Source organism: Pseudomonas sp. GW821-FHT09D08 (assembly GCF_059416305.1).
Map to the genome: position 1 here is coordinate 110,800 of NZ_JBWKOX010000005.1, position 57,125 is coordinate 167,924.

Annotated in this window: 52 protein-coding genes (2 of these 52 only partly in view); 32 read left to right on the forward strand and 20 right to left on the reverse strand. The window is 63.3% G+C overall.

From position 1 onward, the window contains the following. Positions 1–835, forward strand: the 3' portion of a protein-coding gene (locus tag AC07OP_RS11990; protein WP_115486993.1) for a tartrate dehydrogenase. 257 nt of this gene lie to the left of the window's left edge; the window shows 835 of its 1,092 coding nt (coding positions 258–1,092); its start codon lies off the left edge, out of view; the stop codon is at positions 833–835. A gap of 180 nt (positions 836–1,015) precedes the next feature. On the opposite strand, the gene AC07OP_RS11995 is transcribed toward AC07OP_RS11990, so the two are convergent. Next, positions 1,016–1,942, reverse strand: coding sequence for a 2-hydroxyacid dehydrogenase (locus AC07OP_RS11995; RefSeq protein WP_495101797.1), 927 nt, complete (start codon positions 1,940–1,942; stop codon positions 1,016–1,018). Between the two features lie 194 nt (positions 1,943–2,136). On the opposite strand from AC07OP_RS11995, the gene gabT reads away from it, so the two are divergent. The 6 genes from gabT (at position 2,137) to AC07OP_RS12025 (ending at position 8,896) form a co-directional block, all read left to right on the forward strand. After that, positions 2,137–3,429: a 4-aminobutyrate--2-oxoglutarate transaminase gene (gene gabT, locus AC07OP_RS12000; RefSeq protein ID WP_495101796.1), complete on the forward strand. Its 1,293-nt coding sequence runs from the start codon at positions 2,137–2,139 to the stop codon at positions 3,427–3,429. Between the two features lie 48 nt (positions 3,430–3,477). Further along, positions 3,478–4,122 carry an HAD family hydrolase gene (locus AC07OP_RS12005; protein WP_065940268.1) on the forward strand — a complete coding sequence of 215 codons (645 nt, stop codon included), beginning with the start codon at positions 3,478–3,480 and terminating at the stop codon, positions 4,120–4,122. A 45-nt stretch (positions 4,123–4,167) separates the two neighbouring features. Next, the gene (locus AC07OP_RS12010; protein ID WP_010449292.1) at positions 4,168–4,656 is read left to right on the forward strand and encodes an Lrp/AsnC family transcriptional regulator; all 489 of its coding nucleotides are present in this window, start codon (positions 4,168–4,170) and stop codon (positions 4,654–4,656) included. 825 nt (positions 4,657–5,481) lie between these two features. Further along, positions 5,482–6,252 (forward strand): DUF4198 domain-containing protein, encoded by a 771-nt coding sequence (locus tag AC07OP_RS12015; protein WP_495101795.1) that lies wholly within the window; start codon positions 5,482–5,484, stop codon positions 6,250–6,252. A 28-nt stretch (positions 6,253–6,280) separates the two neighbouring features. Next, positions 6,281–7,486 (forward strand): acetyltransferase domain-containing protein, encoded by a 1,206-nt coding sequence (locus AC07OP_RS12020; protein ID WP_495101794.1) that lies wholly within the window; start codon positions 6,281–6,283, stop codon positions 7,484–7,486. A gap of 69 nt (positions 7,487–7,555) precedes the next feature. After that, complete coding sequence (locus AC07OP_RS12025) at positions 7,556–8,896, forward strand: OprD family porin (RefSeq protein ID WP_495101806.1); 1,341 nt, start codon at positions 7,556–7,558, stop codon at positions 8,894–8,896. A gap of 7 nt (positions 8,897–8,903) precedes the next feature. Here AC07OP_RS12025 and AC07OP_RS12030 read toward each other — a convergent pair whose 3' ends face one another. Continuing rightward, positions 8,904–9,728: a 5'-nucleotidase, lipoprotein e(P4) family gene (locus AC07OP_RS12030; RefSeq protein ID WP_495101793.1), complete on the reverse strand. Its 825-nt coding sequence runs from the start codon at positions 9,726–9,728 to the stop codon at positions 8,904–8,906. Between the two features lie 105 nt (positions 9,729–9,833). On the opposite strand from AC07OP_RS12030, the gene AC07OP_RS12035 reads away from it, so the two are divergent. The 4 genes from AC07OP_RS12035 (at position 9,834) to AC07OP_RS12050 (ending at position 15,088) form a co-directional block, all read left to right on the forward strand. Beyond that, a complete protein-coding gene (locus tag AC07OP_RS12035; RefSeq protein ID WP_108574170.1) occupies positions 9,834–10,559 on the forward strand; it encodes a response regulator transcription factor in 726 nt (241 codons plus the stop codon). Further along, positions 10,559–11,902: a HAMP domain-containing sensor histidine kinase gene (locus AC07OP_RS12040; RefSeq protein ID WP_495101792.1), complete on the forward strand. Its 1,344-nt coding sequence runs from the start codon at positions 10,559–10,561 to the stop codon at positions 11,900–11,902. The genes AC07OP_RS12035 and AC07OP_RS12040 overlap by 1 nt, the downstream gene beginning before the upstream one ends. A gap of 97 nt (positions 11,903–11,999) precedes the next feature. Continuing rightward, positions 12,000–14,225 (forward strand): TonB-dependent siderophore receptor, encoded by a 2,226-nt coding sequence (locus tag AC07OP_RS12045; RefSeq protein ID WP_065940263.1) that lies wholly within the window; start codon positions 12,000–12,002, stop codon positions 14,223–14,225. Further along, positions 14,225–15,088, forward strand: a complete 864-nt coding sequence (locus tag AC07OP_RS12050) for an alpha/beta hydrolase (RefSeq protein ID WP_495101791.1) — start codon at positions 14,225–14,227, stop codon at positions 15,086–15,088. The genes AC07OP_RS12045 and AC07OP_RS12050 overlap by 1 nt, the downstream gene beginning before the upstream one ends. A gap of 6 nt (positions 15,089–15,094) precedes the next feature. Here AC07OP_RS12050 and AC07OP_RS12055 read toward each other — a convergent pair whose 3' ends face one another. From AC07OP_RS12055 to AC07OP_RS12095, 9 genes are all read right to left on the reverse strand, one after another. Next, positions 15,095–17,608 carry a fimbria/pilus outer membrane usher protein gene (locus AC07OP_RS12055; RefSeq protein WP_495101790.1) on the reverse strand — a complete coding sequence of 838 codons (2,514 nt, stop codon included), beginning with the start codon at positions 17,606–17,608 and terminating at the stop codon, positions 15,095–15,097. Between the two features lie 85 nt (positions 17,609–17,693). After that, positions 17,694–18,434, reverse strand: coding sequence for a fimbrial biogenesis chaperone (locus tag AC07OP_RS12060; protein ID WP_169899035.1), 741 nt, complete (start codon positions 18,432–18,434; stop codon positions 17,694–17,696). A 77-nt stretch (positions 18,435–18,511) separates the two neighbouring features. Then, on the reverse strand, positions 18,512–19,117 hold the full coding sequence (locus AC07OP_RS12065) for a fimbrial protein (RefSeq protein ID WP_027607480.1): 606 nt from the start codon (positions 19,115–19,117) through the stop codon (positions 18,512–18,514). Positions 19,118–19,313: 196 nt separating this feature from the next. Next, positions 19,314–19,961 carry a response regulator gene (locus tag AC07OP_RS12070; RefSeq protein ID WP_027607481.1) on the reverse strand — a complete coding sequence of 216 codons (648 nt, stop codon included), beginning with the start codon at positions 19,959–19,961 and terminating at the stop codon, positions 19,314–19,316. Between the two features lie 23 nt (positions 19,962–19,984). Beyond that, on the reverse strand, positions 19,985–23,158 hold the full coding sequence (locus AC07OP_RS12075; protein ID WP_495101789.1) for a hybrid sensor histidine kinase/response regulator: 3,174 nt from the start codon (positions 23,156–23,158) through the stop codon (positions 19,985–19,987). Between the two features lie 83 nt (positions 23,159–23,241). Next, positions 23,242–24,435, reverse strand: coding sequence for a response regulator cyclic di-GMP phosphodiesterase PvrR (pvrR, locus tag AC07OP_RS12080; RefSeq protein WP_027607483.1), 1,194 nt, complete (start codon positions 24,433–24,435; stop codon positions 23,242–23,244). After that, complete coding sequence (locus AC07OP_RS12085; RefSeq protein WP_115487003.1) at positions 24,422–27,220, reverse strand: ATP-binding protein; 2,799 nt, start codon at positions 27,218–27,220, stop codon at positions 24,422–24,424. Before AC07OP_RS12085 ends, pvrR begins: the two co-directional genes overlap by 14 nt. Positions 27,221–27,277: 57 nt before the next feature. Then, entirely contained in the window at positions 27,278–28,261 is a 984-nt protein-coding gene (locus AC07OP_RS12090; RefSeq protein ID WP_027607485.1) for a fimbrial protein, read from the reverse strand. A gap of 23 nt (positions 28,262–28,284) precedes the next feature. Continuing rightward, positions 28,285–28,971 carry a fimbrial biogenesis chaperone gene (locus AC07OP_RS12095; RefSeq protein WP_495101788.1) on the reverse strand — a complete coding sequence of 229 codons (687 nt, stop codon included), beginning with the start codon at positions 28,969–28,971 and terminating at the stop codon, positions 28,285–28,287. A gap of 205 nt (positions 28,972–29,176) precedes the next feature. Here AC07OP_RS12095 and AC07OP_RS12100 point away from each other — a divergent pair, with 205 nt between their 5' ends. Further along, entirely contained in the window at positions 29,177–29,713 is a 537-nt protein-coding gene (locus AC07OP_RS12100; protein WP_495101787.1) for a chemotaxis protein CheY, read from the forward strand. Positions 29,714–29,723: 10 nt separating this feature from the next. Here AC07OP_RS12100 and AC07OP_RS12105 read toward each other — a convergent pair whose 3' ends face one another. From AC07OP_RS12105 to AC07OP_RS12115, 3 genes are all read right to left on the reverse strand, one after another. Continuing rightward, positions 29,724–31,055, reverse strand: coding sequence for an OprD family porin (locus AC07OP_RS12105; RefSeq protein WP_495101786.1), 1,332 nt, complete (start codon positions 31,053–31,055; stop codon positions 29,724–29,726). 62 nt (positions 31,056–31,117) lie between these two features. Beyond that, positions 31,118–32,668: an MFS transporter gene (locus AC07OP_RS12110; RefSeq protein WP_495101785.1), complete on the reverse strand. Its 1,551-nt coding sequence runs from the start codon at positions 32,666–32,668 to the stop codon at positions 31,118–31,120. A 9-nt stretch (positions 32,669–32,677) separates the two neighbouring features. Continuing rightward, a complete protein-coding gene (locus AC07OP_RS12115) occupies positions 32,678–33,886 on the reverse strand; it encodes an aspartate transaminase (protein WP_169899029.1) in 1,209 nt (402 codons plus the stop codon). Between the two features lie 379 nt (positions 33,887–34,265). On the opposite strand from AC07OP_RS12115, the gene nac reads away from it, so the two are divergent. The 12 genes from nac to AC07OP_RS12175 all read left to right on the forward strand — a co-directional run bounded on the left by nac (position 34,266) and on the right by AC07OP_RS12175 (position 43,920). Next, positions 34,266–35,171 (forward strand): nitrogen assimilation transcriptional regulator NAC, encoded by a 906-nt coding sequence (gene nac / locus AC07OP_RS12120; RefSeq protein ID WP_027608096.1) that lies wholly within the window; start codon positions 34,266–34,268, stop codon positions 35,169–35,171. A gap of 114 nt (positions 35,172–35,285) precedes the next feature. Further along, the gene (locus AC07OP_RS12125; protein ID WP_115487009.1) at positions 35,286–35,699 is read left to right on the forward strand and encodes an acetyl-CoA carboxylase biotin carboxyl carrier protein; all 414 of its coding nucleotides are present in this window, start codon (positions 35,286–35,288) and stop codon (positions 35,697–35,699) included. Between the two features lie 33 nt (positions 35,700–35,732). Further along, positions 35,733–37,085, forward strand: coding sequence for an acetyl-CoA carboxylase biotin carboxylase subunit (accC, locus tag AC07OP_RS12130; protein ID WP_115487010.1), 1,353 nt, complete (start codon positions 35,733–35,735; stop codon positions 37,083–37,085). Next, positions 37,082–37,738: a 5-oxoprolinase subunit PxpB gene (gene pxpB, locus AC07OP_RS12135; protein WP_027608099.1), complete on the forward strand. Its 657-nt coding sequence runs from the start codon at positions 37,082–37,084 to the stop codon at positions 37,736–37,738. Before accC ends, pxpB begins: the two co-directional genes overlap by 4 nt. Next, a complete protein-coding gene (locus tag AC07OP_RS12140; RefSeq protein ID WP_027608100.1) occupies positions 37,735–38,709 on the forward strand; it encodes a 5-oxoprolinase subunit C family protein in 975 nt (324 codons plus the stop codon). Before pxpB ends, AC07OP_RS12140 begins: the two co-directional genes overlap by 4 nt. After that, the gene (locus AC07OP_RS12145; protein ID WP_495101784.1) at positions 38,706–39,098 is read left to right on the forward strand and encodes a hypothetical protein; all 393 of its coding nucleotides are present in this window, start codon (positions 38,706–38,708) and stop codon (positions 39,096–39,098) included. Before AC07OP_RS12140 ends, AC07OP_RS12145 begins: the two co-directional genes overlap by 4 nt. After that, positions 39,095–39,868, forward strand: a complete 774-nt coding sequence (locus AC07OP_RS12150) for a LamB/YcsF family protein (protein ID WP_495101783.1) — start codon at positions 39,095–39,097, stop codon at positions 39,866–39,868. The genes AC07OP_RS12145 and AC07OP_RS12150 overlap by 4 nt, the downstream gene beginning before the upstream one ends. A gap of 93 nt (positions 39,869–39,961) precedes the next feature. Beyond that, positions 39,962–40,714, forward strand: coding sequence for an SDR family oxidoreductase (locus AC07OP_RS12155; RefSeq protein ID WP_053138772.1), 753 nt, complete (start codon positions 39,962–39,964; stop codon positions 40,712–40,714). Between the two features lie 109 nt (positions 40,715–40,823). Continuing rightward, on the forward strand, positions 40,824–41,525 hold the full coding sequence (locus tag AC07OP_RS12160) for an amino acid ABC transporter permease (protein WP_027608104.1): 702 nt from the start codon (positions 40,824–40,826) through the stop codon (positions 41,523–41,525). Between the two features lie 6 nt (positions 41,526–41,531). Further along, complete coding sequence (locus AC07OP_RS12165; protein WP_053138766.1) at positions 41,532–42,275, forward strand: amino acid ABC transporter permease; 744 nt, start codon at positions 41,532–41,534, stop codon at positions 42,273–42,275. A 23-nt stretch (positions 42,276–42,298) separates the two neighbouring features. Then, complete coding sequence (locus AC07OP_RS12170; protein WP_169899070.1) at positions 42,299–43,027, forward strand: amino acid ABC transporter ATP-binding protein; 729 nt, start codon at positions 42,299–42,301, stop codon at positions 43,025–43,027. 59 nt (positions 43,028–43,086) lie between these two features. After that, a complete protein-coding gene (locus AC07OP_RS12175; RefSeq protein WP_098479085.1) occupies positions 43,087–43,920 on the forward strand; it encodes an ABC transporter substrate-binding protein in 834 nt (277 codons plus the stop codon). 54 nt (positions 43,921–43,974) lie between these two features. On the opposite strand, the gene AC07OP_RS12180 is transcribed toward AC07OP_RS12175, so the two are convergent. Both AC07OP_RS12180 and AC07OP_RS12185 read right to left on the reverse strand, forming a co-directional pair. Next, positions 43,975–45,183, reverse strand: a complete 1,209-nt coding sequence (locus AC07OP_RS12180) for a DUF1835 domain-containing protein (RefSeq protein WP_495101782.1) — start codon at positions 45,181–45,183, stop codon at positions 43,975–43,977. A 309-nt stretch (positions 45,184–45,492) separates the two neighbouring features. Next, positions 45,493–46,569, reverse strand: a complete 1,077-nt coding sequence (locus AC07OP_RS12185; protein ID WP_092485758.1) for an aldo/keto reductase — start codon at positions 46,567–46,569, stop codon at positions 45,493–45,495. Positions 46,570–46,700: 131 nt separating this feature from the next. Between AC07OP_RS12185 and AC07OP_RS12190 the strand changes: the two genes are divergently transcribed. Continuing rightward, entirely contained in the window at positions 46,701–47,378 is a 678-nt protein-coding gene (locus AC07OP_RS12190; RefSeq protein ID WP_495101781.1) for an ABC transporter ATP-binding protein, read from the forward strand. Then, positions 47,375–48,166, forward strand: coding sequence for an ABC transporter permease (locus AC07OP_RS12195; protein WP_027606140.1), 792 nt, complete (start codon positions 47,375–47,377; stop codon positions 48,164–48,166). Before AC07OP_RS12190 ends, AC07OP_RS12195 begins: the two co-directional genes overlap by 4 nt. A gap of 205 nt (positions 48,167–48,371) precedes the next feature. Here AC07OP_RS12195 and AC07OP_RS12200 read toward each other — a convergent pair whose 3' ends face one another. Then, positions 48,372–49,424 carry an L-idonate 5-dehydrogenase gene (locus AC07OP_RS12200; protein WP_495101780.1) on the reverse strand — a complete coding sequence of 351 codons (1,053 nt, stop codon included), beginning with the start codon at positions 49,422–49,424 and terminating at the stop codon, positions 48,372–48,374. Positions 49,425–49,438: 14 nt separating this feature from the next. Next, complete coding sequence (locus AC07OP_RS12205) at positions 49,439–50,212, reverse strand: glucose 1-dehydrogenase (RefSeq protein ID WP_027606142.1); 774 nt, start codon at positions 50,210–50,212, stop codon at positions 49,439–49,441. 135 nt (positions 50,213–50,347) lie between these two features. Here AC07OP_RS12205 and AC07OP_RS12210 point away from each other — a divergent pair, with 135 nt between their 5' ends. The 6 genes from AC07OP_RS12210 (at position 50,348) to AC07OP_RS12235 (ending at position 55,508) form a co-directional block, all read left to right on the forward strand. Further along, complete coding sequence (locus AC07OP_RS12210) at positions 50,348–51,220, forward strand: LysR family transcriptional regulator (RefSeq protein WP_092486885.1); 873 nt, start codon at positions 50,348–50,350, stop codon at positions 51,218–51,220. Positions 51,221–51,324: 104 nt separating this feature from the next. After that, entirely contained in the window at positions 51,325–51,957 is a 633-nt protein-coding gene (locus tag AC07OP_RS12215) for a glutathione S-transferase family protein (RefSeq protein ID WP_065926978.1), read from the forward strand. An 18-nt stretch (positions 51,958–51,975) separates the two neighbouring features. Next, positions 51,976–52,896, forward strand: coding sequence for a LysR family transcriptional regulator (locus AC07OP_RS12220; RefSeq protein ID WP_495101779.1), 921 nt, complete (start codon positions 51,976–51,978; stop codon positions 52,894–52,896). Then, positions 52,896–53,780, forward strand: coding sequence for a LysR family transcriptional regulator (locus AC07OP_RS12225; protein ID WP_495101778.1), 885 nt, complete (start codon positions 52,896–52,898; stop codon positions 53,778–53,780). The genes AC07OP_RS12220 and AC07OP_RS12225 overlap by 1 nt, the downstream gene beginning before the upstream one ends. A gap of 79 nt (positions 53,781–53,859) precedes the next feature. Next, entirely contained in the window at positions 53,860–54,792 is a 933-nt protein-coding gene (locus AC07OP_RS12230) for a flavin-nucleotide-binding protein (RefSeq protein WP_495101777.1), read from the forward strand. Positions 54,793–55,103: 311 nt separating this feature from the next. Continuing rightward, a complete protein-coding gene (locus AC07OP_RS12235) occupies positions 55,104–55,508 on the forward strand; it encodes a RidA family protein (protein ID WP_495101776.1) in 405 nt (134 codons plus the stop codon). Between the two features lie 57 nt (positions 55,509–55,565). On the opposite strand, the gene adeC is transcribed toward AC07OP_RS12235, so the two are convergent. After that, complete coding sequence (adeC, locus tag AC07OP_RS12240) at positions 55,566–56,987, reverse strand: AdeC/AdeK/OprM family multidrug efflux complex outer membrane factor (RefSeq protein ID WP_495101775.1); 1,422 nt, start codon at positions 56,985–56,987, stop codon at positions 55,566–55,568. Beyond that, positions 56,987–57,125: the end of a helix-turn-helix transcriptional regulator gene (locus AC07OP_RS12245; protein WP_141155498.1), read on the reverse strand. It continues 656 nt past the right edge of the window; only the last 139 of its 795 coding nucleotides appear in the window; its start codon lies off the right edge, out of view; its stop codon occupies positions 56,987–56,989. Before AC07OP_RS12245 ends, adeC begins: the two co-directional genes overlap by 1 nt.

The window sequence follows — 57,125 nt, forward strand, 5'->3', positions numbered from 1 at the left end:
TATTTCCCTGTGGGGCTCGCTGCTCAAGTTCCGCCGCGACTTCGACCAATACGTGAACATCCGTCCGGTGCGCCTGTTCCCCGGCGTGCCGTGCCCGTTGGCCGGGCGCGCGCCGGGGGACATCGACTTTGTGGTGATCCGCGAAAACACCGAGGGCGAATACTCCTCGGTGGGCGGCAAGATGTTCGAAGGTACCGAGCATGAATTCGTGCTGCAGGAATCGGTGTTCACTCGACGCGGGGTCGACCGCATCCTCAAGTTCGCCTTCGACCTGGCCCAGACCCGCCCGCGCAAGAAGCTGACGGCGGCGACCAAGTCCAATGGGATTTCCATCAGCATGCCTTACTGGGATGAGCGCACGGCATTGATGGCGGCGAACTATCCCGAGGTAGCTTGGGACAAGCAGCACATCGATATTTTGTGCGCGCGGTTTGTGTTGCAGCCGGACCGCTTTGATGTGGTGGTGGCCTCGAATCTGTTCGGCGACATCCTGTCGGACCTGGGGCCGGCGTGTGCGGGGACTATCGGGATCGCGCCGTCGGCGAACCTGGATCCGGAGCGGCGGTTTCCGTCATTGTTCGAGCCGGTGCATGGGTCGGCGCCGGATATCTATGGGCAGAACATTGCCAATCCGATTGCGATGATCTGGTCGGGGGCATTGATGCTGGACTTTTTGGGCAATGGGGAAGGGCGTTATCGGGACGCGCATGATGGGATATTGCGGGCGATTGAGGCGGTGATTGCAGAAGGGGTGGTCACGCCGGATCTGGGGGGCCGGGGATCGACTCAGGATGTGGGATTGGCAATTGCGACGCGGTTGGCTGAGGCGAATTGATCAACGCGCGGCGGCCTTATAGCCGATCGGCGTTCTGCCTGGTGTACTGGGTTAAAAATGTGGGAGGGGGCAAGCCCCCTTCCACCGTTTGATCTGCATACATCAGGTAAACCTTGGCCTGCTCTTGCGGGCTTGGAACCGACGGCCTTGTAACCGACTGCCTTGGAACCGAATAGCTACTCAATACCCCCGCAACCGATCCACCTCACCCACCATCTCCTCCCCCCGCTCAAACCGCCGAATATTCTCCAGCAACACCGCAAACGCACTCTCCGGCTGGGTCATCGCCGCAATATGCGGCGTCAACAACACCTGCGGATGCCCCCAGAACGGATGCTCCGGTGCCGCCGGCTCTTCCCGCAGCACATCCAGCACCGCCCCACCCAACTGCCCACTCTCCAACGCCTCGAGCAAATCCTCTTCAACCAGGTGCCCCCCACGGCCCATATTCACCAACCCCGCCCCCCGTGGCAGTTGCGCAAACAAGCGCCGGTCCAGAATTCCCTGGGTCTGCTCCGTCAACGGCAACACGCACAGCAAAATATCGCACTGGCTGAGAAACGCCGGCAGTTGCGCTTCCCCCGCATAACACTCAACCCCCGGCACCTGGTGCGCACTGCGCGCCCAGCCGGACAGGGCAAAGCCCAGGGGGGCCAAGGTCGCCAGGATCTGCTGGGCCTGGGCTCCCAGGCCCATCACCCCCACGCGCCGGTTCGCAGCCGGCTGCAACAGGTGCGCCTGCCAACAGCGCGCCACCTGCTGCTGGCGGTAGCGCAGCATGTCGCGGTGCAGACTCAGCACTGCCCAACTGGCGTACTCGCACATGCCGCGGGTGATGCCCGGGTCCAGCAGGCGCACCACCGGCAGGCCCGCAGGCAGGCGATCAAGGTCCAACTGATCGACACCGGCCGACAGGGCGAACAACACCTTCAGGTTGGGCAGCACGCGGGCCAGATCTTCCGGTGCCTGCCAGGCGGCCAGGTAGTCGACCTCGGCGGGGTTGCCGAGGTCGGGCCAGGTGCGCCATTCGATGTCCGGCGCGTGTTGGGCAAAGAGTGCCTGCCAGTGTCGGCCGCGCACCGGGTCAGCTTTGTAGAGCAAGGCCATGGGCATTTCCTGCTGAATAAACGGAAGCATCATCATCGCCCAAAGCCCGGCGCAGGATCTGTTGAAACGCGGGGCGAAAACAGTTGATCCGAATTTCTCACGGGGCAAGTTCGGCGTAGTTGGTTGCCCGCAGGCCGTACTCTGGACTGCATCGCAACCACCTTCCGGTTGCCGGACTCACGATGGGAAATGCCATGAATAGCAAAGTCGACGAAACCCCTCATTTGCTCCGTCAGCGCGAGCAGTTCGTGCCCCGTGGCCTGGTGACCGCGCACCCGCTGGTGATCGACCGCGCCCAGGGCGCCGAATTGTGGGACGTGGATGGCAAGCGTTACCTGGACTTCGTCGGCGGTATCGGCGTGCTCAACATCGGCCATAACCACCCCAAGGTGGTCGCCGCCGTGCAGGCCCAGTTGCAGAAGGTTTCCCATGCCTGCTTCCAGGTGGTGGCCTACCAGCCTTACCTCGACCTGGCCCAGCGCCTGTGTGAAATGATCGGCGGCCAGGAAGCCTATAAAGCGGCGTTTTTCACCTCCGGCGCCGAGGCGGTGGAAAATGCGGTGAAGATCGCCCGCGCCCATACCAATCGCTCGGCGGTCATCGCCTTTCGTGGCGGTTTCCACGGGCGCACATTGCTGGGCACCACGCTCACCGGCATGAGCCAACCCTACAAGCAGAACTTCGGGCCGTTTGCGCCGGAGGTGTTCCATACCCCGTACCCGAACGCTTATCGCGGGGTGACCAGCGACATCGCGCTCAAGGCCCTGGATGAGTTGCTGGCGACCCAGGTAGCGCCGGAACGGGTGGCCGCGATCATCATCGAACCGGTGCAGGGCGATGGCGGTTTCCTCACTGCGCCCCCTGAGTTTCTCCAGGCATTGCGAGCGTTGGCCGACAAGCATGGCATCGTGTTGATCATCGACGAAATCCAGACCGGTTTCGGTCGCACCGGCACCTGGTTCGGTTTCCAGCACGCGGGTATCCAGCCCGACCTGGTGACCGTGGCCAAGAGCCTGGCCGGCGGCTTGCCGTTGTCCGGCGTGGTCGGCAAGGCGCAGATCATGGATGCACCGCTGCCCGGCGGGCTGGGCGGCACCTACGGTGGTAATGCGCTGGCCTGTGCGGCGGCGCTGGCGGTGATCGACGCGTTCGAGCAAGAGCAATTGCTGGCACGCAGCCAAGTGCTGGGCGAGCGCCTGCGCCAGGGGTTGCTCGATTTGCAGGCGCGCTACTCGCGCATCGGCGATGTGCGCGGCACCGGCTTTATGTTGGCGATGGAGTTGATCAAGGATGACCCGGCCCGCACCCCGGATGCCGACCTCAATCAACGCCTGATCGATGCAGCCCGGGCCGGTGGTTTGCTGGTGATCAAGTGCGGGGTACATCGCAATGTGCTGCGCTTCCTCGCGCCGTTGGTGACCAGCGAAGCCCAGGTCGACGAAGCGCTGGAAATCCTCGACGGCGCCTTGGCACGGGTCTTGAACTGAGGCTGTGCCCGCTACGGGCCAACTGCGGCATTGGAGGCTTGACCCCACATGGGACTGACAGATTATCGAGCGTTGCTGATCGATTGCGATGAAGTGCTGGTGGATCGCGATTCAGGGGTGTGGGCGGCGTTGCAGCCGCTGCTCGACAGCCGTGGCGGGCAGCCGGCCAAGGATCAGGTGCTGGCCGAATTCAACACACAGGTTGCCAGGCTCTACCCGCGTTTCGCCGAGCTGGGCTTCAGTGGCGTGTTGTGTTTTGCCCATCGCCAACTGGCCGAGAGCTGGGGGCTGCACGCCAGTTGGGAGGAGGGCATGAGCTTTGCGCGTTCGGCGGGCAATTGGTCGTTGTTCGAGGATGCGCCGGGGGCGATGCTGTACCTGCGCAAGTTCTACCGCTTGCTGGTGCGTGGCGACCGTGATGCCGAGGACCGCGGGGTGTTGTGCGAGCGATTGGGGATTGCACCGGAAGATTTCATTTCCCTCGCCGAAGACCCGCAATGGCTCACGGACCGAGGCGCGCAGCTGCAACCGGTGCTGCATGTAACGCGACCGTCGGTCGGCGCACATGGGGCGTTGGACCGCTGTTTGATCGGCCGCCACCGGGCGCGGCAGCCTTCGCCTTGTGCGGCGGAGTACTGCATCAACAGCATGGCGGATCTGGTGGCGCAGCATCAGCTGTCTTTACGGCGCTGATTTTGCTAGAAGATTGTCTTACAAACGGCAGTCAAGAGGTACGTGATGGAAGGGCAAGTCAAGCTGGACCGGATCGACATCAGTATTCTGGTTGAACTGCAAAAAGACGGGCGGATGACCAATGTCAGCCTCGCCGATGCCGTGGGCCTGTCCGCCAGCCCCTGCCTGCAACGGGTCAAGCGGCTGGAATCGGCCGGGTATATTTCCAGCTATAAGGCGCACTTGAACCTGGCCAAGATCACCGACTCGGTGACGGTGTTTACCGAGATCACCCTCAGCGACCATAAACGCGAAGACTTCGCCAAGTTCGAATCGAATATCCGCCTGGTGGACGAGGTACTCGAGTGCCACCTGATCAGCGGTGGCTACGACTATCTGGTGCGTTTCATGACCCGCAGCATCCAGCACTACCAGGAAGTGGTCGAGAGCCTGTTGGATAAGAACATTGGCATCTCCAAGTACTTCAGCTACATCGTGATCAAGTCGCCGGTGCTCAAGGATGGCGTGCCGTTGCGCAAACTGCTGCGGCACTGACCCACGCTCGCTTTCCTGTGGGAGGGGGCTTGCCCCCGATGGCGGCCTCTGGGCCGACCATTTTTTTGGATTGGACCGGGTACATATCCGTTGCTGCGGTAACGGCCACTTAGGGTTTCGCTCTTACAGCGACTCACTTTTGAACAGCGCAAAAGTAAGCAAAACGCTTCGCCCCACCACTCGGCACCTCGCCCAGGCTCGGTGTGCCCGTAATCCGACAGTGATTTGGGGGGCCGCCGCCACGCGCCATCCATGGCGCGGGGCGGCTAAACCGGCATCCCTGCCGGTTTACCCCCCAAATCACTATCGAATTCCGGCCAGCGTGGTTTAACGGGGCGCCTGAGATCAAGATCAAGATCAAAAGCAAGATCAAGGGCGGCTCGCTTCGCATCGTGGTTACTGTTGGCGGCTACAACGTTGTAGATAGCTATGCCCCGATGGCGGTCTGTCAGCTGACCCCGCTTTATGGGGGGAACCGGTTCAAATGTGGGAGCTGGCTTGCCTGCGATGCAGGCACCTCGGTACATCAGGTACACAGCCTTGCGCAGAGCGTGGGAACGATCAAAACTCACTGCTTTTGCACCTCAATTGGACACGCCCCCCCGTAGTCTCGGCTAAACGCCTCATCTCGACGCAACCCGCATAAAACACTTTTTCGGGCCCTTAAACAGTGGTCTGCGCCGATCCGTGGGCGCAATTCGGCGAAAAACGCAAAAGGGCCTGCGCTGTAATGCTCGCAGAGTGAGGGAGCGCAGGGTTGTGCGGTGTTTTCCAGCCGCGACAGCCTTGGGTTGAACACCACCAATCGGAGCGAAAAAAATGCGAATGAGCAACGCAAAAGCACTATTGGGTTATGGCGCGTTCATGTTGGCAACCGCCAGCGAGGCGCATCAGATTTGGTACGAACAACTTCCCGGTCAGCCCTTGGCCTTGTACTACGGGGAATATGACAAGAACGTACTGGAGGTCACGCCGGGGGGAATGGACCGGTTCAGGCAACTCCAGGCGTGGTCGATGGCCGACCGGTCGGCACCGCTGCAGCTGAGCCTGCAGCGCCAGGCGTTCCTGCTGGCGGAGCAGCCCGGGCAAGAGGATTCGCTGCTGGCGCAAGACCTGCACTATCCGATGTTCGATGTGCAGGAAGGCGGCAAGACCTTGAAAGCCGCCTGGACCCCGGCCACGCGTTGGGTCGGAGACCTGCGGGCCCGTAGCCCGGAGCTGACCCTGGATATCGTCCCCACCGGCGTTGCCGATGCGGGCGGTGCGCAGTTCCGGGTGTTCTACGCGGGCAAGCCGCTGACGGGCCAGGAGGTTCTGCTGGAAACCGCCTCCGGTGAAGTCTTCAAGCAGCGCAGCGATGCCGCCGGCAACGTCAGCTTCGCGCTGCCCTGGCAGGGCACTTACGTGGTGGCCGTCGAGTACCAGGACAACAGCCCTGGCGAGCGTCTTGATCCGGCGGGTAAACCCGAGCGGTTTGACGTCAAACGCTTCAGTTCGACGTTGTCGTTCCACCGCCGGCAAGGCCAGGCGCCGTTACCTCGCGCGCCGTCGCAACTGCCGGCATCGGAAGTCGCCAGGCTGAAAAAGTCAGCCTGATTCATTGTCTCCTTCATGAGTGATTGATATGACCCTTTCTTCAGGATTGGCCGGTCAGGCGGGCACTGTTGCGCCGACGCTTGCCCGCACGAACGTCACGGCGGCCACGCGCATGCTGGCTATCGATGCGCTGCGTGGTTTTGTGATGCTGTTGATGCTCATCGACCATGTGCGCGAAACCTTCTTGCTGCACCGGCAGGTCACCGACCCGATCGACGCCTTGAGTGTCACCCCGGACCTGTATTTCACCCGTATGCTCAGCGAGATCTGCGCCCCGGCGTTTATCTTCCTGACGGGCTTGTCGGCCTGGCTCTACAGCCAGAAACACAGCGCCCGCGAAACCTCGGTGTTTTTGCTCAAGCGCGGGCTGTTCCTGGTGTTCCTGGAAATCACCTTCGTGTGCTTTGCCTGGAACGCCGAGTTCCCACCCAAGACGTTATGGCTGCAAGTGATCTGGTGTATCGGCCTGTGCATGATCGTGCTTGCCGGTTTGCTGCACTTCAAACGCGCCTGGCTGATCGTGCTGGGGGTGGCGATTGTCGCCGGGCATAACCTGCTCGACGGCGTGACCGTCGGGCCGGAGTCGCCGTTCTTCGTGCCCTGGTCGATCCTGCATCAGCGGGTGTTTATCGACATTACCGAATTCACCCGCGCCCGCACGACGTACCCGATATTGCCGTGGATCGGTGTGATCCTGCTGGGCTGGGGCATCGGTCCGTGGTTTGGCAAGGCAATGCCGTCGGCCGAGCGTATCTCGCGCCTGGTCAAGCTGGGTGCAGGCCTGCTGGTCGCGTTCGTGTTTATCCGCTACCTCAATGTGTATGGCGAGAAACCCTGGGTGCAGACCGGTGATGCGCTGCGCACCTTCATGAGCTTCATGAGCGCGAAGAAATACCCGCCGTCGCTGATGTTCCTGATGCCCACCCTGGGCCTGTCGCTGCTGCTGTTGGCGCTGTTCGAGAAGTGGCAGGCCCGCTGGGCCACTGCGACCCTGGCGATCTACGGTGGGGCGCCGATGTTTTTCTACTTGCTGCACCTGTACGTGCTCAAGGCCATGTACCTGGTCGCGCTGGCGATCTGGGGCGCCAACCAGGGCACCTACTACGGTTTTGACGACCTGCCCATGGTGTGGTTGTGGAGCGTGATACTCGGGGTGTTGCTGTTCTTCCCGACACGCTGGTTCGCCGACCTCAAGCAGCGTCGTCGCGACATCGCGATGCTCAAATACCTCTGACGGAACCAACGGTGTTCTGCGCCCTGCGGAACACCTTTGCCTGACACGTTCTGGAGTCAAACCGTGAAGATGCTATCGACCCGCACCCTGCTATTGGCATTGGGAGGGCAGAGCCTGCTCGCCTTCGCCGCCGAACAAGACACCGCCAACGGCTTTATCGAGGACAGCCAGTGGAACCTGCTCAACCGCAGCGTCTACGACCGCCGCGACTACCGGCATGGCGCCCTCAGCAACGGCGCACGCAACGCCTACAAACCTCGATCCCAGCGCAGCGACCTGGCGGAAGAATGGGCCTATGGCCTGATGGCTGACTACACCTCGGGTTTCACCACCGGCACCCTGGGTTTTGGCCTGGATGCGCACGTTTACTCCGCCTGGCAACTGGACAGTGGCGGTGGGCGCGCCGGGAAAGCCCGGCTATTGGCGGTGGACAATGACGGCCACCCCAAGGAGCAGTTCAGCCGCGGTGGTGCGGTTGCCAAACTGCGTTTTTCCTCAACCGAATTGCGCTACGGCGAGCAGCGGGTGAAAACCCCGGTGTTTGCCTCGTCCGACAGCCGCTTGCTGCCCGAAACCGCGACGGGATGGTGGCTGACCAGCCGCGAATTGCCGGCCACCACCCTGTTCGCCGGGCACTTCAATGAGAGCACCGACCGCAACGCCAGCAGCCATGACCGAGGATTTGTCGTCAACTATTCCAACGGCAAACAAGGCGATCGCTTTGACCTGGTGGGCGTGCGCAATACGGCCATCAAGGGGCTGAGCGCCAGCGTGTTCAGTGCTGTCTATGAAGACACCTGGCGCCAGCATTACCTGGGGGCGGTCTACACCCGGCCGCTGTTTCCCGGCCAGGCACTGACCGTTGACCTGAACCTGTATCGCACCCAGGACACCGGCAAGGCGTTGTCGGGGCGCATCGATAACACCACATGGAGCCTGCTCTCGACCTATCGGTTCGGTGCCCACAGTGTGGGCGTGGGCTATCAGAAAGTCAGTGGCGACACGCCGTTCGACTACGTGACGCGCGGGGCGATTTACCTGAGCAACGCCGTGGCGCTGTCCGACTTCAACGCTCCCCGGGAGGCCTCGTGGCAGGCGCGCTATGACCTGGACCTGGCGGGCCATGGCATGCCCGGCCTGAGCCTGGCGGCGTTGTATGTACGTGGCAGTGGCATTGACGGCCGCCACATGGATCCTCGCGGCGGCTACCAATGGCTTGGCTACGGTGATGAGGGCAAGCACTGGGAACGTGACCTGCAAGCACGCTACGTGGTGCAGTCCGGTGTCGCGAAAAACCTCGCCTTTACCCTGCGCCATGCCGTGCACCGGGGCAATGCGGCCCAGGCGGAGCTGGATGCCAACCAGATCCGCCTGGCGGTCGAGTACCCGTTGGGCGGGCGCTTGCACTAGGCCGGCGTTACTCCTGCAACTGCAACGCCTGCTGCTTGAGCTGGCGTTTCTGCGCGAACGGCAGCTTTTCATCGTCCCCATAGGGCGCGCTGTACCAGTTGCCGTAAGTCGGGTTGGGCAGCAAAAACCAGCGCTGCCCGAGCCAGTTCACATAGGGTTCGACGGCCTTGCGCTGGGCCTCGAGGGTGTTGCGTTCGGCCTGGACGAAATCCCCCAGGGAATCACCGGCCATCAACAGCACGCGAGCCTGGCTGGCGACCCATTGGCGGCGGCAGTTTTTGCCGTAGCCGGCGCTTTCGCAGTGCCCGGTAGGCGTGCTGGCGGCGAGCACCTGTTGATTGCTCTCCACGGGAAAGCCGCGCAGGCGCAGGTTGGCCACCGTGGCCGCGACCTGGCTGTGTTCGCGGTTGGTCAGGTAGTAAACCGTGATGCCTTTTTGTTGCGCCGCTTGCAGGAACGCCACGGCACCGGGAAGGGCCTGGGCCTTGGCCTGGTCGACCCAGGTGTTCCAGCGGTCGTAGCCATACACCTGGTTATGGATGACGTCGCGGGCATTGAGCGGCACGTTGTCCAGCAGGGTTTCGTCAATATCCACCACCACCGCCGGTGGCAGGCCGCTCAGGTTGCGGGGCGGGAAGGGCAACGCGTCCCAGCTGGGATCGGCCAGGGCCACGTCGAGCTGGCGGGTGGCGTTGGCGAACACCTGGCGATAGATCAACTCGTGTTCGATGGAGGTCTGGGTCCAGAGTACGGCGTCGAGCTGGTCGTTGGCCGGCGGCGTTTGTTGGCAGCCTGCCAGCAGGCACAGGCTGGCGAAGATCAGGGGTCGCATGCAGAGGTCTCGCAGGGAAAGGGCGCGTGGGCCGCACCTTAGCCTAATCCCGCGTGGATTCACCACATTGCGAAATGTTTCGCCGGATGCGAAACTGACGTAATTGTGAATACTTATCATCTAGCACCAACCTTATCGCCGGCCCCGCGCATCCTGATCATCGAGGATGACGTGGAGCTGTGCACGCACCTGAGCAACCATTTGAGCCGTCGCGGCTTTGCCTTGAACAGCACCCAGTGCGGCGACCAGGGTTTGGACCTGGCGCTGCATTCGCCGGTGGAGCTGATCCTGCTGGACATCATGCTGCCCAATGAAAGCGGCCTTAACATCCTTGCACGCCTGCGGCATGCGCGCGGCACCCCGGTGATCCTGATGTCGGCGCTGGGCGCCGAGCAGGATCGCATCACCGGCTTCAGCCAGGGCGCCGATGACTACTTGCCCAAGCCGTTCAGCCTGGCGGAACTCGATGTGCGCATCGATGCCTTGCTGCGTCGCGTGGCGATTGATTGCGGGGTCGCGAAACCGCTCGCCCGGCATTCCACATCGGGACTGGACAGCGACGCACGCGATTTCACCTGTAACGGCCGCGCCGCCGGGCTGACGGCTTCGGAATTCCGTCTGTTGTGCACGCTGCACGCACACCGGGGCGAGACGCTGAGCAAGGCTTTCCTCTACCAACAGGTGCTGCATCGCCCCTACACCCGCCTGGACCGTGGCCTCGATGTGCATGTGTGCAACCTGCGCCGCAAGCTGGCGGCCATCGATGTGCAGGGTATTCGCATCGACGCGGTGCGCCATCAGGGCTACGTGCTGCTGTGCGACAGCGCCTGATGCCGCGCCGTCATCCGCTGCTGTGGAAAATGGCGGCGCTGCAAGTGTGCTTCTGCCTGCTGCTGGTGTGGCTGGTCTGGAGCTGGGGTTTGCAGGTAGAGCGCAACACCTACTTTCTGGAACAGCCGGATCGCATCGCGCTGGCTGCGTATGCCGCCGAGGCGGAACAGCTGGCGGCCCGGGGCGATGCCCAGGCGCTGGAGCGCTGGCGACTGGCGTTGCAGCAGCGCGAGCACACCTGGGTCGCGGTGCTGGATGACTACTTGCACAGTCTGGGCACCACGCCGCTGACGGCCGAACAGGTCGGCCACCTGACTTTCATGCGCAAGCTCAGTTGGCCGATGAGCAAGCGCCTGGACGATGAATTGCCCTACGTCAGCATCGCCTTCCCCCAGCACCCCGAGCGCGGGCGGCTGGTGATGCAATTGCCGGAGCGCCTGTTGCCACCGGGCCTGACGCCCTGGACCCATGTGTTGAGCCACGGCGTGGTACCGGTGCTGTTGGCGCTGGGCCTGGGGTTGCTGCTGTATCGCCATTTGGTACAGCCGTTGAACGAACTGCGTGAGCGCGCCAACGCCTTGAGTGCCGGCGACCTCGAGCCCCTGGCCAGCAGCCGCGTGACCCAGCGCCCGGACGAATTGGGCGAGCTGGCACGCGCCTACGAACACATGGCGGGGCGCCTGCGCCAGAGCCTGCACCAGCAACGGCAATTGCTGCGCACCCTGTCCCATGAAATCCGCACACCGTTGGCACGCTTGAAGATCGCCAGTGAAATCGGCCTGTCGCCGGCTCAGCTGGAGCAGCGCCTGGGACGGGAAGTGGAGGAGATGCGCCGGCTGGTGGACGACTCCCTCAACCTGGCCTGGCTCGACACCGAAAAACCGCGCCTGGAAGCTGAAACGGTGGTGGTGGCCTCGGTGTGGGAAGCGCTGGTGCAGGACGCGCATTTCGAAACCGGCTGGCCCGTGGATGCGCTGGTCTGCGAGCTGGACAGCGCCTGCCAGGTGCACGTGCACCTCAACAGCTTTGCCCAGGCCCTGGAAAATATCCTGCGCAATGCCATCCGCCACTCGCCGCAACACGCCGTGGTGCGCTTGAGCGGCGAGCGTGACGGCGACAGCTGGTGGCTGGTGATCGAAGACCAGGGGCCGGGCGTGGCCGAAGGCGATCTTGAGCGCATCTTCGAAGCCTACCTGCGGCTGGATGGCACGGTGGGCAGCGGTTTCGGCCTGGGCCTGAGCATCGCCCGGCGCGCCATCGAACTGCAGCACGGCCGGCTGTGGGCCAGCCAGGGCACTCAAGGTCTGCGCATGAACCTGCGCCTGCCCGCGGCGAATGTTTAGAAAGTTAATGTTCTTTACTCGCAATTGCATCTGATTATCATCGGCGATCTTTGATGGCCCACCGCTATCGGTCGGGCTGACGTTTGGAGATCCGCGCATGTTCCGCTTGTCCCTGCTTGCCGTGAGTATTTGCAGCCTGTTGCCCGCCAGCAGTTTCGCGGTTGAAACCGAAGCCCCCGCGCAGATGGAGCTGCCGACCCAGACGGTACTGGGCACCGCACAGGAAGAGATCAAGCAGATGCCCGGCGTGTCGATCATCACCGCCGAAGACATCAAGAAACGCCCCCCGGCCAATGACCTCTCGGAGATCATCCGCACCATGCCTGGCGTCAACCTCACCGGTAACTCCAGCAGCGGCCAGCGCGGCAACAACCGCCAGATCGACATCCGCGGCATGGGCCCGGAAAACACCCTGATCCTGGTGGACGGCAAGCCGGTCAGCAGCCGTAACTCGGTGCGTTACGGCTGGCGTGGCGAGCGCGACAGCCGTGGTGACAGCAACTGGGTGCCGGCTGACCAGATCGAGCGCATCGAAGTCATCCGTGGTCCGGCGGCGGCGCGTTACGGCAACGGCGCGGCAGGCGGCGTGGTGAATATCATCACCCGGCAACCGGGCAGCGAAACCCACGGCTCGGCGACGATCTACCACAACTTCGCCCAGCACACGGCCGAGGGTGAGACCGAGCGCATGAACTTCGGCCTCAACGGCCCGCTGACCGACACCCTCAGCTACCGCGTGTACGGCAACATCGCCAAGACCAATGCCGACGATGCCGATATCAACAGCGGCCATGAGTCCGTGCGCACCGGTAACCAGGTCGGCACCTTGCCGGCGGGGCGCGAAGGTGTACGCAACAAGGACGTCAACGGGCTGCTGAGCTGGCAGTTCACCCCCGAGCAGACGCTCGACCTGGAAGCGGGGTTCAGCCGCCAGGGCAATATCTATACCGGCGATACCCAGAACACTAACAGCAATGCGAATGTGAAGAGCATGCTGGGCCATGAGACCAACATCCTCTACCGTGAAACCTATTCGGCCACCCACCGTGGCGAGTGGGATTTCGGCAGCAGCCTGGCCTACCTGCAATACGAAAAGACCCGCAACAGCCGCATCAACGAAGGCCTGGCGGGCGGCACCGAAGGCATCTTCGCCAACACCGATTTCTACACCACTGTGCTGCGCGACCTGACCGCCCACGGCGAGGTCAACCTGCCGCTGCACGCCGGTTTCGAACAGGTGCTGACCCTGGGCACCGAGTGGGTCGAGTCGCGGCTCGACGACCCGAGCGCCAACACCCAGACCACCACTGCCGGCGGCAGTGTCGCAGGGCTGACCAGCACCAACCGCAGCAGTACCTCGTCGTCACGCATCTTCTCGGTGTTCGCCGAAGACAATATCGAGCTGCGCCCCGGCACGCGCCTGACGCCGGGCCTGCGCCTGGACCACCACGACATTGTCGGCGACAACTGGAGCCCCTCGCTGAACCTGTCCCAGGTGCTCACCGACACGCTGACCTTGAAGGCCGGCATTGCCCGTTCGTACAAGGCGCCGAACCTCTACCAGCTCAACCCCAACTACCTGCTGTACAGCAATGGCCAGGGTTGCTATGGCTCGACCAAGAGCTGCTACCTGCAAGGCAATGCCGATCTCGAGGCCGAAACCAGCGTCAACAAGGAGCTGGGGATCGAGTACCGCAATACTGCCGGGGTGGTCGCCGGCCTGACGTATTTTCGCAACGACTACAAGAACAAGATCGAGTCCGGCCTGACGCCGGTGGGCACCGCTTCGGGCGGTTCGGGCACCACGGCCAACGCCAATATCTTCCAATGGGAAAACGTGCCCAAGGCACTGGTTGAAGGGCTCGAAGGCAACCTCACGTTGCCGTTGGCCGAGTCGCTGACCTGGACCAACAACTTCACCTACATGCTGCAATCGAAAAACAAACAGACCGGCGATGTGCTCTCGGTCACGCCCAAGTACACCCTCAACTCCATGCTCGATTGGCAAGCCACCGAGGCTCTGTCCCTGCAGGCCAGCGTGGCCTGGTACGGCAAGCAGACCCCGAAAAAGTACGATTACCACGGCAACCGTGTTACCGGCACCGGCAACAATCAACTGTCGCCCTATGCCATTGCCGGTGTGAGCGGCACCTACGCCATCAGCCAGCATCTGAGCGTTACCGCTGGCGTCGATAACGTTTTCGACAAACGCCTGTGGCGCGAGGGCAACGCCCAGGGGGTGAACAACATCGAAGGCGCGGGGGCGGCGACCTATAACCAGTCCGGCCGCACCCTGTACACCAGCCTGACGGCGTCGTTCTGATGGGGCGCGCGATCTTCCTTGCCTTGCTTGTCGCCCAGGGCGCCCATGCCAGGCCGGCACCGGACCAGTTGATGGACGCGCCGGTATTGCGCGAAGCCAGCGCCTATCGTTTCAGCACCCTGGAACTGGACTCCGCCGATGGTGCGCGGCACTACCGCATCTGGCTGGGGCAACCGCCCAAGGTCAGTGCCGCCAACCCTGTGGCGTACCTGCTGGATGGCAACGCGGCGATGGCGGCATTGGATACCGAGCTGTTGAATCGCCTGTCCCACCACCCGACGCCACCGGTGCTGGTGGCGGTGGGGTACGCCACGCCACTGCGCATCGAACGCAATGCCCGCACCTTCGATTACACTCCGCAGGTGGGCGAAGGCATGCAACGCGATCCACTGACGAATGTGCCCAGCGGTGGGGCCGATCAGTTCCTCGACCTGCTCACCCGGCAGATCCGGCCCTTGATCAACCAGCGCCTCGCCGTGCAGCCTGCGCGCCAAGTGCTGTGGGGGCATTCCTATGGTGGGCTGCTGGTGCTGCACACCCTGCTGACACGCCCGCAGGCCTTTGATGAGTATGCCGCCGCCAGCCCCTCGCTGTGGTGGAACAGTGGGGTGATCGAGGCCGAAGGGCTGGGCTTGCAACAACGGCTGCAGGGCCGGCGGCCGAGGCTGTTGCTGATGCGTGGCGACGCAGAACCCGCCGGTCCGACGAGGTCGGCCACGCCGCAGGATGATGCCGCGGCCAAGCGCTTTCTGGTCAGGCTGCAAAGTGTCGAGGGGCTGACTACCCGCTACCAGACCTTTCCCGGCCTTGGCCATGGCCCGATGTTACCCGCGTCGTTGCGCTATACCCTCGAACACCTGTAGGCGTCATCAATCGGGTTGGCACACCAACGGCTGTCGCTCGTAGTTCAACGCCTTGTTCTGTGGCGCCAGCACATAGCTCGCACGGCAACGCTGTTCGCCCCACTTGATGGTCAGGGTGCCCCGGTCCTGCTCAACCAGCGCCAGGGCATTGCCGTTCGGGTCGGCAATTGCCAGTTGCTTGCCGTTGGCATCTTCCAATGAGGCACCAAACGACAGCGGCTTTCGTTGCGCATCAAACAACTCGAACAACACTCGCCTTCCGGTGGTGCCACTGTAATGCGCGACGACCACGGCCCCCCGGCGCGGTACCAGTTGCTGGGTGGCGTTGGTGATCTCCACGTTGCCCCCCAGGTCGCGGGTGTCGAGGCTGATCCAGTTCACCCGATAAGGTTGCGCCGTCGGGATCACCGCATAGCCGTTGGATCCGGTTTCCACACCGCTGTAACTGCTGATCTTCGCCCCGGAGATGCCCGGCACTTGAGCCAGCGCGAAGGTCTCGCTGACCGTTTGCCCCAGGTTGATACCGCCGGCATGGGCCACCACCGAACCTGCGAGGTTGACGTTCTGCGAGGTGTAGCCCTGGCCCTGGCTGTAGCCGAGGCTGACGTCGGCCACGGCGGTGCGGCTGTTGATATTCACCGAGCCGGAATCGCCGCTGGTATCGCTGTGGCCCGCCTGCACCGAATAGAACGTGTCGCTGGTGTCGGCGACATAGCCGTTGATCCCCGCCTGGGTGGTGGTGTCGCCGTGTTGCCGGCTGGTGGTGACAAAGGCGCGTGGCGCGCGCGCCTGGCTGCCCAGCGGGAATGAGACGGACAGGTTCAACTGCGTGTCGCTGCTGGGTTCGCCCCAGGTGACGATCTGCTTGGTGCGTGTCACGCCCAGGTTGTAGCTCAGGTCGCCCCAGTGGCTGGTGTAGCCGGCGGAAAAACTCTGCGAGCCGCCGCGATTCCAGTAGCGCTGGTCGCTGGCATTCACGTACAGGCTGCCGAACGCACTGTTGCGTCCCAGGCTCTGGTTGATGGTCAGGTCGGTGCGGGTTTTTGAATGCCCGGTGCGAACGCGCACGTCTTCGCTGAGGTCCTCCACGTGGTCGGTGAGGGTGCGGTAGCCCTCGGTGGAGTAGCGGTAGGCGGCCAGGGTGAAGTTGGTGTCGGTGCCGGCGAAGGTCTTGGCATATAGCGCGCGCACGCTGCTGCCCTGGGTGGTTTGCCCGCGTGCCTTGCTGGACGAGTGGGTGGCGTCCAGGGAGAACGCGCCCAGTGAGGTGTTCTTGCCGGCGCCGACCGACACGGCGTTGTAGTCCTCGCTGGCCTGCAAACCGACGATGCCGCTGAGGTTGCTGGTCAAGCCGTACGCCAGCGTGCCACTGAGAAAACGCGGGGTCGCCAGGCCGTCGGCGTTGCTTTTGAAGGTACCCGCCGAAACGCTGTATTTGACTTGGCCTTCACGCACCATGATCGGCAGGCTGGAGAACGCCTGCATCGTCACGCGGCGGCTGCCGTCAGCTTCGATCACGGTGATTTGCAGGTCGCCGTTGGAGCCGCTGGGGTAGATGTCGTTGATCTCGAACGGCCCTGGCGCGACGTTGGCGGTGTAGAGGATGTAGTCGTTCTGGCGAATTTCCACGGTCGCGTTGGTTTGCGCGACACCCCGGATCACGGGCGCATAGCCGCGTTCGCTGTCGGCGCGCATGCCTTCATCGGAGGCCAGTTTCAGGCCGCGATAGCGCACGCTGTCAAACAGGTCGGTGTCGGAGAAAATTTCACCGGCGCTGAACTGACCCTTGATCGCCGTCACATCATGCTGCAGGTAGGTGCGGTTGCTGGTGTAGGTGTTCGAGCGCCCGGTACCGCCACTCAGGTTCGATTCGTTGCGCAGACGCCAGGCGCCGAGGTTGATGCCGTTGCGCAGGCCGAGGTTATTGGCGATGCGGGTGTCGTAGTCGCCCGCAGTACGACTGCTGTTGAGCTGGTAGTTGATGAAGGCGGCGGGGACGCCTTCGTCCCATAGCTGCGGGTCGACATAACCGCGCAAGCCGCGTTGCATGGCCACTTGCGGAATGCTCGCCAGCAGGCGCAGGTGGCTGCTGTCATAGCGCACGCTGGCCTCTTCAATCATCTCGGCCAGGGCGTAGCAGTCCTGCGGGTGCTGCGGGTCGAGTTTGCCCTCGGCCTGCAAGCGGGCCAGGTCGATGCCCAATTGCTTGAGCAGGTCGAGGTTCAGGCAGGCTTCGACCCGACCGTTGTGGGGGTTGCGCTTGAAGTCGATATCGCGCCGGCCCACCAGCACCTCGTTGCTGTACAGGTCGACGCGGTAATTGCCCGGCAACACGCTGTTCGCGGAGAGCAACTGCTGCAGGTCGACGGTGGACTGTGCACCTTGCAGGAACGTGGTGTTGAAGCGCTCCGCAGGCTCATCGGCCATTGCCCAGGCCGGCAGGCTGGCGGCCATCGCGAGCGACAGTGTCTTCAACGTCAGTGCGCCGTGCGCGGGCCTGTTGCTGGAAAAAAAAGACATGCGAAGACCTGTGACATCCCGGGTTGGCGAACAGGCGGGCACGCAAACACGCACGCGAGGTGAGCCTGTGGATTAGAAAAGGGGCTTAGGGTTTGCGGCGTGATTCCGTGGCGTGCGCGGGGGCGGCAGCACCGACGGCCAGGGGCGCGGTGTACGCGTTCTGTGCACCGTAGTCATTGATGCTGGAAAACGACAACTGCACCGGCCCGCTGGCGGGCGTGGCGCCGAGGGGAAACTGTTTCTCCTCGCCGGGCGCGATCATGGTGGAGTCGCTGGCCAGTTGCGCCTGCACTTTGATGTCGGCCATGGACACGTGGTAGAGCGTCGGGTTTTTCACCCGCAGCAGGGTCTGTGCGCCATGTCTGACCAGGCGCCACTCGAGCTGCGCTGGGGCCTGCAACGCACTGCCTGCGAGGCCGGCAGGGCGGTAGAAAATCTTGATGCGTTGGCGGATCGCCAGTTGCAGGGTGTTCTCGGCCTCGCTGGCCTTGGGGATCTCCTGCACGTTGAGCCACACCACCGACTCGCGGTCCGTGGGCATGCCGGCGCCCTCATACAGGATGCGCAGCAGTTGCTGTTCCTTGGCGAACACCCGCGCCAATGGTGGGGTGACGGCAAACGGTGCGCGGCTGCCGCTGGCATCGTTCATGTCGACCCAGGATTGCACCAACACGTCCTGGTTACCGTTGCGCACGGTGATATTGGCTTCCCTGTGGGCGCCATCGAACACGATACGGGTGGCATTCAGTGAAATGCTGGCGGCGGCCTGGGTAGCCATAAGCATGCCCAGCAGCACCAGGCTCATGGCGATAGAACGAGGCGGCATGAGGGGTATCCGGTGTCATCAAAAAGGGAATGGCGAGGCCGCATGGCCTCGCGCGTTCGGTGCACGGGGCGCCGGGGTTATTCGTATTGCAGGATGAACGGCAGGGTTGCATCACCGCGACCGGCGGTGGACGCACCGGCGGCACCGGTGGTGACGTAGGCCGCCGCGAAGCTCAGGGTAGCGTCGCCGCCTTCAGTGCCTTGACCGTGCATGGTGCTTTCGATACGTGCGGTGGCTGGCGAGCTCAGATCGATCAGCGTGCCTTTGCTGTCCAGGAGGGCGATACCGACGTTTTGCGCGGTGGCCGAACCCGGGTTCAGGGCCAGTACGTTCTTGCCGGTCACCAGGCCCGAACCGCCGTTGTTGGCGTCAAAGATCATCGCCACCTTGGTGCCCTGGTTGCAGTTGACGTTCAGGTTGAAGTCTTTGGCGGTAACGCGACCTGCGGTTGGGTTTTCCGCGGTGCCCATGTCCTTGATCGAGACGTTGCCCATGTCGACCGAGATGGTGCGGTCGGAGTTGGCGCCGTCCACCGAGCAGGCGTCGTTGTTGATCACGCCGGTGAAGGTGATTTTGCCGCTGCCGCCCAGGGTAGGAGTAGGCGCTACCGTATCGTCGGCGAACGCACTGCCGGATGCGGCGATAATGGCCGAGGCGATAACAGCCAGGGAAAACTTCTTCATGATGATGTCCGTTAGTGTTAGTTGGAGAATGTAAGTACTGAATTGCCAGGAAAGAGTAAAAGGCGAGGTCGTTAACCAGAATAAGACGATTCTTATAAGTCGAAACTCAGGCGCACTGGTTACGCGTCAAGAACAGGCGGGGAGTTCGAAAATAAAGGGCGAAGCCATTGTCGGCGAATGGCTTGCGAGTGGTTCTTTAGTTGAAAATGTTACGCGCCAGGCAATAAGCGAGCAGGTCTTGGTCGCTGTTAACTTCAAGTTTGCGCATGGCCGATATCTTTTGTGCGCTGATGGTTTTTGAACTTCGATTCTGGCTGCGTGCAATATCACTGACACTCATGCCGGAGATAAACAAGCGCAGGATCTCGAACTCTTTGGGCGACAAGCTGGTAAAGCGCTCGTCGAAGTCGGTGAGGGTTTCGATCACTGATGTCTTGGGCGGTTCCAGGCTGCGATAGGCGCTCTGTTGGGCAATGGCCTGGAGTGCCAGTTGAATCTCGGTGTGCAACTGGCTTTTCTGGATGATGCCGACCACACCCAGCTCTTGCAGGCGGGTGAGAATCAGGTGGTTGGAAATCATCGTGAGGATCAGGACCTGCACCTGTGGGAAATGCCGTTTCAGGTATTCCACCAACTTCAGGCCATCGCCGTAGGGCGAGTCGCCCGGCATGTTGTAGTCGGTGATCACGATGTCGGCGCCCTGGCGCTGCAGCAAATCGATCAGCCCGGCCGAACACACGGCCTCGCCGACCACTCGAAAGCGCGTGTCGCGTTCCACCAGCTCGCGAACGCCCAGCAACACGATCGGGTGATCGTCCGCGATTACCACGTTGAATTTTTTCATAAGGGGCCGTCCGTAGTGCCGGTTCAAGTGAGTGAAGAGTGCCCGGGCTGGAGAGTCTCCAGGACGGCCGACAGTCGCTGCATGACCGCTTTCACCTTGAGCGTAAGGGCAGTGTCGAGGCTGCCACGGTTAAGTGCGCTTTCCAGTTCGATGCAGGCGTGGGCCAGGTCGAGCGCCTGGACGGCACCCAGGGCGCCGGCCAGCGAATGCAGGCGTTGGCCAAGACCGTGGGCGTCGCGCTGGGCCAGGGCGGCGTCGATACCTTGCAAGTCCTGCTCCACGCTGCTGATGAACAGCGGGCGCATCTTCTCCGATAACTGCACGCTGTCATTGAATGACGCGGTGGCTGGCGCAACCGGCGGCTTGACCTTGCACAGCTTGATCAACTGGCCACGCAAGGTTTGCAGGCTCAAGGGCTTGACGATCCAGGCGTTCATGCCCACCGCCAGGCAGCGCACGCCTTCCTCGCGCATCGCATTGGCGGTCACGCCGATGATCGGCAACTGCGGGTCGTGCTCGCGCAGGGCCCTGGCCAGGTCATAGCCATTCATCAACGGCATATTCACGTCGGTCAGCACCAGGTCAAAGGCGTGCGGTTGCCACAAGTGCAGGGCCTGCTCGCCATTGGCGGCCAAGGACACCGAGCAACCGAGTGCTTCCAGCTGTTCCTTGATAATCGCCTGGTTGACCGGGTTGTCCTCGGCCACCAGGATATGCAACCCCAACTGCCCGGCACTTTGCAGGCGCGTCGCAGGCGGTTGCTCATGCTTGCCGTGTTGTGCCAGCGAGACCGTGGCGGCGATGGCACGTACATCGTACATATCCACCCTCCAACCCTGGGCCGTGTGCAGCGGCGGGCTGTGCGCACCTGGCAGGCACAGCACGCGCTGGCCGACCCAGGGCCGCGCGGGGTCGCTGGCGAACAGGTCCACCAGCACCGCGTGGCGGTTGTCCTGTTCCTGGGTGGGCGCCGCCAGCGCCGCCGCAATGCCCAGGCGGTTGAGCCAGTCACTCATTGACTGCGCCAGCTCGCGCACCGGTGCCTGCACATACACCGGCGTCGGGCTGGGCTCGATCAGCGGCAGGTTGGTCAAGGCACCGCCACACAGCGGCAGGCGCATTTTCAATGTGAAGCTGCTGCCCAGGCCCGGCTCGCTGACCACCCTGATCTCGCCGTCCATCATCTGCGCCAGCCACCGGCAGATCGGTAATCCCAGCCCGGCGCCGCCTTCGCTGGCGGTGTCCGGTGCCTGGTAAAATAGATCGAACAGCTTGGCCTGCTGCGCCTCGGGGATGCCCACGCCGGAGTCGGTGACTTGCCATTCCAGCTCAACGTGGTTGGCGTCCTGTGCCGTGACCCGGGCGCGGATCACCACGCGGCCGATGTCGGTGAACTTGATGGCGTTGCTCACCAGGTTATTGAGAATCTGGCGAATCCGCATCGGATCGCCCATGACGCAGTCCGGCAGTTGCGGGTCTATGCAGCTGTAGAGCTGCAAACCCTTGCGCTGGGCGAAGGCGGCGTAGGTGTGCAGGGTGTCTTCGAGCATGTCCAGCGGGCAGAAATCCACGGCTTCTATCGCCATTTGCCCGGATTCGATTTTCGACACATCGAGCACATCGCTGATCAGTTGGAACAGCGTGCCGGATGAGCGCTGGATGGTCTGCAGGTAGGTTTTCTGGTGCGGGTCCAGATCTGTCAGCCCGAGCAGTTCAAGGGTACCGAGCACGCCATACAGCGGTGTGCGGATTTCATGGCTCATGGTTGCCAGGAACAGGGTCTTGGCCTCGTTGGCCGCATCGGCGGCGCGGCGGGCGTCTTCCAGGGCCTGGGCGTCATCGATATGACGGGTGATGTCGTTGAACGCATACAGGCGCACGTCTTCGGCCTGGTAGCGGGTCGACACGAAGCCGATCTGCAGGTGCCGGCCTTCGATCTCCAGGTGCGTCTCGCCGCTCTCGGCGCCCTCAGGTGTACCGGCCATGGCCGCTACCAGGCGTGCGGTGCCCGGCCATTGCTGGGCGCGCTGGTTTTCGATAAGCACCTTGCCGTCGCTGCGGCGCACCACGCATAGGCCGGTGGGTGCGGTGTCGATGATCACGCGGCTGAACGCCACGCTTTCGGCAATGCGCTCGTGGGCCAGGCGCGCCGGGTTGATTACCTGGCGCCGATACCAGCGGCTGCCGCCCCAGCCGAGGGTGATAAGGCCGCCGAGAAACAACGCCAGGCTGCTCAGCGGCCACAGCGCAGAGTGGAAGAAGTGCGCGTAGTTCAGGCCATAGACCGCGCTCCAGGGCCGGTCACCGGCCTGGGTCATCTTGAATTCGAAGCCATCGGCGTTGAAGTGCACGCCATCGCTGAGCGATGCGTCGACGTCGGGCCCGGCCAGCCGCTGGCCGTCGGGGCCCATCAACGTGAGGCGATCGAATGCCGAGTGATCCAGGGCGCGCTGTACATCGTCGACCCGCGACAGGTCGAGCAAGGTGCCGACTACCGCCTGTTCCTGACCGCCAAGTGGCAGGCCGATATACGCCAGCAAATGTTCGGCGGCGGGACCGGCTTGCCAATACACACGGTTTTGTTCCAGGGGCTGGGGCGTCTGCTCCAGGCGTTGTTGCACTGCGTTGACCAGCGCCACCAGGTTGCCCGTGTCCTCTGTGCTTTCGCGACGTTGGTAGCCCACGGACGGCACGGTAATGGTGTAGTTCGCCTGACGATTGAACAGGAAGGTTTGTGGTGCCTCGTAGGGCGACGAGGACCAGAAGGCGCTGTAGTAGCTGGTCAGGTGGGCGCCCAGCGCGAAAATCTGCGGCCGGGCAGCGACATTGACCTGTTGCTCATCGAACTTGGCGCTGAAGGGCACCGAAAACGAATACTTCTGGCCTTCGTACAGCGTGCGGTGGTTGTCGACCATGCGGCTTTTCAGGCTGACCTGCACATGGGTGGCACGCAACAGTTCGGCCTGGATGCCCGGGTGGGTCAGGCTCTTGAGATAGGACTCCTGCTCCTGCAGGTTTTCCATCAGCCGCGCGAAGTGAAAGCGCGTGGCGCCGTAGCGGGTTTCGATCCCGCGTTGCAGTGACCAGTAGTTGGTCAGGACCAGCAGCAACGCGATGCCAATCAGCACCATCAGGCCTTTGTTCAGGCGCAATGAGCTGCGGGTGAAAGCTTCGAGGATCGCGTTGTTGTGCTTCATCAAGGGTTTCCGCGGGCGCAGGATAAATCGGCACTGGATGGAGCTTACTCCTTAATACGGGGTAAATAATCCGGGGCCGGCTGCTAGTGAGATGTCGCAGGGCCATCATTGTTCAGTAGTTGTTGAAATTGATCCGGCGACACCGCGTGGGAGATCAGAAAACCTTGCACCTGGTTGCAGTCGATCTTGCGCAGGAGCGCCAGTTGCTGGGGCGTCTCCACCCCTTCGGCGACCACGGTCAGGCCGAGTTTGCGGCCCAGCGCGATGATGCTCGCCAACGCCTGGGCAATGCCTTCGTTGTCATGGCTGCCCTGGACCAGCGCCTGGTCGATCTTGAGTTCGGTAAACGGCGTGGACACCAGGTTCAGGTACGAGCTGTAGCCCTTGCCGAAATCATCCTGGGACAGCCCGAACCCCTTGATGCGCAGGCGGCAGGCACCGGCATAGAAGTTACTGATGTCCTGCGGTACCGAGCACTCCATCAACTCGAAGCAGATCATCCCCGGGATGCCATCGTGGTGCAGCACGAACTCCAGCAAACGGTCCGCCAGGTCGTGGCTGTTGAGCAGGTGGGTGGGCAGGTTGATCGACACCGGGATTTCATAGCCACGCTGGCGCCAGTGTTCCTGGGCGTGGATCGCCTGCTTGAGCACCAGCCACAGTAGTCGTTCCTCCAGTTCGAAGGCCTTGATCGCCGGCAGGAAGGCACCCGGCAGCATCACGCCTTGCTCGGGGTGCATCCAGCGTACCAACGCTTCGGCGGCGACGATACGGCCGTTGGCCAGGGATTTTTTCGGTTGGAACCAGGCCTGGAACTGGCCGGCGCTCATGGCCTGGATCAGGCTGTGACGGTCGATGTCCACGTGCTCGGGCATTGCGGGGGAGGGCTTGCACACCCTGTTCCTGAGTTGTTCCACCAGGCTGCGCAATGCATCGGCGGCAACCGGTTTCGAGATCAGCCCGATCACCTCCACATCGAGGTTTTTTGCCACCAGGCTGGCCGCCATCAACATGCGTCGCGACGCAGCGCTCATGATCGCCAGCGCCGGCTTGCAGCGCAGGCTGGCCAGGCACTGGATAAACTGCACGCCGTCCATGCCGGGCATCAGCAGGTCGGTCAGTACCAGGTCGAAATCCCGCTGGCGCAGCTGCTCCAGCGCTTCTTTGCCATCCGCGGCGGTTTCGAGCATGAACTCCCCCAACTCACTGAGCAGGTGCTGCAGGTAGATGTGCTGCAGGGGATGATCCTCAACAATCAAAATACTAAGGGGCTTCATGGGTGATCCGTGCATAAGGCGCCAGGGAGTTGAATAGAGCCCGCAACGCAAAGGGTTTGACCAGGCAGTGGTTCATGCCGGCGGCCAGGCACAGGTCGGCCTCGCCGCGCATGGCGTTGGCGGTGGCCCCGATAATCGGCAACGGGCAGCCCTGGCGGCGCAGTTCGCGCGCCAATTCATAGCCGTTGATATGGGGCATGTTCACGTCCGTCAACACCACGTCGAAGTTGCCGGCGGTGTACAGCTGCAACGCTTCCTGACCATCGGCCGCCAGCTCCACGGTACAGCCGAGTTCTTCGAGTTGGTCACGCAGTATCAGCTGGTTGATGATGTTGTCCTCGGCCACCAGCAGGTGCAGGTTGAGTTTATTCAGGTCACGCTGGCGCGTGTGCTCATCGGCGCGGGCCACCCACAGCCCTTGCGCCTGGCTGACGGCCTGATGAATAGCGCCCAGGTGGTTGAGGTTGACGTGCCAGGCACCGGCGTCGGCCTCCAGGGTCGTGCAGGCGTTGCTGCTGACGTGAATCACCGGGCCCGGCCACTCGGGCACCAGCAACGGGTCGATGCTGCCGGGGTGCACTTGCAGCAGTAGATGATTGTCCGCCAGGGTCGGCAGGCCGGTCTGGGCCCTGGCGCCCCAGCGACGCAGCCAGCCACTGACCGAGTTGGCCAACTCCGGAATCGGCGAGGCCACGTAGATAGTCTCGGCCAATAGGGGGGGCATGGGCGGGGTGGGAGCCTCTTCCAGCGGCAGGATCAGACTGAAACTGCTGCCCAGGCCGAGTTCGCTGACCATGCGGATATTGCCGTTCATCAACTCCGTCAGGCGTTGGCAGATCGGCAGGCCCAGGCCGGTGCCGGCGACCACATTGGTGTTGCCTTCACTCTGGTAGAACGGTTCGAAAATCATCGCCTGGTCTTCCTGAGCGATGCCTTTACCGGTGTCCGAGACTTGCCACAACAGGCTGGAACGCTCGCCGTCGCGGCCCAGTACTTTGACCCGCAGCACCACGCGCCCGTAGTCGGTGAACTTCACCGCGTTGTTGAGCAGGTTGTTGAGTATCTGACGGATGCGCGTCACGTCGCCGATCAAGCGTTCCGGCAGCGTGGGATCAAAGCAGGCGTACAGTTGCAGGCCCTTGCCCTGGGCGGCTGCGGCGTAGCCCTGGATGATTTCGTGGACCAGGTCCAGGGGCGAGAATTCGCTCAACTCCAGGGCCAGTTGCCCGGCCTCGATCTTCGACACATCCAGCACGTCGCAGATCAACTGCAGCAGCGTCGAGGAGGAGCCTTCGATGGCATGCAGGTAGTCCTTCTGCTGGGCGTCCAGTTGCGTGCGCGCCAGCAATTCCAGGGTGCCGAGCACGCCATACAACGGTGTGCGGATTTCATGGCTCATGGTTGCCAGGAACAGGGTTTTGGCGGCGTTGGCGGCATCCGCCGATTGACGTGCTTCTTCCAGCGCCGCCTCGACTTGCTTGCGTGCGCTGATATCGCTGAACGCGCAAAACAGCACGTCCTCGCCGCGATAGCGGGTGGGGGCGCTGCTCAGGTACAGGTGGCGGCCGTCGATGGTTTCGAAGTAGTCACTGTGTTCGCTCGGTTCGCAGGCAAAGGCCTGCTCGATCCAGCCGGCGCGCAACGCCTCACGCTCCGGGCCGTGGCCCAGCCACTGTTGGGCCAGGGTGTTTTCCAGCACCACCTGGCCATCGGTGCGGCGCAGCACGCAGAGGGCAACGGGCGCGGTCTGGATCACGTCGCGGCCGAACGCCTCGCTTTCGATCAAGGCCTGGATGCGATGGATCGAAGGGATGATGAAGCGCTGGTCGACGCGGCGCATCACCAGCCAGATCAACGTCAGGCTGAACAGGCAGAACAGCAGCGAGCCGAGCAACTGTTTCCACAGGCCGGTGACCACCGCGCGCAGGTCGATGGAGTACATCAGTTGCCAGTCCGAGGACTTCAGATGCTTGCGGATCACCAGGTGGTCGGGCAGGAAACCACTGCCGACAAACCCGAAAAAATTGTCTTCCCTGGGCTTGAGGCGTTGCTGGCTCAGCTGTGAGTCGTGACTGTTGGTGAAGACCAGCATGCCCTGGGAGTTGAGCATCATGAATTCGCCGGCGCTCTGGTCGCTGAGGGTCTGGGACACTTCGCGGCTTTCCATTTCCAGGCCCAGCCAGCCGGAGCGAGGGTCGCGCTCATCCAGGCGAATGAAGATGTAGAGGTGCGAGTGCTGCTCGGTCTTGTCGCTGAGCCACAGCTCCTTGAGTGTGCCCGGGTCGCTGTTTTGCAGGGCCTTGAGGCGGTTGAGCATGCATTTGGAAATCGGCAGCACCTGCGCAGTGGAGTCGTACAGCCGCGTCACCTGTGGGGTCGGGCCGGTGTTCACGTAGAGCAGGTTGACCTGCTTGGCCTTGAGGTAATCGCGCATGCGCGTGGTCAGCCAGATGCTCCACTGGTTGCCTGGCGTGTCACCCAGTTGCAGGTGTTGTTCCTCCTCCGAGGGTGGATAGATCCTTGCCTGCTTGCGCACCGCGGACAGGCTGAGGCTTTCGAGCAGGGCCTCTCGGTTGGTGAAAAAAGTGTGGGCTTCGGCGATGGCGCTGCTCATGTAGCCGCGGCGCTGGGAGATGTCGTTGTTGAACGTCGACAGTAGAAAGGTATAGACCCCGCTCAGGATGCCGATCAGCAGTACGGTCGCAAAAATACGAAGCAGCCTTCTGGCTGCTTCGGGTCGGGAGAGGACGGGGTTGATCTGGAGCAGATAACTTTTCAATCGCATCGGCGCACTTTAAACAGCACGGTGCACCGGGGGTATAAGACGATCCTTAAAACGGGCCTACTTGTAGTACATATCCACCACCACGGCGGCGTCGAAGGCACCCGGGATCGGCAAGGTGCGCCATTTCAGGTCGGCGCGGAATTCATCGTGGCTCTGGCCCAGCCCCATCAACTCTTGCAGCGTGAACCAGTTATTGAACGGCAATTGCTGTTGGCTCTCGGCGCGGGACAGCGCGATGCCCACCGAGCTGTTGTTATCCGGCACCAGCAAGCCATTGATCACACTGCCGCCCCCCGCCGTGCTGGCGAAGCGTGCGCTGATGGTGTAGGGCGTGTCGCAGCCCTTGCGCAGGTTCAGGCTGAAGTTGGCGCTGCTGGCCACTTCACCGATGGCAGCCTTGCGCGACGGTGTTGGGAAGTTGACCACGCTGGGGGTGATGGTCAACTCGGGGGTACAGGGCACGAAGCGGATATCGTTCATGCCGGTGACCACGTAGTTGAAATTGCTGTTGGGCCGCGAGTTGAGCCCGCGCACGCCGTCGAGCTGGAATACCCGGTAGGAGGTCAACGTACTGGCTTGCCCGCTGGGTGGCGTGGGGTCGTATTTCTCGATGAACACGCTGAAGTTGAGGGTAAAGCGCGCCTTGTCCCAGCCGACGCAATTGGCCAAGTTGCAGCCTCGATCGGAATAGAAGCCGGTACCGACCTTGCCGGTGCTTTGGGTAATCGGCTGGTTGTTGTAGCGAATGCCCACGCGAATACCCGTGCCGATACTCACGCCGGCCGGGTTGACGTAGAAATACACTTCTTCGCGGCCATGGCCGTAGTCGTCCTTGCAGATTACATCGGTCGAGCGCGGGCCCGACTCCCAGATGATGGTGCCGTTGGGCGCATCGGCGGCCACCGCCAGTGCAGTACCCAGTGCCTCCTGGGTGATGATCGAGTTGGTGCCGTCCTCACGGCAGGCCAGCGCGTGGCTGGTAGCCGGCAGGACCGCACAGGCCCACAGCAGCATCGGTAAGCAGTGTTTGGTGAGTGACATGGGGGCAGATACTCCGCGATCTATCACTTGAGCGCCGCGCTATGGCGGGCCTGCAAGCCGATATCGGTGATTTCGGTGAAGTGAAGGGAAGTGCCTTTGGCCAGACGTCTCGGTGCGGTGAGGGTTTTGCTCTCATGGGGTTTGAGCAGCAGGTAATCGCTGAGCGCCAGGCTGTCGGTCTGTACATTGACCAGCGACAGGTGAAACGCGCTGGGGTTACTGACGGTGATGGTCGGCCCGTCGTCGCTGCGCCATGACAATTGCCGCACCGCCTCGGCCGAGCCACCCTTGAGCGCGGGCGGCCGATAGAACAGCTTGAGCCGTTGGCGTATTGCGAACTGCACGCTGTTGGCGTCTTGCGCCTTGAGCGGAATTTCCATGACGTTGAGCCAGAACAACGACTCGCGATCGGCGGGCAAGCCTTCCCCGGCATACAGGATGCGCAGCCGGTGATGTTCCCCGGCGCCCAGTCGCACCAGCGGTTCGGGGGTGGCAAACGGCACGGGGCCTGCGCCTGAATCGTCCTCGCCGGTGACCCAGGTTTGCACCACGACGTCACGCGGTGCCTGATTGACCACGCTGATACTGGCGGCCTTGTCCTGGCCGAAGTAGATCAGGCGCGTGCCTTCGATCTTCAGCGCAGCACGGGCGGGTGGCGGTGCGAGAGCCAGCAGCGCACAGGCCAGCATCGCCATTCTGAGTAAAAACATGAGCACAATTGAAATCCATGGGAGCGTGTGGGGACGCAGCCCATGGTAGGGAGAGGTGCGCACGGGGGCTTTCAGGCGATTCTTAAAAGTGTGCCGGTGTACCGGCTTAGCGTTTCAGAATCGCCTTAAAGTCAGGTTTGCCGCCCGACGGTTAACGTAGCGGCGTTGAATGATCGACGCTGATGCCCAACTGTCAGGTTTACCTATGTCCAATAAAGCGTTACGCCTTCTGATTGCCGATGCAGACCTTCTGCAACGGATCAAGATCGAGAAAATGCTCAACCAGATGGGCTATCACCGTATCGCCCCGATTGGTTCGTTCGACGAACTGCTGGCGTTGACGCGTTCCCCCGGCGTGGCATTCGACCTGTTGATCATCAACATGGCGCTGGTGCATACACGGGAGGTGAACCTGTTGAAGTACTGCCATGACAACCCGCTGATCCGCCACACACTGGCGTATGACGGCCAATGTGCGCAGAGTTCAAGGGTGTCGGTGTCGGTAAGCCAGACCTTGCATTTGTCGCTGTCGCAATCGCCGGACTTCAACTCGCTGCGCCGTTGCATGGAGATGGTCGATCCCTTGCACACGCCACAGTCACTGGAGCGCCCGACGCTGCGCGCAGTAGACACGGAGCGCATGGCGCCCCGGGTCAGTAAGGGTTCAATAGGCACGCGTGGGTTTTGCCCCGGCGACCCGGCGGTGGTCGCGTGTGCGATCGGGTTGTCGCCCAAGCGCTAGGGGGCTGGCGTTACAAAATGCTCAACGGGTAACTGATGATCACCCGATGCTCATCGCTGTCACGCTGGGTGGTCACTTCGGTGCGCAATGAGGCATGGCGCAAGGCGATGCTCAGGTTCTTCAGCGGGCCTTGCTGGAACACATAGCTCACGGTCAGGTTGCGTTCCCACTCGCTCTTGTCACCCGTTGGCGTGCGGATGTTCGAGCCACTTTCGTACATGCCCATAAAGCTCAGGCCTGGCACGCCGACCGTGGCGAAGTCATAGCCGTAACGCACCTGCCAGGTGGTTTCCCCGGCGCGCTGGAATTTGCCGATCATCGACTCGGTCATGAAGTAGGCCGTGGAACCGTCCCCCTGGTTCAGCCACACCGCATCGCTGTCGCCGCTGACCTGTTGCAGGCCGGCGGCAATCGTATGGCCGTCGACCAGGTAAGTGAACAGGGCGCTGCTCAGGCGGCTGTCGACCTTGCCCTTGGTCACGCCGTCGCCGTAGTAGCCGAAGGTGTAGAACGCCGGGTCGTTGCCGTTGGCACCGTCGGAGCGGTTATCGAAGTGGCGCAGGTCGGTGCGCAGGGTGCCCGGGCCGATCTGCCAGTCGTACTTGAGGCCCAGGAAGTTCTGCTTGTAGAAGTCCTGCAGGTTGCCATAGTAGTACTGCAACGTCAGGTCTTTGGTGGGTTTGTAGTCGACGCCGCCGTAGTAGAACTTGTTGACGAACTCACCGCTGACCGCGTTGTTGGCGCCCGGGATCGACATGCCCATCTGGTTGCTCGAACCACGGCCTTTCACGTGTTCCAGCTGGCCGAGGGTGAAGGTGAAATGGTCCAGGTCCTTGGACTGCACCTGTCCGCCGTTGAAGGTCTGTTGCAGCATGCGGTCGGTGGACATCACCACCGGCAGCATGGGCACCAGGGTCCCGTATTTCAGCTCGGTCCGGGCAAAGCGCGCCTTGGCGGTCAGGCCCAGGCTGCCGAACTGGTCCACCGCGCGACCATCGTGATCGGTGGGGAACACGTTGCCGTTGAATGCGGTGCTTTGCGGGTTGTAGTGACGGCCCTTGCCGGAGTCCAGGCGCACACCGAACATACCGATGGCGTCGAGTCCGAAGCCCACCGTGCCCTGGGTGAAACCCGACTCGAAGTTGGCGATAAAGCCCTGGCCCCATTCCTGGGTGTAGTTGGGGTCGGCCGCGCCGCTGCGGTTGTCGGCGTTACTGAAGAAGTTGCGGGCCAGCACGTTGAGCTTGCTGTCTTCCACCAGGCCGGCGGCGTAGCCCTGTTGGGCGATCAGCAGGCCACAAAGGCCGGCGAGTACTGTTGGTGCGCGATTGAAAAGCTCCATCGGTGTCATCCCCATGTGTGTTTGGTTTTTTTAGGGCAGTCAAAAGCGGCAGTGAAGGTTTTCTATTTGTTTTCAGGAGCAGGTTTTTCAGGAGCAACGGTGGCCGGCACGACATGCAGTCGCACCGGCGGCAAGCGGTACAGGATGAACAGCGCCAGCACGCCGATCCCGGCGCACAGCAACAGGCCTACGCCAACGGACTGCGCCAGGGCATCCCGGGCCAGGTTCAGCCACGGCGAGGCGTCGAGGTTGGCATGCAACAGCGTCTGCGGATCGGCGTACACGGCAATGCCCTCGGCGTGATTCGCGGCGAGAAACACCCGCTGCACATTGGCGCTGTACAGCAGGTTGACCAGCACCCCCATGCCCGCAGTGCCGAGCAGCCCGCCGACCAGGCGCAGGGACTGGGTCAGCGCTGTGGCAATCCCCAGGAACTGCCGTTCGGCCAGGGTCTGGGTGAAGACCGTGAGGTTGAGCAGGATAAATCCCAGCCCCAGGCCGGCCAGCAGGATCAAACCGAGCAGCAGGTTGAACGCGGCCCCGCGCCCGACCACCGCCAGGCCCAGGCACGCCAGCAGCAGTGCGACAAAGCCTGCCAGCGGCAAATGGTTGGGGTTGCGCAAACGGGTCACGATGCGGCTGTTGACGATGGCCCCCAAGGTGATGCTCAACGCCAGCGGCGTGATCAACAGGCCGGCGTCCTGGGGCGAGTAGCCGTAGGCGCCTTGCAGCAACAGCGGCAGGTAGAACAACAGCGAAAACATGATCGCGCCGGCCGCCACCGACAGTACAAACAACCATCGCAGGCTCGGCAAACTGAACAGCGCCGCCGGCAACAGCGCATGGGGGCAACGCCGCTCCCAATGCCACAGCGCGCTGATCGCGGCCATGCAGCCCAGGCCCAGGGCGGTGCTCAACGCCAGGCTCGAATGCCCCAGCCACTCCACAAATAGCTGCAGGCTGCCCAGGGCCAGCGCGATCAATAACGCGCCGGGCCAGTCCAGGCGAATGCCGCTGCGCTGCTGCGGGCGGTACCAGGGCAGAAAGCGCCAGGCGATCAATAGCGCCAGGCACCCCAGGGGCAGGTTGAGGTAGAACACCGAGCGCCAGCCAAAGGCGCCGGTCAGGTAACCCCCCAGGCCCGGGCCGATGGCATTGACCACGCTGAACAGCGCACTCAAGAGCATTTGCCAGCGCAGGCGTTGACGGGTATCGGGAAACAGTTCGGGAATGCAGGCGAACGCGGTGCCGATCAGCATGCCGCCGCCCACGCCTTGCAAGGCGCGGCCGATCACCAGTACCCGCATGTCATCGGCCACGGCACAGGCCAAGGAGGCCAGGGTGAAAATCAACGTGGCGGCGAGCACGAATGGCTTGCGCCCGTAGTAATCCCCCAGCCGCCCGAAAATCGGAATGGTGACGATGGACGCCAACAGGTAGCCGGTGGCCACCCACGCGTAGAGTTCAAAGCCATCGAGCTCGGCGACGATGCTCGGCAAGGCGTTGCCGATCACCGTCTGGTCAAGTGCCGAGAGCATCAGCACCAGGGAGATGCCGAGCATGGCCAGCAAGGCTTGCTGGAAACTCAAGGGCGGGTGGGCTGCCACGGTCATGGTCGGCCCTCAGCGCAACGCGGTGACGGCGGTGGCGATGCGTGCACAGCCCTGGTCGAGAGTAGCGATCGCGGTGGCGATCGACATACGGAAAAACGGCGCCAGGCCATACGCCGTGCCGGCCACCACCGCCACGCCCTGGCTTTCCAGCAGGTACATCACGACGTCGCTGTCGGTGTGCAGCACCTTGCCCTCGGGCGTGGTTTTACCCAGCAGGCCAGCGCAATTCACATACAGGTAGAACGCACCATCGGGCTTGCGGCAACTGAGGCCGGGAATGGCATTGAGCAGCTCCAGGCAGCGGTCGCGGCGTTGCTGGTAGACCAACACGCTTTGCTTGACGAAGCTCTGGTCGCCGTTGAGCGCTTCCACCGCCGCTGCCTGGCTGATCGAGCAGGCGTTGCTGGTGGACTGCGATTGCAGGGTGGCCATGGCGCCGATCAGGTCGGCGGGGCCGGCGGCGTAACCGATGCGCCAGCCGGTCATGGCGTAGGTCTTGGACACGCCGTTGACCACCAGGCTGCGCTCGCTCAAGGCCGGCTCGATGGCGAGGATATGCGGGTTGTCCAGGCCGTCGAAACGGATGTGCTCGTAGATGTCATCGGTCATCAGCAGCACATGGGGATAGTCCAGCAGCACATCGGCCAGGGCGCGCAATTCGCTGTGGCTGTAGCTGGCGCCGGTGGGGTTGCTGGGGGAGTTGAGCAGCAGCCAGCGGGTACGCGGGGTGATCGCCGCGCGCAGCTGGCCTGGGGTCAGCTTGAAGCCGTTGTGTTCCGGGCAGGCGAGGGTCACAGGCTCGCCTTCGCAGGCCAGCACCATGTCCGGGTACGACACCCAGTACGGCGCCGGGATCAGCACCTCATCGCCGGCGCCGAGAGTGGCGGCGAAGGCGTTGAAGATCGCACTTTTGGCGCCGCTGGTCACCAGCACTTGCTGGGCGGTGTAGGCCAGGGCGTTTTCCCGTGCCAGTTTGTCGACGATGGCCTGGCGCAGCTCCGGGGTACCGGCGTTCTGGGTGTAGCGGGTTTCACCGCGCTCGATGGCGGCACTGGCGGCCTGGCGAATGTTAGGTGGCGTATCGAAATCCGGCTCGCCCACCACCAGGTTGATGATGGACTGGCCCTGGCGACGCAGCTCGTTGGCGCGGTCGGACGCGGCGCTGCTGGGCGATGGTTTGATGCGTTGCACACGGGCGGCGATGCGGGAGGCAGTCACGGGCGTTCCTCGTTGATGGCGTTGACAGGGGCCACAGTACGAGGCGCGGGGAAGGGCGCCATAAGATGAGTTCGTTCTGGTTTGATAGGCAGTGCTTATGGCTGGGGTTGCACTGTTGCGGTGCGTCCAGTCCTGGCTGCTCCGGGCGGGTGCCTTGGATCGGAGATCAGGGACAGCCATAGCAAAGCCTTATGGCTGGTTATACGGATGGCCTGTCTTTTGCAAACCTGCCAGGTGTACGCAAAACCAAATGTGGGAGGGGGCTTGCTCCCGATAGCAGTATGTCAGTCACAGATGCATCAACTGACACTGCCTCATCGGGAGCAAGCCCCCTCCCACATTTAAGGCATCACTTGTCCATTACATGAGCATCGCCATTTTGAACCTGCGCCGATTGAAGTATTTCGTGAAACTCGTCGACATCGGCAGCATGACCCAGGCCGCCGATGTACTGCATGTGGCGCAACCGGCGTTGAGCCAACAACTGGCAACCCTGGAAGCCGAGCTGCAACAGCAGCTGTTGATTCGCACCAAGCGCGGCGTCACGCCGACCGAGGCGGGCAAGGTGCTGTATGGGCATGCGCAGATCATTTTGCGCCAGTGCGAGCAGGCCCAGAGCGATATCAATGCCACCGGCCAGGCGTTGTCCGGGCAGGTGTCGGTGGGGCTGGCGCCGGGTACTGCGGCGTCGGCGTTGTCATTGCCGCTGCTGCGCACCGTGCGTGAGCGCCACCCCGGCATCCTGCTGTACCTCAATGAAAACTTCGGCACCACCTTGAGCGAGCTGATCATGAACGGCCGCATGGACATGGCCGTGCTGTATGGCGGGCGCGAGGTGCATGGCCTGAGTTTTGTCTCGCTGTTGCGCGAGCCGCTGTACCTGGTGAGTGCCGACCCGGCGATTGCCACGCGTGAAGAAGTGCCCCTGGCCGAACTGGCCGACATGGACATGCTGCTGCCGCGTCCCTACAACGTGATGCGTCGGCTGGTGGACGAAGCCTTCCTGCGCATCGGCCTGAGTGCGCGGGTGGTGGCCGAAATTGAATCCTCGACCACGCTGACCGCCGCCGTGGCCGACCATTTCGGCTCGACCATCCTGCCGGAGTCGTCGGCGCGGGTGATGGTGGCGGCCACTTCGGTGCACATGTGCCGCATCGTCGAACCCGAGGTGGAGGCGCCGCTGGCGCTGTGCCTGTCGGGGCATTTGCCGTTGTCGGTGCCGGCCCAGGCGGTCAAGGCGATCCTGCTGGAGCTGGTGGCGAAGATGCGTGGCAGCCTGATTTGAGCGGTCATAAGGTCGGCTTATCACCCCAAAGCCAAAGCGTCTTGGCCGCTTTTCGAGGGGCTCGGTAGATTGGGCCCATCCACTCAAGACACGCTCGACAGGCAGGGGCCATACATGGATTCAGCACGTATCAAGGGGTTGATGGATTTGCTGGCCGAATCCGATCTGCTGGAACTGAGCCTGACCGAAGGCGACAGCACGCTGCGGCTGTTCAAGCAGGCAGGTCAGGTGATCACCAGCGCGGCACCGACCGTGACTTCAGCGCCAACACCCGCCGCCGCCGTGGCCAGCGCCGCCGTGGAGATCAAGGCCAGCCTCTATGGCGTCCTGCACCTGACGCCCGCCGTCGGTGAGGCGCCGTTCGTCAGCGTGGGCCAAGCGATCGAAGCCGGTCAGACCGTGGCGGTGATCGAGGCGATGAAGATGTTCCACCCGGTCAAGGCCAAGGTTGCCGGCAAGTTGGTTGAGATTCTTGCCCAGGCCGGCGTCGAAGTCGAAGCGGGCCAGGCCCTGTTCCGGCTCGGTTGACCCCCACGCGTATTCGTTATTCAGGTGAATTCAATGTTCGACAAAGTGCTGATCGCCAACCGTGGCGAAATCGCCCTGCGCATTGCGCGTGCCTGCCACGGCCTGGGTATCAAGACCGTGGCGGTGCACTCCGAAGCGGACCGTCATGCGCAGTATGTGCAAAACGCCGATGAGTCGCTGTGCATCGGCCCGGCCGCACCGGGCCTGAGCTACTTGAACCAGACGGCGCTGCTGTTTGCTGCCAGGGTCAGTGGTGCCCAGGCGATCCACCCCGGTTACGGGTTCCTGTCGGAAAACGCCGGGTTTGCCGAGCGCATCGAAGCGGCCGGGTTGACCTTTATCGGGCCGAGCGCCGCATGCATTCGCACCATGGGCGACAAGGTGGCAGCCAAGCGTGCCATGCGTGAAGCCGGTGTGCCGTGCGTGCCGGGGCCGGATTCGAGCATGCCGAGCGACGACGCGAGCATCCTCGCCATCGCCGCCGACATCGGTTATCCGGTGATCGTCAAGGCGGCCGGTGGTGGCGGTGGCCGCGGCATGCGCGTGGTGCAGGCAGAGGCCGAGTTGTTGGCGGCCATCGGTCTCACTCGCGAAGAAGCGCGGTTGGCGTTCGGCAACCCTGAACTGTACATCGAGAAATTCCTCGGCCACCCCCGGCACGTGGAAATCCAGGTGCTGTGTGATGCCCATGGCCATGCGATCTGGCTTGGCTGCCGCGACTGCTCCCTGCAACGCCGCCACCAGAAAGTCCTGGAAGAAGCGCCGGCGCCGGGCATCGATCCCGCGCTGATCGCCACGGTCGGCGAACGCTGCGCCGAGGCCTGCCGCCGCATCGGCTATCGCGGCGTGGGCACTTTCGAGTTTCTGTATGAGGACGGCGAGTTCTTCTTCATCGAGATGAACACGCGCCTGCAAGTGGAGCATCCGGTCACCGAGATGACCACCGGCATCGACATCGTCCAGCAGCAACTGCGCATGGCCCGCGGTGAAGTGCTCAGCGTGCGCCAAGAGGACGTTCAACTGAACGGCCACTCCCTGGAGTGCCGCATCAACGCCGAGGACCCGCTGACGTTTATGCCGACCCCCGGCCTGATCCAGCGTTGGGAAGTGCCCGGCGGCTTTGGTGTGCGGGTCGATTCCCATGTCACCACCGGCTACCGCGTGCCGCCGTACTACGACTCGATGGTGGCCAAGGTCATCACCCACGGCGCCACGCGCGAAGACGCCATGGCGCGCATGCGCCTGGCCCTGAGCGAGATGGTCGTGGAGGGCATCAGCACCAACATTCCGTTGCACCGCGAGATTCTGGATGACCCGGCGTTCTGCGCCGGCGGCGTCGATATTCATCACCTGGAGCGCTGGTTGCAGCAAAGGAGTCCGATATGAACACCGCCCCTGTCATCAGCCTGCTGGGCTCCAGCGCCTTGCTCTTCGAGGCGCCGGGCGAACTGGACCTGGCCCCACAGCAGCGTATCTGGCGCCTGGCCCTGCAAGCCGGCGAATGGCCCGAGATCCACGAAGCCGTGCCCGGCATGAACAACCTGATGCTCACCTTCCTCACGCCGCCCCGTGAACTGAACGGCCTGTGCCAGCGCCTGCTGGAAGCCTGGGAACAGAGCCAGCCGCTGCCCCTGGAGGGGCGCATTGTCGAATTGCCGGTGGTGTACGGCGGCGAGTTCGGCCCGCATATGGCGGACGTGATCGCCCACACCGGGTTGGATATCGAGACCATCGCCAACCTGCACTGCGAACCGCTGTACCCGGTGTACGCCCTGGGCAGCCACCCCGGTTATTGCTACCTCGGTGGCATGGACCCGCGCCTGGCCACGCCACGGCGCCAAGTGCCGGTGCTGACTATCGGGGCGGGCTCGGTGTCCATCGGCGGGGTGCAGACCGGGGTGTCCGCCTCGGCCGGCCCCAGCGGCTGGAACACCATCGGCCGCACTGAAATGGCGTTTTTCGACCCCGCCCAAACCCCGCCCGCGATCTTGCGGCCGGGTGATTTCCTGCGCTTGCGCATCGAGAGGATCATTCGATGATCGAGATTTTATCGGCCACCGCCCTGGCCACCGTGCAGGACTTCGGCCGCTTCGGCAGCCTGGGTTATGGCGTGGGCACATCGGGCGCCATGGACCACCTGGCCCTGGCCCTGGGCAACCTGTTGCTGGGCAATCCCGAAGACGCCGCCGCGATTGAAATACCGCTGTTCCCGTTCGAGGTACGGCTGCTGCAGGACTGTGCCTTCGCGGTGACCGGCGCCGCTTGCGACGCCACCCTGGACGGCCAGCCCTTGCCACCGAACTGGGTGTGCCAGGGCCGCGAAGGCCAGGTCTTGAGCCTGGGCTATCCGACGTCTGGCAGCCGTGCCTATCTGTGTTTGGCGGGCGGGGTGGATGTGCCGTCGGTGCTGGGTTCGCGCAGCACTCAATTGCGCGGCGAGTTCGGCGGCCTCGACGGCCGCGCCCTGCAACAGGGTGATCGGCTGGGGGCGCTGCGCCCCGGTATCAGCCCGTTGCCGCTGGATGTTGGGGTATTGGCGCCAGGCCTGGCGCTGCCGTTGCAGGTTGATGGGGTGCCTGCCATGCGCGTGTTGCCCGCCGCCGAATACGAGCGCTTCCAGGAAGCGTCCCGCGCGGCGTTCTGGGCCGGTGAATGGAAGATCACCACCCAGAGCAATCGCTACGGCTACCGAATGGAAGGCCAACCGCTGCTGCCCATCGCACCGATGGAAATTCGCTCCCACGGCATCGTGCCGGGGGTGATCCAGGTGCCTCACGGCGGCCAGCCCATCATCCAGATGCGTGACGCCCAGCCCAGCGGCGGCTACCCCAAGTTCGGCAGTGTGATCGAGGCCGACCTTTGGCGCCTGGGCCAGGCGCCCATCGGCGGCAAGGTCCGCTTTATTGAGTGCAGCTACCTGGAGGCCGTCGAGGCCTTGGAAACCAATCGCGCGTATCTGCGTGAAGTCAGCCGCCTGCTGGAACTGCACCGTGAAGGAGTGAAAGCATGACCCTTGAGGAAATTCGCCAATTGGCGCTGTGGCTCAAGGAGCACCACCTGGCCGGTGCCGAAATGAGCCGCCCCGGTGTGCACCTGACACTCAAGCGCGGTGCCTCGGGCGCTGCTGTTGCGGCGCCTGCCGTCGCCGTGATTGAAGACCAGGTGCTGCGCACCACCGGCCTGGGGCGCTTGCTGCTGACCCATCCCCAACTGGATCAACCGTTCGTGGCGGTGGGCGATCAGCTCAGCGCCGGGCAACTGGTCGCGCTGCTGCAAGTGGGTGAGTTGCTGTTGCCCTTGCGCGCGCCCCGCGCCGCAAGGGTCGTCGATGTGCGCGTGCCGTGCGGTACCACCGTCGGCTACGGCGAAGCGTTCCTTGGTGTGGAGTACCCCGCATGAAGATTGATTTGAACGCCGACCTCGGCGAAGGCTTCGGCCCGTGGCGCATGGGCGAGGATGAGGCGCTGATGCACCTGATTTCATCGGCCAATGTCGCCTGCGGTTTCCATGCCGGCGACCCGCTGATCATGGACAACACGGTGCGCCTGGCCAAGGCCGGTGGCATTGACCTGGGGGCGCATGTGGGCTTCCCGGACCTGATGGGCTTTGGCCGTCGGCAGATGAACATCGAGATCAAGGAACTCGCCACCCATGTGATCTACCAGCTCGGCGCGCTCGCCGGGATCGCGGCGGTCAACGGCCATCCCATGACCCACATGAGCTTCCACGGCGCCCTGGGCAATATGGCCGCCGCCGATGCGGCGCTGGCGGAGCCGTTGGTGCGGGCGGTGGCGGCGTTTGACCCGACGCTGATCATCAGTTCTTCGAGCAGCCGCGCCATCGAGGGCGCGGCCGAGAAGTACGGCCTGCGCGTCGCCACCACGTTTCTCGCCGACCGCGCCTATGACGACGATTGCCTGCTGGTGCCGCGCAAGGTCGACGGTTCGGTGATCAAGGCGCCGGCAGCGGTGCTGCGCCGGGTGCGGCAGTTACTGGAGGAAGGCACCGTGACCGCCCTCAGCGGCAAGGTGCTGAGGGTGCCGGCCCATTCGATCCTGTTGCATGGCGACACCCCCGGCGCGGTCGAACTGGCGCGCACCATTCGCGCCGAAATCGAGCAACTGGGCGGCCGTATCACGCCGATTTCCCAGTTGCTGGCCGCGTCATAAGCAGGCCTTATCGCCACACAACCATTGCGTCTTGGTCCAGCGCCCGAAGGCTGGATAGAGTCGAACCATAACCCGTAGCACAAGGACCACCCCATGCCATTTTCCGACTACAAAACCGCGCTGGTCACCGGAGCTTCCTCCGGCATCGGCGCCGCCGTTGTCGAACGCCTGTGCCAGGAAGGCGTGCAGGTGCATGCCCTGGCCCGCAGCGCCGACAAGTTGCAGGAGCTGGCGGCCAGGACCGGCTGCATCGCCCACGCCATCGATGTCACCGACCTTGCCGGGTTGACCCAATTGTTCGCCGAGAACACCTTCGACATCCTGGTCAACAACGCCGGCGTCGACAAGCCCGGCTCCCTGCTCAAGGCCGACGCCGACGGCATCGACCTGCTGATCGACGTCAACCTGCGCGCCGTGCTGCACCTGGCACGGCTGGCGTTGCCGGGCATGGTCGAGCGCGACTGCGGGCACATCATCAACATCAGTTCGATTGCGGCGGCCTACAACTTTGGCGGCAACTCCACCTACCACGCGACCAAGGCCGCCGTGAGCATGCTTTCGCGCCAGTTGCGCATCGATGCGTTCGGCAAGCGCGTGCGGGTCACCGAGATCTGCCCGGGTCGGGTCGCCACGGATATTTTTGCCCACGTGCACGGCGATTCCGAAGCCACCTACAAGCGCTTCGTCGAGGGCTTTGAATTGCCCCAGGCCGAGGACATCGCCAATGCCATCGCCTTCGCGATTGCCGCGCCGATTGCGGTCAACATCGGGCACATGGAGATCACCCCGACCTTGCAGGTGCCGGGCGGGCTTTCCACCGCGCGTCCCCAGGACTACCAGGGCTGAATCCCAGCCCCGGCAAAAGAACGGATCGATCCGTCAGCGCTGCATCCCGCCACGGCCACGCCGGGTGATTTTGATTTCTGCCCTAGCCCAATGCCGATAGGGATTGACCATGAAGCAAGACTTCGATTTGGCCGCGATTCTGCAAGGCGAGTATGCCGAGCTGATCGTCAAGGGCATCGAAATGACCTTGCAGCTGGCGCTGTTCGCCTGGCTGCTGGCGATGCTGCTGGCGCTGACACTGGTCACGGTGCGCCTGACCGGTAACACGCTGGCCGACCGCCTGGTGGCGGGGTATGTGTCGTACCACCGCAATGTGCCGACCCTGGTGCAACTGATGCTGTGGTACTTCGGCGTGCCGACGCTGCTTGGCGAGTCCACGCAACTGTGGCTGGCCAACCACAACACCGAATACCTGTTCTCGGTGATCGCCCTGGGCCTGTGCCAGGCCGCGTATTTCTGTGAAGACATGCGCAGCGGCCTGCGCGCCATTCCCGCCGGGCAGACCGAAGCGTCCAGGGCCCTGGGCCTGGGCTACGTGCGTTCGATGCGCTACGTGATCCTGCCCCAGGGCGTGCGCAACTGCCTGCCGTCGCTGATCAACCACACCGTGCTGCTGTTCAAGAACACCAGCCTGGCGATGGCGATCGGCGTGATGGAACTGACCTACGCCAGCCGCGAAGTGGAGAACTACACGTTCCGCACCTTTGAGTCGTACCTGGTGGCCACGGTTTTCTACCTGGTGTTTTCACTGCTGCTGATGGGCGCCGGGGCATTGCTCGCCCGCCACTTCAGCAAAGCCCTGGCGAGGTAGACCGCGATGTTCGATATGTTTTCAATCGTGCAGCAGAACTGGACGCTGTTCCTGATCGGCCAATACCCCCACGGTCCGCTGGGCGGCCTGGCGAGTACCCTGATCCTGGCGGCGCTGGCGTTGCTGCTGGCGTTCCCGTTCGGCCTGCTGCTGGCCTTGGCGCGGGTGTCGCCGTGGAAGGGGTTGTACTGGGTCGCGACAGTGTGGGTCTACGTGCTGCGTGGCATCCCGTTGCTGATGGTGATCTTCTGGACCTACTTCCTGGTGCCGTTGCTGATCGGCCATAACATCACCGGCTTCATGACCATGCTCTGCACCCTGGTGATCTACCAGAGTGCCTACCTGTGCGAAATCATTCGCGGCGGCATCCAGGCGCTGCCGGCCGGGCAGTACGAGGCGTCCCGCGCCCTGGGCCTGGGCTATGTGCGCACCACGGTCTGGGTGATCCTGCCCCAGGCGCTGTACAACGCGCTGCCGAGCCTGATCAGCCAGTTCATCTCGATCATCAAGGAAACCTCCCTGGGCTACGTGATCAACGTGCAGGAAGTGACCTTCGCCGCCAACCAGGTCAACAACCAGCTGCTGACCAAGCCGTTCCAGGTGTTTTTCATCCTGGCGATCATCTACTACCTGTTGTGTTTCGGCCTGACCCGCCTGGCCGGTTGGGTGGAGCAACGCATTGCCCGCAAGCGCCTGGGCGATGGCGGGCAAACCGTGGCGGGCGGTCCGTTGCTGACCACCGATAATTGAAGAGGGCTGCGCTCATGCATCCAATGATCATGTTTTCGAAAATCAATAAATGGTACGGCGAGTACCAGGCGCTTACCGACATCACCGCCGAGGTGCAACCCGGTGAAGTGGTGGTGCTGTGCGGCCCCTCGGGTTCTGGCAAGTCGACCCTGATCCGCACGGTCAACCGCCTGGAAGACATCCAGGCCGGCCAGATCCTGTTCGATGGCCAGGACGTGCACGGCACCGACGCGCAGATCAACCGCCTGCGCAGCCGCGTGGGGTTTGTGTTCCAGAGCTTCAACCTGTTCCCGCACCTGTCGGTGCTGGAAAACATCACCCTGGCGCCGAACAAGCTGCGCAACCTCAAGGGCGCCGCAGCCAAACAGAAGGCCATGGAATTGCTCGACCGCGTCGGCCTGGCCCATAAGGCCGGTGCTTACCCGGCGCAGTTGTCCGGCGGCCAACAGCAGCGCGTGGCGATTGCCCGGGCATTGGCGATGGAACCGCCGGTGATGCTGTTCGACGAGCCCACCAGTGCCCTCGACCCGGAAATGGTCGGTGAAGTGCTGAGCGTGATGAAGGGCCTGGCCAAGGACGGCATGACCATGATGTGCGTGACCCACGAGATGAACTTCGCCCGTGAAGTGGCCGACACCATCTGGTTTATGGACGCGGGGCAGATTCTGGAAAAGAGCAGTCCCGATGCGTTCTTCACCCAGCCTTCGCACCCGCGAGCGCAACGTTTTATCGCCGACCTGCGGGCCCATTGAGCTGCGGCGGCTTTGCTCCCTCTGCCATTTTTGCTGGTCCAACTTTCTGGAGATTTCCCATGGGTATGAAGCATCTGTTTACCGCACTAGCATTGGGGCCATTGGCGATCGCCGTCGCACAGGCCGACCAGTTGAGCGACATCCTGGCCAAGCAGTCCCTGAGCTGCGGCGTCTACGCCGACGTGCCGCCATTCTCCGCGCCGGACCCGAAAACCCGCGAGTTGGTGGGCATGGACGTGGACCTGTGCAAGGCCCTGGCCAAGACCATGGGCGTGGCCCTTGAACTCAAGCCGCTGTCGGTTGAAGCGCGGATTCCCGAAGTGAAAATGGGTCGCGTCGACGTGATCTTCGCCAACCTGGCCTACACCAAGACCCGCGCCGAACAGATCCAGTTCAGCGACCCGTACTACATCGCCAAGGAAACCCTGGTGGTGCGCGCGGCGAATGCCGACCAGCCGAAAAGCTTCTTCAAGGACAAGCGCATCAGCTCGACCAAGGGCTCCACCTCCGAGCAGTCGATCCGCCTTGCCGGGGCCACGCCGGTGACCTTCCAGGACACCGGCTCGGCCTACATGGCGTTGCAACAGAACAAGGTGGTGGGCCTGGTGACCAACACCATGACCGCGCTGAAACTGGTCAACCAGGCCAAGGCCAGTGGTGTCGAACTGGCCCTGGCCAAGGAGCCGATGGCCCTCGAACCGATCGGTGCCGGCATGCGCCGCGATGAGCCGGCGTTTCTGGCCAAGGTCAATGAGTCGTTGATGGCGATGGAGAAGGCCGGGGAGATCGATGCGATCTGGGACCGCTGGATCGGCCCGAACACCGAATACAAGATGGTCCGCGAGGACAAGGTGCAGAGCTTGAGCGCATTGAAGTTCGAGCCGTTGCCGTAAGCGCCGGCGGTTGTGAAAAAGCCCGCCGTGGGTGATGCACGGCGGGCTGTTTTTTTACGGTGTTCTGTACTGGGGGCGCAGGGCCTCATCAATCATCCAGTGCGGTTGGCCGGGCCTGATGCATGTACCGCCCACCCAGCGTTCGTGGCTGGCATGGTCGAGCCAGTACGCCTGTCCGTTGAGCACGCTATGGCCCAAGGGGGTCAGCGACAACGTGCGGCGGGGCCAGTCCAGATGCGTCTCGGTTTCCATCAGCAACGGCTGCTCGCCATCGATCAACGGCCGCAACAGCGCATGAAACATCATGTCCCCCAGGAACGGCAACGGGTCGCGCCTGGCCATCAGCTCGGCGAACACACGGCCAAACGGCAGCGGCCCGGCTTCCGCGAGGTAGGTCAGGGCCAGGCGTTCGGTCAGCGACAGGCCGTCCTGGGTGCCCGGCAACTCCTGTAATTGACGCAACAGTGCCGGGGCCAGCAACGGCAGGGCCGGGTGTTTGCCATGGGCAAGCTCGGCCAGCCGGGTCGGTGAGCTGTCGCAATAGGCCGACCAGGCCTGTTTGGCCAGTTGCACCGCATCGTCACCGATGAGGCGCCGCTGTGGCCATAGCCACGCCAATACATCCGGCGCCAGTTGGCCGATGCCGATAAAACGCTCGACACCGGGAATACGATCCACCTCGATCAGCTCCAGCTTGGGCGGTGCCTGCTGCAGGCCGGCCAGGGCACGGATCAGGAACAACTGGTCATAGGCATCCGCCTCGCACCACAGCACGCTGTGCGCGGCACTGGCCAAGGTGTGGAGCTGATCGTATTCATCGTCGACGCGGCGCGTGACGTCCGCTAAGGGCAGGGCAAAGGCCTGGCTGATGAACGCGCTGCGCAGGGCGCGGAATTCTGCGGCGGGGACGTCGCGCACCGGGCCCATGCACAGCGGGTCGGTGAGCATCTGGAAGCGGCCCTTGAACCCGGCCACCTGGAGGCTGTGGGCAATGTCATTGCCGCAGCGCCAGTGGGTGGTGCGTGCTTCGTCGCTGGCGGCAAAGTCGGGATGGCGGGCGGCGAAGTCAATGGCGTCGACATGGGCCTTGAGCTTGGGCCAACTGCTGAAGCCCAGTTGCCTGGCGATCTGCCATTGGGCTTGGGACAGGGTGGCGCCGGGGTCCTGGGCTTTCAGCTGGCGCAACAGTTCCTTGGCGCGCTTGCGCTGCTGCTCAAGGTTGAGACGGCCATCGGTGTTGGAGGATACGGGGCGTTGCGACATACGATCTCCTTGCACAAACCTTTTCCGCTTTAAGGTTGGGAGTCGTAGAAATGAGGTAGAGCTTCATTGTCCTGGGCGCAGCCCTTTCCGCGGAAGGTGGCGTAGAGAGCGCCAGGCGGGAAATATAGGCACTGCGGCGTTTGATTGCAAATCGGGCTTGGGATCGAAGCCGTACTCCTTTTTTGGGGGGACGGGATTAAATGTGGGAGGGGGATTTGCCCTCATGCCAGTCAGTGAAGACGTAGAAAGGGGCAAAAGTAACCTGTGGTGAGGGAACAAGCTCCCTCGCCACAGGTACGCTGTTCTGGATTATTTGTCCTTGCGTGCATCCATGGTCTTCTGGTGCTCGGCCAGGAACGGCCGTTCTGCCGGGTCGAAGCGATCAATCCCGGCAGTAAAACGATGCCAGTACGGATACAACGGTTGGCGCCGTGTCACCGCTTCAATACGCGAGAACTGTTCATCGGTGAGTTTCAATTCCGTGGCCGCCAGGTTGTCACGCAGATGCGCTTCCGTGCGGGCGCCGACGATCAGCGAGGTAATTCCCGGACGGTCCTTGAGCCAGGCCAGGCAGGTGCGCGCCACCGACACGCCCTGTTCATCGCCCACGGCGGCGAGGGTCTCGATGATGTCCAGCGCACGTTCCTGGTCATGCACGTAGGGTTCGGGCCAGCCGCTGCCCTGGCGGGTATTGGCCGGTGGCTGCTGCCCGCGCCGGGTGGAACCGGTCAGCAGGCCTTCGCCCATCGGCCCCCACACCAGCGTCCCCACGTGCTGGTCCAGGGCCAGGGGCAGTAACTCGTACTCGGCCTCGCGGGATTCCGGGGTGTAGTAGATCTGCTGGGTGATGGGCTTGAGCATGCCGTGCAATTCGGCCTTGCCGAGGGTTTTCATCATCTGCCAGGCGGTGAAGTTGCTGGTGCCAAAGTAGCGGATCTTGCCTGAGCCAACCAACAGCCGCAGGGCTTCGAGGGTTTCCTCGATGGGGGTCATGCCGTCCCAATTGTGCAATTGGTAGAGGTCGATATGGTCGGTGCCCAGGCGCTTCAAGCTCGCTTCGCACGCGCGAATCAGGTGATAGCGCGACGAGCCTGAGTTGTTCGGGTTGTTGTCCACGGGGCTACGGCCCTTGGTGGCCAGCAGGATATCGTTGCGCTTGTCGCCCAAGGCTTTGCCGACCACTTCTTCGGCCAGTCCGTGGGAGTAGAGGTCGGCGGTGTCGACCATATTCACCCCGGCGTCGAACGCGATATCGAACATGCGCCTGGCCTGGGGCACGTCTACCGATCCGCATTTTTCAAACTCGGCGCGACCGCCAAAGGGCACTGTGCCGAGGATGATTTCGGATACCAGCAGGCCCGAATGGCCCAGTTGTCGGTATTGCATGTCGTCTCCTACTTAACGTTGAACCTGAAGTTCTGAACGACGTGGGTGGCGATAGTTTGAATTTTTTCATGAAAACTTCCCGCGCCTGCCGCACCATTGCGCCCAACAGGTTTAAGAGGAATACCGCGTCCATGAGTGCACTGATCGAAACCCGCGCCCTCACGCGCATGGACGAACGCCGGCAGGTGCCGTTGCTGCAGCCCACGGATTTCACCTTGAACCGCGCCGACCGCGTGTCGATCACCGGCGCTTCCGGTTCCGGCAAAAGCGTATTGCTGCGTGCATTGGCGCTGCTGGATGCGCCCACCAGCGGGCAGGTCCTGTGGAACGGCCAGCCGATTGCCAATGCCGAGATTCCCCATTACCGCAGCCATATCAGCTACCTCTCCCAACGCCCCGCGCTGCTCGAAGGCACGGTGGAGGACAACCTGCGCTTTCCCTTCAGCCTCAAGACCCTGCGCCAGCGCCGCTTCGACCCGCAAGCGGTGACCACTTTGCTGGGGCATGCCGGCAAGGCGGCGGATTTTTTGACCAAGAACGCGTTGGACCTGTCGGGCGGCGAGGCCCAGGTGGTCTCGCTGATCCGCACCCTGCAACTCAACCCCGAGGTGCTGCTGCTGGACGAACCCACCGCCGCCCTCGACCCCACCTCATCCCGCGATGTGGAAGCGTTGATCAGTGCCTGGTTTGCCGGCGACAACGCCCGCGCCTATGTCTGGGTGTCCCACGACCTCGACCAGGCGCGGCGCATGAGCGACATCCACTGGCAGATGAGTGCCGGGGTGTTGAGCGAGGCGGTCCAGCCATGAACTATCAAAACCTCACCGCCCTGGACATGGGCATCGCCGCTTCGCTGATTCTGGTCAACGGTGCGCTCTCCCTGCTGCTGCGCCTGGGCCTGGGCCGCCAGTTGCTGTGGGCGGCGGTGCGCACCGTGGTGCAACTGTTGGCCATCGGTTACCTGCTGGGCTGGGTGTTCGCGTTCGCCTACTGGTATGTGGTGCTGCCGTTGATGGGCGCAATGACCCTGATCGCCGGGCTGTCGGCGGCGGGGCGCGGGCGCAGGACGTACCGTGGGCAAAGGGTCGACAGCATCCTGTCGGTGTGGGGCAGTTCGTGGCTGGTGACGGCAGTGGGTTTGTTTGCGGTGATCCGCATCCACCCGTGGTACGAGCCGCAGTACGCGATCCCGATCCTCGGCATGATCCTCGGTAATACCCTGACCGGCGTGTCCCTGGGGATCGAACGCATGACCCAGGAACTGACCTCGGGGCGCAACACCATTGAGATGATCCTGGCCCTCGGCGGCTCACGCTGGGAGGCCGCCCAGGAAGCGATCCGCCAGGCGGTACGCGCGGGGATGATCCCGACCCTGAACCAGATGACCGTGGTCGGCATCGTCAGCCTGCCCGGCATGATGACCGGCCAGGTGCTGGCGGGCGAAAGCCCGGTGGACGCGGTGCGCTATCAGATCGTGATCATGTTCCTGATTGCCGCGTCGTCGGCGTTGGGCACGGTGGGGGCGGTGTTGCTGACCTATCGGCGGTTGTTTTCCAGGAGTCACCGGTTTTTGCGTGAGCGCTTGCAAGAGCGCTAAGCGTTCAGTTAAGCGAAAGTGATTCACTGTAGGAGCGAGCTTGCTCGCGAAGAACTCAGGGCCACCGCGCTTATCGAGAATGAGCGCGTTGTCTGGGCGTTTTTCGCGAGCAAGCTCGCTCCTACAAAAAGCCTTAACTGAACGGCATTAGGGCAAGCCCGCTCGCCACAAAAATATGGCTGACCCCGAAGGGCTCGTCACAGGTTCAAGGCTGATCCACCACGCCAAAATCCAGCACCACCTTCATCGCCTGGGTCTTGTCCGCCGCCAATTCAAACGCCTGCACCGCCTGTTCGAACGGCAGCGTGTGGGAGATCACCGGGCGCACGTCGATGACCTGGCGATTGAGCAAGTCCACCGCCTGGGCAAACTCGCTGTGGAAGCGGAAGGTGCCGCGCAGGTCGATCTCGCGGCTGACCAGCAGGTTCAGCGGCAGCGACACCTCACCGCCCAAGCCGACCGTGACCAGCACGCCGCGTGGGGCGATGCAGTCCAGGCCGTTACGCAGGGCCTGGGCGCTGCCGGAGACTTCGAACATCACCTCGAAGTAACCCTTCTCGGCGGTGTAGCGTTTGAGCGCGTCGATGCCGTCGGCAATGTTGTGGGTGCGCGTGGCGCCCATTTTTTCCGCGCAGGCCAGGGCGCTGGCGGACAGGTCCACCGCGACGATTTCAGCCGCACCGGCGGCGCGCAGGCCGGCGATCAGCAGGTTGCCGATGGGGCCGCAACCGGTCACCAGCACGCGCTTGCCGAATACTGCGCCGGCCCGCTGAATTGCATGCAACCCCACCGACAGCGGTTCGGCCAGTGCACCTTCGGCGAGGCTGACATGATCGGCCAAAAGATGTGCCTGATGCGTCTCGATCACCAGGCTCTGGCGGAACGCGCCCTGGATATGCGGGAAGGGCATCGCGCTGCCGTAGAAGCGCATGTCCAGGCAGTGGTTGGGCAGGCCTTGATGGCAATAACGGCAAGTACCGCACGGGCGCGACGGCGATACGGCGATGCGCTGGCCGACCTTGAACCGGCCGGCGTCGGAGCCCACGGCGTCGATCACTGCCGACACTTCATGGCCGAGCACCATCGGCTCGCGCAGGCGCACGGTGCCGAAGCCGCCGTGCTGGTAGTAGTGCAAGTCCGAGCCGCAGATGCCGCCACGGGCGATGCGCACGCGCAGTTGCTCGGGGCCCAGGCTATGGGGTTCGTCCTGGGGGCTGACCCGCAGGTCTTTTGAGGCGTGGCAGACAATGGCGTGCATAAGGTTCTCCAGGGTTACAGCGACGCGGTGATGCCACCGTCGACATAGAGGATATGACCGTTGACGAAACTCGCGGCATCGCTGGCCAGGAACACTGCCGCACCGGCCAACTCAGCGACGTCGCCCCAGCGTCGGCTCGGCGTACGTTGCACCAGCCAGTCGCTGAATTCGGGGTTGGCCACCAGGTTGGCGTTCAACTCGGTCTTGAAGTAGCCGGGGCCGATACCGTTGACCGTCAGCCCATGGGGGCCCCAGTCGATGGCCATGCCCTTGGTGAGCATCTTCAACGCGCCTTTGCTCGCCGCATACGGCGCGATGCCCGGGCGGCCCAATTCACTTTGCACCGAACAGATATTGATGATGCGCCCACGCTTGCGCGGGATCATCGCCCGCGCCACGGCCTGGCCCACCAGGAAGGCGCTGTCGAGGTTGGTGCTGATCAGTTCGCGCCAGTGCTGCTCGCTGTAGTCTTCCAGCGGCCCACGGCGCTGCATGCCGGCGTTGTTGACCAGGATGTCCAAGGGCCCGAGGCGTTCCTCGATAGCGGCCACACCGGCCTGGATCGCCGCGCTGTCGGTGACGTCGAACGCCTCGGTGTGCACCTCCAGGCCCTCGAGGGTCAGCAGCGCGGCGGCATCGCGCAGGGTACTGCGGTTACGCCCGTTGAGCACCACCCGCGCACCGGCCTGGGCCAGGCCTCGGGCGATGGCCAGGCCGATACCGGCACTGGAGCCGGTGACCAGCGCCAGCCGGCCATCGAGGCGAAAGGTGTCTAGAACGCTTTGCATGGGCAGGTTTCTCCGGGCGCGCTTGTGATAATCAAAACGTTGGCTGATGGGCTTAACTTCACTCCGGTATAGGGTGCAGGTCCAATGTTCATTTATGATCGGCTGATCAATATCCGTGATAATCGGGGAGGCTCGATGGAGCTCAAGCACTTGCGCGCCTTTGTGGTACTGGCCCAGGAGCTGCATTTCGGCCGGGCGGCGGCGCAGTTGTCGATTGTGCAACCGGCCCTGAGCATGCAGATCAAGCTGCTCGAAGCTGGCCTGGGCGTACGCCTGCTGGACCGCAATCGCCACTCGGTGACCTTGACCGATGCCGGTCGGGTGTTCCTGCCCGAAGCCCAGGCGACCCTGCACCAGGCCGCGCGGGCGACGGAGGCGGCACGGGCGTCCAACCGGGGGGAAATCGGCCGGGTGCGCCTGGGCTTTGTGTCGTCGGTATTGCCGCACCTCTTACCCGAGTTGATCCGCACGGTGCATCAGCGTTACCCGCGGATCGAGCTGGAACTCAAGGACATGCCCGGCCCCGATCAAGCCGCCGCGCTGAAGAATGATCGCCTGGATTTCGGCCTGATGCGCCTGCCTGCCGCTTACCCTGGGGTGCAGACTCGCGTGGTGTTGCGCGAGCCGTTCTGCGTGGCCCTGCCGATGGATCATCCGTTGGCCACGCAGGATTCGATCCAGCCCGGCGACCTGCTCGACGTGCCGGTGTACATCCTCGCGCGGCGCTATGCGCCGGGGTTCTACGACGAATTTATCCAGGCCGTGGGCATTCCTTTGCAGATCGCGTCCGAACTGGGCGAGTTCACCACCATGCTCGCGCTGGTCTGCGCCGGGTTGGGCGTCGGCGTCTTGCCGCAGCAGGCCGCGCGGGCGTTGCCGGCCAATTGTGTGTCGCGGCCACTGGCGTTGGGGGCGTTCCAGGCGCGCACGGGGTTGGCCTGGACCACGTTGGACAGTGCGGTAAAAACCACGTTGTTTGCGTTGATCGTCGAACTGTTTGGCGAGTGATTGTTTCACCTGCTGAAATGCTGGATTGTAAAAGCTGGTGATTCCAGTGGTCGGCGCAGCGGTGGAACATGCCGGTGTCAAAACCCCACCCTTTGGAGCCTTACATGTCCCAGCCTGCGATCAAACTCTATGGTTTCCCTCTGTCCGGCCATTCCCATCGGGCCGAGCTGATGCTGTCCCTGCTGGGGTTGCCCAGCGAGTTCATCCTGGTGGACCTCAAGCAAGGCGCGCATAAAAGCGCTGACTTCACTGCGACCATCAACCGTTTCGGCCAGGTCCCGGCGATTGACGACAACGGCACCGTACTGGCGGACTCCAACGCGATCCTGGTCTACCTCGCCACGAAATACGGCAAGGGCCAATGGTTGCCAAGCGACCCGGTGGGGCAAGCGCGCGTACAGCGCTGGCTGTCGGCCGCCGCCGGCCAGTTGCACGCCGGGCCGGCCACCGCACGGCTGGCCGTGGTGTTCGGTGCCGATGTGGATGCGGCGGCGGCGATCAGCCGTGCCCATGGCTTGCTGGCACTGGTGGAGCAGCAACTGAGCGAAACCCGCTTCCTGGCGGGGGAGCAGGCGAGCATCGCCGATATTGCGTTCTACACCTACGTGGCCCATGCGCCGGAAGGCAATGTGTCGCTGGCCGACTACCCTAAGGTGCGCGCCTGGCTTGCCAGCATCGAGGCCTTGCCGGGATTTGTGGGCATGCCGCGTACGGCGGTAGGGTTGCAATCACATTAACGTTGCTGAGGCGCATCGATGGACCGATTTCACGAAATGCAGGTGTTCCTGGCGGTGGCCGAGGAGGAGGGCTTTGCCGCCGCAGCGCGCCGCCTGAACACCTCGCCCCCCAGCGTGACCCGGGCCATCGCCGCCATGGAAGCGCGCATCGGCACCCAGCTGCTGGCGCGCACCACCCGCAGCCTGCACCTGACCGAGGCCGGCCAGCGTTATCTCGAAGATTGCCGGCGCATCCTCGCCGAGCTGGACGAAGCCGAAGAAGCGGCGGCGGGCAGTTATTCGATCCCCTGCGGCCACCTCACGGTGACCGCACCGGTACTGTTTGGCGAGTTGTATGTGGCGCCGGTGCTGGGCGAGTACCTCGACCGTTTTCCGCTGGTGAATATCAATGCCTTGCTGGTGGATCGGGTGGTCAACCTGACCGACGAGGGTATCGATGTGGCTGTGCGCATCGGCCATCTGCATGAGCCGGGGCAACAGGCGATCAAGGTGGGCGAGGTACGCCGGGTGGTCTGCGCCTCGCCCGGCTATCTCGACCAGCACGGCCGCCCGCTGCACCCCGGGCAATTGCCTGCGGCGCAGATCGTCGGCCTGTCCTCGAGCCGATTGGTGAGTGAGTGGGCGTTTGTCGACGCCGGCCAGCCGTTGACGGTGCCCATCGAACCGCGCCTGGTGGTCTCGGCGAACAACGCAGCGATCAACCTGGCGCGCCTGGGCTGGGGGTTGACGCGGGTGCTGTCCTATCAGGTCGCGGCTGCGGTGGCGGCCGGTGAGCTGGAAATTGTCCTCGAGGACTTCGAGCCGGCCCCGTTGCCGATCCAAGTGGTGTTCCAGAAAAGCGCGCGCGTGCCGGCCAAGATCCACACCTTTGTGGATTTCCTCAGCCATCGCCTGGGCCAGGATACGGCCTTGAATCCGGCGATGAAGCGGCGCGGTTGATGGAGCGTTATCGCGATATGCAGCTGTTTGCCGCGCTCGCCGAGCAACCGAGCCTGGCCTCGGCCGCACGTGCAGCCCAGGTCTCGGCGCCTACATTGATGCGTGCGATCGCCCGCTTGGAAGCACGCCTGCGCGTACCGTTGCTGCAACGCAGCACGCGGGGTGTCAGCCTTACCGACACGGGCCGTGCCTACATGGCCGACTGCGTGCGGCTGCTGGCCGCCGTGGACGCCGCCGAAGCCTCGGCCAAGGGCTTGCATGTACAGGTCCAGGGCAATCTACGGGTGTTCATGCCGTTGCTGTTCAGCCGCTATGTGATGGCGCCGCTGTTGGCCAGCTACATGGATCGTTACCCTGCGGTGCAGCTCACCGCCCACTACCACGACTATTACCCCAATCTTCACGAAGAGGGGCTGGACGTGGCGATCCTGGTCGGCAAGTTGCCCAGCTCCTCACTGATCGCGCGGCCGGTCGGGCACGTGCGGCAGATCCTCTGCGCCAGTCCCGCTTACCTCGCGGCGCACGGCGAACCCCGACACCCGGACGACCTCAAGCGGCATCGCCTGATCGCCACTGCCGACCCGGTGCATTGGGCGTTCCAGGGTTGCCAGCTCAAGGCCCGCGCGCGGCTGAGTTGCGCCACGGTGCAAGGCACGATCAATGCGGCGGTGCAGGGCGCGGGGCTGGTGCGTTGCTTGAGCTATCCGCTGCATGAGCATCTGCTCAGCGGCCAGTTATGCCGCGTCCTGCAGGGTTATGAGCCAGCGCCCCTGCCGGTGCATGTGGTGTACGGCGAAGGGCGCCATGGGCCGATGCGTGTGCGCAGTTTTGTCGATCATTGCGTGGCGGCGCTGCGTGAGCATCCGGCATTTCAGTTGGCGTAACAGTGGATTGCCTGGGCTGGGTATTCTGCGTTTGGCTGGCGGGGCGCAGCATGGAGGCAACCCACTGGAGGTGATCACCATGAACCCTATTGAACAATCCCCCTGGCATGCCGGCGAACGGCAGTTACAAGCAGCGGTCGGCGTGGCCGAGCGCATGGCGGTGGTCGGGCCCAAGGTGATACGCGATCACCTGCCGGAGCAACATCGGGATTTCTATCCGCTGTTGCCCTACCTGATGCTTGGCGTGGTGGATGAACAGGGGATTCCCTGGGCGACCCTGATTGAAGGCGCGCCGGGGTTCGTCCACTCTCCCGACCCTTATACGTTGCAGATTGACAGCCTGCCCTCTGCCAGCGACCCGGCCCGCGCCGCCTTGCACAAGGGCGCTGCCGTGGGCCTGCTGGGTATCGACCTCAACACCCGGCGCCGCAACCGCATGAATGGGCGTATCGGCACGCTCGATCACGAGGGCCTGTCGGTCGACGTGGTGCAGACCTACGGCAATTGCCCCAAATACATCCAGCTGCGGCCGGTCGATGGGATTGCCCGTAAACCCGGCACCCAGGTCGAGCGTCTTGACGGCCTCGACGCCGCTGCCGAAAGCATGATCCGCAACGCCGATACCTTCTTCGTCGCCAGCTACATGGAGGCCGACGGCGAACGTTCGGTGGACGTCTCCCATCGCGGCGGCAATACCGGCTTCGTGCGCGTGGAGGGCGACGTGCTGACCATCCCCGATTTTGCCGGCAACCTGTTCTTCAACACCTTGGGCAACCTGGCGGCCAACCCGGTGGCGGGGCTGTTGTTTATCGACTTTGAAACGGGGGATGTGCTGCAGATCGCCGGGCATACCTCGCTGATCCTCGACGGCCCTGAAGTCGCCCGCTTCGAGGGCGCGCAGCGGCTCTGGACGGTGACCGTGGACCACGTGGTCCGCCGCCCGGCGGCGTTGGCCTTGCGCTGGCAGTTCGCGGAGTTTTCGCCGTTCAGCCTGGCGATGGGCGGTTGGTAGCGTCAGCGTATTTATCACGGCCTGTTGAAGATCAAACAGGGGAACTTCCTCTGTGGTGAGGGGGCTTGTCCCGCGTTGGGCTGCGCAGCGGCCCCAATCACTTCCACATGATGGGAGTTCGGGCTTCCACACCCGTTCTCTGAATGTGCAGCGACCCGCGAAGGGTGGCGGCGAGGTTGATCAGACGCAACCCGAAAGTTGCGTAAGGGCGGTCCGATGGACCTGCTCATCTTCATCACCCAAAGTCCTCTCCTGGAGACGTAAGACTTTTAACGTTAGCCTTGCACTCCTACCGACAACAAGGACTCGTCATGCAACCCAAGGTCATCAATCCCAAGAGCGTATTCAACTCCTTGCAATACGGCTTCAGCCAAGCCATCGAAGTGCCTGATGGCCGGCGTATTCTGCTTTCCGGCCAGGTAGGTGTGGATGCCCAGGAGCGTACGGTCGGTCCAGGCATTGCCGAGCAAACCGATACGGCGTTGGACAATATCGAAAAAATCCTGGCCGAGGTCGAGGGTGACTTGTCCGATGTGGTAATGCTGCGGCTGTATATCGTCGAGTCCGCACGTGATCAGCAGGAACTCATCGCCCAGGCGCTGCGTGAGCGCTTCCCCCATAACCCGCCGCCGTCGTCCTGGATTATTGTCAGTGGGCTTTCGTTGCCGGAGTGGTTGATCGAAATCGAGGCAGAGGCGGTGATTGCGCTGAAATAAGCGCCTCACCTCACGGGGCTGTGGCGAGCGAGCTCGCCACGGAACGAGCAAACCGGCTTACCACGATGCCAGCGCCGGCATTTGCGCCCAGGCACCACCCAGTGCGGTATACAAATTCACCTCCGCCACCAGTTGCGCCAGCCGGTCCACGATCAGCGCCTGTTGCGCACTGAACAGCGAGCGCTGGGCATCGAGGAAGGTGAGGTTGCTGTCCACCCCGCTGCGGTAGCGGTGCTGGGCCAGGTCGTAATACGCCTGGTTGGCGGCGACGAAGTCGCGTTGGGCGTTGAGCTGGTCGGTAAACGTCTGGCGTGCGGCCAGGCCGTCGGCGACTTCCTGGAAGGCCGTCTGGATGGACTTCTCATACTGGGCGACGCTGATGTCTTTTTGCAGTTTGGCGTAGTCCAGGCTGGCGCGCAGGCTGCCGGCGTTGAAGATCGGCAGGTTGATCTGCGGCTGGAAGGTCCAGGTGCCGGTGCCGCCCTTGAACAGGTCCGACAGTTCGGTGCTGGTGCTGCCGGCATTGGCGGTAAGGCTGACTGACGGGAAAAACGCCGCGCGCGCCGCGCCGATGTTGGCGTTGGCGGCGCGCAGTTGGTACTCGGCCTGGAGGATATCCGGGCGGCGTTGCAGCAGGGCCGATGGCAAGCCGGCCGGTAGCCGCGCCACCAGGTCGTCAGCCAACGGGCGCGCTGGCAGGCTTTGATCCACCGGGCTGCCCACCAGCAGGGTGAGGTTGTTGAGGTCCTGGGCCACCTGGCGTGCATAGCGGGCCACGCTGGCGCGAGTACTTTCGACGCTGGTGCGCGCCTGCACCACGTCCAGGGCCGAGGCTTTGCCGGCGGTTTTGCTGCGGCGGGTCAGGTGCAGGCTGTGGTCGTTGGCGGCCAGGGTCTGTTGGGCCAGGGCCAGCAGTTCCTGGTCGGCGCGCCAGGTCAGGTAGGCGTTGGCGACGTTGGCCACCAGGCTCAGTTGTGTGCTGCGCCGGGCCTCTTCCGTGCCGAGGTAGGTGAGCATCGCCTGTTCACTGAGGCTGCGCACGCGGCCAAACAGGTCCAGCTCATACGCACTGAGCCCCAGGGTGGCGGAGTAACTGGAGGTGATCGCGGACTTGCCCGTGCCGGTGACATCCCCCGGCAGCTTCTGGCGTTTGCCGGCGCCCGTGGCGGACACCGCCGGGAACAGGTCGGCCCGCTGGATGCGGTACTGCGCCTGGAACGCTTCGACATTCAGCGCAGCCACCCGCAGGTCGCGGTTATTGACCAGGGCATCGCGAATCAGCTGTTGCAGCGCCGGGTCGTGGAACTGCTGCTGCCAGTCCGACGCCGGATCGCTGTTGCCGGCCTGGGCGAGGCGGTAGACCCCACCCTGGGGATACTGCGCGGGCATTGGTGCCTCGGGCCGCTGGTACTCGGGGATCAGCGAACAGCCCCCAAGCATGCAGGCCATACCGATGCTGGCGACGGTGCGTGTGTCCATCAGGCCCCCACCATCCATTTAGCCAAGCCATGCCGGCCACTCACGCCCAGCTTGGCGGCGGCGCGCTTGAGGTAGGTTTCGATGGAGCTGTTTTTCACGCTGAGTTTTTCCGCGATCTGCGGCACAGTGCCGCCGGTC

Coding starts and splice junctions, on each gene's coding strand:
- AC07OP_RS11995 (WP_495101797.1), bottom strand. CDS start 1,942: ATGGCCTTGCTCTACAAAGCTGACCCGGTGCGCGGCCGACACTGGCAG.
- gabT (WP_495101796.1), top strand. CDS start 2,137: ATGAATAGCAAAGTCGACGAAACCCCTCATTTGCTCCGTCAGCGCGAG.
- AC07OP_RS12005 (WP_065940268.1), top strand. CDS start 3,478: ATGGGACTGACAGATTATCGAGCGTTGCTGATCGATTGCGATGAAGTG.
- AC07OP_RS12010 (WP_010449292.1), top strand. CDS start 4,168: ATGGAAGGGCAAGTCAAGCTGGACCGGATCGACATCAGTATTCTGGTT.
- AC07OP_RS12015 (WP_495101795.1), top strand. CDS start 5,482: ATGAGCAACGCAAAAGCACTATTGGGTTATGGCGCGTTCATGTTGGCA.
- AC07OP_RS12020 (WP_495101794.1), top strand. CDS start 6,281: ATGACCCTTTCTTCAGGATTGGCCGGTCAGGCGGGCACTGTTGCGCCG.
- AC07OP_RS12025 (WP_495101806.1), top strand. CDS start 7,556: ATGCTATCGACCCGCACCCTGCTATTGGCATTGGGAGGGCAGAGCCTG.
- AC07OP_RS12030 (WP_495101793.1), bottom strand. CDS start 9,728: ATGCGACCCCTGATCTTCGCCAGCCTGTGCCTGCTGGCAGGCTGCCAA.
- AC07OP_RS12040 (WP_495101792.1), top strand. CDS start 10,559: ATGCCGCGCCGTCATCCGCTGCTGTGGAAAATGGCGGCGCTGCAAGTG.
- AC07OP_RS12045 (WP_065940263.1), top strand. CDS start 12,000: ATGTTCCGCTTGTCCCTGCTTGCCGTGAGTATTTGCAGCCTGTTGCCC.
- AC07OP_RS12050 (WP_495101791.1), top strand. CDS start 14,225: ATGGGGCGCGCGATCTTCCTTGCCTTGCTTGTCGCCCAGGGCGCCCAT.
- AC07OP_RS12055 (WP_495101790.1), bottom strand. CDS start 17,608: ATGTCTTTTTTTTCCAGCAACAGGCCCGCGCACGGCGCACTGACGTTG.
- AC07OP_RS12060 (WP_169899035.1), bottom strand. CDS start 18,434: ATGCCGCCTCGTTCTATCGCCATGAGCCTGGTGCTGCTGGGCATGCTT.
- AC07OP_RS12065 (WP_027607480.1), bottom strand. CDS start 19,117: ATGAAGAAGTTTTCCCTGGCTGTTATCGCCTCGGCCATTATCGCCGCA.
- AC07OP_RS12070 (WP_027607481.1), bottom strand. CDS start 19,961: ATGAAAAAATTCAACGTGGTAATCGCGGACGATCACCCGATCGTGTTG.
- AC07OP_RS12075 (WP_495101789.1), bottom strand. CDS start 23,158: ATGAAGCACAACAACGCGATCCTCGAAGCTTTCACCCGCAGCTCATTG.
- pvrR (WP_027607483.1), bottom strand. CDS start 24,435: ATGAAGCCCCTTAGTATTTTGATTGTTGAGGATCATCCCCTGCAGCAC.
- AC07OP_RS12085 (WP_115487003.1), bottom strand. CDS start 27,220: ATGCGATTGAAAAGTTATCTGCTCCAGATCAACCCCGTCCTCTCCCGA.
- AC07OP_RS12090 (WP_027607485.1), bottom strand. CDS start 28,261: ATGTCACTCACCAAACACTGCTTACCGATGCTGCTGTGGGCCTGTGCG.
- AC07OP_RS12095 (WP_495101788.1), bottom strand. CDS start 28,971: ATGTTTTTACTCAGAATGGCGATGCTGGCCTGTGCGCTGCTGGCTCTC.
- AC07OP_RS12100 (WP_495101787.1), top strand. CDS start 29,177: ATGTCCAATAAAGCGTTACGCCTTCTGATTGCCGATGCAGACCTTCTG.
- AC07OP_RS12105 (WP_495101786.1), bottom strand. CDS start 31,055: ATGGAGCTTTTCAATCGCGCACCAACAGTACTCGCCGGCCTTTGTGGC.
- AC07OP_RS12110 (WP_495101785.1), bottom strand. CDS start 32,668: ATGACCGTGGCAGCCCACCCGCCCTTGAGTTTCCAGCAAGCCTTGCTG.
- AC07OP_RS12125 (WP_115487009.1), top strand. CDS start 35,286: ATGGATTCAGCACGTATCAAGGGGTTGATGGATTTGCTGGCCGAATCC.
- accC (WP_115487010.1), top strand. CDS start 35,733: ATGTTCGACAAAGTGCTGATCGCCAACCGTGGCGAAATCGCCCTGCGC.
- pxpB (WP_027608099.1), top strand. CDS start 37,082: ATGAACACCGCCCCTGTCATCAGCCTGCTGGGCTCCAGCGCCTTGCTC.
- AC07OP_RS12140 (WP_027608100.1), top strand. CDS start 37,735: ATGATCGAGATTTTATCGGCCACCGCCCTGGCCACCGTGCAGGACTTC.
- AC07OP_RS12145 (WP_495101784.1), top strand. CDS start 38,706: ATGACCCTTGAGGAAATTCGCCAATTGGCGCTGTGGCTCAAGGAGCAC.
- AC07OP_RS12150 (WP_495101783.1), top strand. CDS start 39,095: ATGAAGATTGATTTGAACGCCGACCTCGGCGAAGGCTTCGGCCCGTGG.
- AC07OP_RS12155 (WP_053138772.1), top strand. CDS start 39,962: ATGCCATTTTCCGACTACAAAACCGCGCTGGTCACCGGAGCTTCCTCC.
- AC07OP_RS12160 (WP_027608104.1), top strand. CDS start 40,824: ATGAAGCAAGACTTCGATTTGGCCGCGATTCTGCAAGGCGAGTATGCC.
- AC07OP_RS12165 (WP_053138766.1), top strand. CDS start 41,532: ATGTTCGATATGTTTTCAATCGTGCAGCAGAACTGGACGCTGTTCCTG.
- AC07OP_RS12170 (WP_169899070.1), top strand. CDS start 42,299: ATGATCATGTTTTCGAAAATCAATAAATGGTACGGCGAGTACCAGGCG.
- AC07OP_RS12175 (WP_098479085.1), top strand. CDS start 43,087: ATGGGTATGAAGCATCTGTTTACCGCACTAGCATTGGGGCCATTGGCG.
- AC07OP_RS12180 (WP_495101782.1), bottom strand. CDS start 45,183: ATGTCGCAACGCCCCGTATCCTCCAACACCGATGGCCGTCTCAACCTT.
- AC07OP_RS12185 (WP_092485758.1), bottom strand. CDS start 46,569: ATGCAATACCGACAACTGGGCCATTCGGGCCTGCTGGTATCCGAAATC.
- AC07OP_RS12190 (WP_495101781.1), top strand. CDS start 46,701: ATGAGTGCACTGATCGAAACCCGCGCCCTCACGCGCATGGACGAACGC.
- AC07OP_RS12195 (WP_027606140.1), top strand. CDS start 47,375: ATGAACTATCAAAACCTCACCGCCCTGGACATGGGCATCGCCGCTTCG.
- AC07OP_RS12200 (WP_495101780.1), bottom strand. CDS start 49,424: ATGCACGCCATTGTCTGCCACGCCTCAAAAGACCTGCGGGTCAGCCCC.
- AC07OP_RS12205 (WP_027606142.1), bottom strand. CDS start 50,212: ATGCAAAGCGTTCTAGACACCTTTCGCCTCGATGGCCGGCTGGCGCTG.
- AC07OP_RS12210 (WP_092486885.1), top strand. CDS start 50,348: ATGGAGCTCAAGCACTTGCGCGCCTTTGTGGTACTGGCCCAGGAGCTG.
- AC07OP_RS12215 (WP_065926978.1), top strand. CDS start 51,325: ATGTCCCAGCCTGCGATCAAACTCTATGGTTTCCCTCTGTCCGGCCAT.
- AC07OP_RS12220 (WP_495101779.1), top strand. CDS start 51,976: ATGGACCGATTTCACGAAATGCAGGTGTTCCTGGCGGTGGCCGAGGAG.
- AC07OP_RS12225 (WP_495101778.1), top strand. CDS start 52,896: ATGGAGCGTTATCGCGATATGCAGCTGTTTGCCGCGCTCGCCGAGCAA.
- AC07OP_RS12230 (WP_495101777.1), top strand. CDS start 53,860: ATGAACCCTATTGAACAATCCCCCTGGCATGCCGGCGAACGGCAGTTA.
- AC07OP_RS12235 (WP_495101776.1), top strand. CDS start 55,104: ATGCAACCCAAGGTCATCAATCCCAAGAGCGTATTCAACTCCTTGCAA.
- adeC (WP_495101775.1), bottom strand. CDS start 56,987: ATGGACACACGCACCGTCGCCAGCATCGGTATGGCCTGCATGCTTGGG.